Origin of the sequence: Streptomyces sp. NBC_00285 (assembly GCF_036174265.1) — a bacterium.
Taxonomy (GTDB): Bacteria; Actinomycetota; Actinomycetes; order Streptomycetales; family Streptomycetaceae; genus Streptomyces.
The window spans coordinates 9,063,341-9,121,011 of sequence record NZ_CP108055.1 but is presented as its reverse complement, the minus strand read 5'-3'; the positions used below and the strand labels follow the sequence as shown (position 1 = coordinate 9,121,011).

The following is a 57,671-nucleotide window of genomic DNA, read 5'->3' as shown; positions in this document are numbered from 1 at the left end:
CGGACACCTTCATGAGCTCGGTGCCGGTGGAGATCAGCGAGTAGGCACTGCGGACCAGGACACCGCCCGGCTTGCACCCCGGCACCGGCACGTCGAGCACCGCCAGCTCGCCGCTCTTGTAGTTCTGTACGACCTGTTTCACCGAAGTCCCCTGTTTCCTAAGACGTTTACCGAGTGCTCTGGCCGGACCCGGAGGTCGCATTGCGGTACCAGTACTCGAGAGTCAGCACATGCCACAGATGCTTGGAGAAGTCCTGCTGCCCGGCGGCGTCCGCGGCGACCATCCGCGCCAGCGCGTCGCGGCGCAGGATCCCGGAGCGGACGAGCTCGCCGTCGTTGACCACCTCGCGCACCAGCGGTGCCAGGTCCCGGCTCATCCAGGCCCGCAGCGGGGCGCTGAACAGGCCTTTGGGCCGGTACGCGATCTCCCGCGGCAGGATCGAGGTGGCCGCCTCCTTGAGAACGGCCTTGCCCTGCCGTCCGACGATCTTGCGGTCGCCCGGCACGGCGAACGCCGCCTTGACCACCTCGACGTCCACGTACGGCGTCCGTACCTCGGTCGAAGCCGCCATGCTGGAGCGGTCCGTGTACGTGAGGTTCAGGCCCGGCAGGAACATCCGGGAATCGGTCAGGCACATGCGGTTGACGAAGTCGTCGAGGTCGTTGTCCTGATAGACGTCCTGATGTTCGGTCAGTACGTCGTCGACCGTCCCGGCCAGGTCCGGATCAAGCAGGGCGAGCAGCTCGTCCTGGTCGTACATGGTGTAGCTGCGCCGGAAGGCGGTCTCCTCCGGCAGTTCGGCGAAGGACAGGAACCGCTTGGCGAAGCGCACCGACCGGAACCCACGGCGGGAGGTGGCGACCGGCAGCCGGTCCACGGCCGCGGACACTCCGCGCCGCAGCGGCCGCGGGACGCGCTGGTAGCGCAGCGCGATCAGGTTGGCCAGGTGCTTGCGGTACCCGGCGAACAGCTCGTCGGCGCCCATCCCCGAGAGCATCACCTTGACCCCGGCCTTCCGGGCCGCCTCGCAGATCAGGAAGGTGTTGATCGCCGCAGGGTCGCCGATCGGCTCATCCAGGTGGTACGTCATCTGCGGCAGCAGGTCGAGCACGTTCGGGGCGATCTCGATCTCGTGGAGGTCGACGCCGAACCGCTCGGCCACCTGCCGGGCGTAGCGCAGGTCGTCGGGCATGGCCTCGAACCTGGCGTCCTCGGCGCGAAACCCGATCGTGTAGGCGGAGATCCCCGGCTGATGGCGGGCCGCAAGGGCGGTCAGCCAGCTCGAGTCGAGGCCGCCGGACAGGAAGGTCGCCACGGGGACATCGGAGAGCAGGTGCCGCCGGGTCGACTCCTCGACGATGGCGGCCAGGTCCGGTCGTTCACCGGCCCGGGCGCGTTCCTGGCCCTCGGCGGCGACGTCCTTCAGATTCCAGTACCGGCCGCGCTCCACCCGGCCGTCGGGCCGGCACCGCAGCCAGCTCCCCGGTGGCAGCTTCTCCGCCTCGCGGAACGCGCACCGCGAGTCCGGCACCCAGTAATAGAGGAGGGAGGCCACCAGTGCCGCATGGTCCACCTCCAGCTTGCCGCCGGTGGCGGCGGCGAGTGCCTTCAGCTCGGAGGCGAAGACCAGGCCCTCACCGCGACGGAGCAGGAACAGCGGCTTGATGCCCAACTGGTCCCGGACCAGCACCAGTTCGCCGGTGCGCTCGTCGAAGATGGCGAACGCGAACATGCCGCGCAGCCGGGGCAGGCAGTCCGTGCCCCAGCGCCGCCAGGCCTCGAGCAGCACCTCGGTGTCGGAGGTACCGCGGAAGCGCACCCCGGCGGCCTCCAACTCGGCCCGCAGTTCTGGCGCGTTGTACAGCTCGCCGTTGTACGTCAGGACGAGGCTGTCCTTGACCATCGGCTGGGCGCCGGTCTCGGACAGGTCGATGATGGACAGCCGGCGGTGCCCGAGCTGAACCTCGCCGTCACCGACGGGGTGGCCGTAGCGGCCCGACCCGTCCGGGCCGCGGTGGGCGAGGGTGTCGGTGAGCCGGTCGGTCACGATCTTGCCGTCCGGCCATCGGTAAGTACCTGCGATGCCACACATGTCCTACCGCACCTCCTGGTCGCTGTCCGGGACTCGTGCGGCCCACATCGGCTGTCGCTCCGTCTTCACCTGTCCGGTCCCGTTCTGCCGGGCCGTCCGCTCGCTGTGCCCCCGCAGTGCGATGTGCAGCCCGTCCCAGAGGGTGCCGTCGGTCCGGTCCCGCGGATCGGGGTCGATCAGCACCACGCCGACCACCGCGATGCGCTGGTCCGCGAGCTGCCGCGCCACGGTGTGCAGCCATGCGGCGCTGCCGTGCCCGGCACGCACGACGAGCACGGTGTGGGTACCGAGGTACTGGAGGTCGGTCCACGCGGTGCCTGGTGCCACCGAGCCGACGCCGAGCAGGCGCCCGTGGTCCGGCACCGTCGTGGCCTGTCGGCCGCTGACCACGGTGGGGTCCCCCGGCTTCGGGCGGTGGCGGGAGAGCTCCGAACCCGGTAGACCGTCGACGACGACCACGGGCCCGTCGGCCGCCAGTGCCCTGGCAACGTTCAGGGCGATCGCGCTCGTGCTGCGCGCACAGCCCAGTTCCAGCAGCGACAGTGGTTCCGCGGAGCCGCGCGCGGTGCGGGCCAGGGACGCGGTGAGCCGTTCGCGTGCCAGCCGGGTCCGTCGGCGCTGCCACGGCCGGCCCGACCGGCGGGGCAGCTCCGAGATGACCGAGGCACCCAGGTTCGCTGCGATGTCCCGGCGCAGTACGGGGCGGTCCGCGACCACCACGCCGACCGCGGCCAGCGCGAGCCCGAGGAAGAGTCCGAGGACGAGCCCGATCCCGGCGTCGGTGGCAGCGGCCTTGGGCAGGGAGTGCCGTACCGCGCTCGGGCTGTCCACGATCTGCGTGCCGGCGATGACCGCGGGCGTGCCGGTGCGGGCATCGGCGGCGCGCTCGTCGAAGTCGGAGATCCGCGAGTTGAGTTCGGCCCGGCGGGCGTAGAGCGACTCGAGGCTCGCCGCCCCCGTCGTATCGCCGGCCGCGGATCGCTCGTTGATCTGCTTGTTGACCGTGGCGAGCTCGCCGCGCGTACGGTCCCGCTGGGCGAGCAGGGCCTTGGACTCGGCCAGCGCGGTTGCCTTCATACGCTGCACGTGGTCCGCGACGAAGGCGTCGGCCAGCGCTTTGGCCCGGGCCACCGCCTGCGCGTCGTCTTCGCCGGTCACGTCGATCTGCAGCAGGTTGTTGGTCAGGCCGGTGCCCCGGTAGTCCTTCATGAAGTCCTCGGGTTTCTCCGGGGACTTGAGGGACTTCAGGGCCGCGTCGGCGATGCGCGTGGTCTGCAGCAGCGCGACGTCGGTGCGGATCAGCGTTCCGGTGTCGTTCGGCTGGTCCTCCGCATGGGCGACCAGCACCTTGGTCATCGCGCTCGGCGGCGGCGGCATCAGGACCGCCACTGCCACGCCGGCCAGGAAGCCCAGGACCGCCATGGCGCACCACAGGCGACGGCGCCTGCGCACCGCCACCACCAGCGCCTGAAGGTCCAGGAGCGGGGTGGCGGCCGACTCCGGTGAAGTCGTGTTCGTCGTCACGCCCGACCTCCCGTCGCGCGGCCGGGAACCGCGAACGTCAGAGTGGCGTCGTCCGGCAGATCGGCGGCAGGGCGCGCGGGGCGGGCCTGGACCGGGCCTGCGACGACGACGCCGACGATGTCGTGCCGGCCGCCCGCGCACGCCTCGGCGATGCCGGCGAGCTCCTCCGCGGTCCAGCTGTTCGCACTGAGGACCACCACCGCACCGTTCTCCGTCCCTCGGTCCGGCACGACCGGCCGGTCCACCGACACCTCCACCACCCGCAGCAACGGATCGTTCTTGGCCTCGGCGAGTAGCTGCCCCACGGCCCGGCGGGCGATCTCGTCGCCGTCCGGTACGACGACCAGCAGCCGCCGGGGAGCCGGCAACTGCTCCCGGAGGCGGGCACACACCCGCCGGTAACGGAGCCGTCTGCCGGCCTCGTCGCCGGACTTCTGCAGGGCCGGTTCGTCCCATCGGGTGTCGGTGCCGAGGAGTCGCCGGATCCGGGCTCGCCGGCCCCCGCCTTCCGGCCCGCGCGCGGGCCATTCACCGGGCACGTCCACGGCGCCGAGCGGTGTCGAGCCCAGTGCCGCGGCGATCTCGGGTTCGGTGCGCAGTCGGCGGTTCATCCGTGCGGCGACGAGATGGCCGACGACCGCGAGCAGGAAGAACACCAGCGCCCCGCCGACGATGAGTTGAATCCTCGTCGGCGGCGCCTCACCGGTGGGCCGGGCGGCCTGCCCCATGACGACCATGCCTGACTTGCTGGTCGACGGGTCGGCCTCTTCCAGCTTCTTCATGGCCGCCTCCAGCGAGGTGCGCAGGTTCTCGAGCGCCGTGCGGGACTGCACGCTCTCCACGGTCTGTCCCGGATCGGCCGCCTCGGCCAGCTCGGAGATGCGCCGGTCGGTCTCCGCCACCTGCTTGCGCAGCGCCTCGGTCTGCGTGGCCACCGAGGCGTCGGTGCCGCTGCCCGCGACCTGCGCGGCGAACTGCACGAACTGCTGGGCCACCCCGTCAGCGAGCCGCTGCGCGCGCTCCGGGGTGTCGGCCGTACCCGAGATCGTGATGATGTTCCCGTCGGCGGCCGTGGCGCTCACGTCGTCCTGCAACTCGGAGCGGCTGACGTCGGACCAGTGCAGAGCGTCGGCCGTACGGTCGACCACGGTCAGACTGGTGACGATGTCGACCTGGGTGAGCAGCTCTCGCTCCTCCCACACCCCTGGCAGCAGTACCGGTGCCGACGCGGTGTATCTCGGCGGGAACACCAGCACCGAGGTGCCGTAACCGAACAGTGCGCCCACCACGGCGAGGACGGCCAGAAGCCGCCACCGCCGCCGGAGTATCCGCCCAATTGTGACAAGGCGGATGGTGTCATCGTTCAACTGCGCTGCCTCTTCTTCCTCGTGCGCACCGGACCGCCCGCCGGGACCGCATTGCGGTCCCGGCACGCGGCGGCGTAGGCGGCGAGCAGCGATTCCTGCGAGTTGCGCCAGGACAGCTGCCCGCCTATTCGTTCCTGGCCGATCTTGCCCATCCGGGCCCGTTTGTCCGGATCGTCCAGCAACTGCGTGATGAGCCCGGCGAATTGGGCCTCGTCGTTGGCGGGCGCGTAGACGGCGGCCTCACCGGCGGAAACACGCGCCTCCTTCAGGTCGAAGGAGACGATCGGCCGGCCCATCGCCATGTACTCCAGGACCTTGTTCATGGTCGACACGTCGTTGAGCGGATTGCGCGGGTCGGGAGACAGGCACACGTCCGCTGTGGACAGGTAGCGCACCAGGTCGGCGTCCGGGATGCGCCCGGTGAACTGCACCTGCTCGGTGAGACCGAGCTCCCGGGACAGCTCCACCATCGCGTCGAAGGCGTCGCCGGAGCCGATGAACACCGCGTGCCAGTCGGTCCGCCCGAACTCGTCGCGCAGCTTCGCGAGGGCGCGCAGGGCGTAGTCGACGCCGTCCTGCGGGCCCATGACGCCCAGGTAGCACAGCAGATGGGGCTTGCCGCGCTTCAATTCCACCTCGGGCGGCACCGGCTGGAACCGCTCGATCTGGGGCGCGCTGCGCACCACGAAGACGTCCTCCGGCCGCTTGCCGCCGCGGCTCACGGCGACGTCCCGGTAGCTCTCGTTCGTTGCGAGCACGATGTCCGCGGCCCGGTAGGTCCGCCGTTCCAGCGCGCACACGGCGCGGTAGAGCAGGTCCTTGCCGCGGTCGAAGCGGGAGAGGTACAGCTCGGGCACCAGGTCGTGCTGGTCGAAGACGAACCGCGCGCCACGCCGCCTCAGCCGCCGGACCGACAGGAACAGCAGGTCGGGCGGGTTGCAGGCGTGGACCACGTGGACCGGGCCGACCTTGCGGGCGAGCCGGGCCGTGTGCCACAGCGCCGAGCCGTACTCCTGCAGATAGCCGGCCGGTCCTCCGGTGGCGGCGCGCAACGGGTAGCGGTGGATCCGCACCCCGTCGATCAACGCCTCCGGCTCCGTGTCCCGCTTCTCGCCACGGGGGCAGATGACGTGCACCTCCCAGCCCGCGTCGCGCAGCGTCGTGCACTCCTGCCACACCCGTCGGTCGAACGGCACCGACAGGTTCTCCACCAGGATCAGCGCGCGCCGGCCCGAGCCGTCTGCGCTGACTTCGTTACCAAGCAAGGCCCATGTATCCCGGTTCGGTCCGGCGCGTCTCGGCGTCGGGAAGACGGATGAGGTCGACTATCACCGGGCCGCCGCCGTGAGGCAGGGCCGCGAGGACAGCCGGGTCTTTGGTCCCGACCACGCACACCTCGGCATGGTCGAGCACCTCCTCGACGGAGTCGGCGAGCAGCTGCGCGAGGTGCGGCAACCGGGTCTCGATGTACTCGCGGTTCGCGCCGATCAGCCGGGAGAGGCTCACGTTGGCGTCGTGGATCCGCAGGTCGTACCCCTTGCCGTGGAGCCGCTCCGCCAGCTCGACCAGCGGACTCTCCCGGAGGTCGTCGGTGCCGGGTTTGAAGGACAGCCCGAACATGCCCACCCGGCGCTTACCGGTGCGCTCCACCAGGTCCACCGCACGCTGCAGATGGTCGGAGTTGGATTGCAGCACGTGGGAGAGGATGGGCACCGAGACGTCGGCCCGCTGCGCCGCGTGGACCAGGCTGCGCAGGTCCTTGGGCAGGCAGGAGCCGCCGAAGGCGAAACCGGGCCGCAGATAGGCGGCACTGATGTTCAGCTTGCGGTCGGCCAGGAACACGTCCATCACCTGGTGCGAGTCCACCCCGAGCGCCTGGCACACCGCGCCCAGCTCGTTCGCGAAGCCGATCTTGAGGCCGTGGAACGCGTTGTCCGCGTACTTGATCGCCTCGGCCGTCGGGACCGGAACCCGGAACACCTCGCCGGGCAGGCTCTCGTACAGCGCCGCCACCACGTCGCCGCTGGCCGGGTCGAGCTCGCCGATGACCGTCTTGGGCGGGTCGAAGAAGTCCCGCACGCTGGTTCCCTCGCGCAGGAACTCCGGGTTGACCGCGACCCCGACGTCCACTCCGGCGGTGCCACCGACGTTCTTCTCCAGGATCGGTACCAGAAGGTTCAGGCAGGTGCCCGGGAGCATGGTGCTCCGGAACACCACGGTGTGCCGGCTCCCCTGCTTGGCCTGCTCGGCCAGCGCGGCGCCGATCTCCTCGGTGACCCGTTCCAAGTACGTGGTGCACAGGCTGCCGTTGGGCTCCGACGGGGTTCCCACACAGATCAGCGACACGTCGCTGTCCATGATCGCCTCACGGACGTCGGTGGTGGCGCGCAGCGCTCCCGTCCGCACGACCTCCGCGGTGAGCTCGCCGATCCGCTCCTCGACCACCGGGGCCTTGCCGTCGTTGACCAGGTCGACCTTCACCTGGTTGACGTCCACGCCGATGACCTCGTGCCCCATGCCGGCCAGGCACGCGGCCGACACACAGCCCACGTAGCCGAGCCCGAACACGCTGATTCTCATGACCCGTTCCTCCCCCCAGTCAGGCCCTTGTGGCCTGCTGTCTCCCCGCCGTCCGGACGGGACCCCCCGCACATCAGTAGGCCCCCTGGCCGTAGAGCACCGCGCGCAGCGTCTTCCACAAGATCACCGCGTCCAGGGCGAGCGACCAGTCCTCCACGTACCGCAGGTCGAGGCGGACGGCCTCCTCCCACGGCAGGTCGCTGCGTCCGCTGATCTGCCACAGGCCGGTGAGGCCGGGCTTGACCAGCAGTCGCCGCCGGATGTCCGGGCCGTAGGAGGCGGACTCCTCCGGCAGCGGAGGGCGCGGACCTACGAGCGACATCGATCCGATGAGTACGTTGAAAAGCTGCGGGAGTTCGTCGAGCGAGTACCGGCGCAGCGCTGTTCCGACCCGGGTCACCCGCGGATCCTGGCGCATCTTGAACAGCAGCCCCGCGCCCTCGTTGCGGTCGGCCAGCTCGGCACGTGCCCGGTCGGCCCCGACGGCCATGGTGCGGAACTTGAGGATGGTGAACTCGCGGCCGTCCTTGCCGACCCTGCGCTGGCGGTAGAACGCCCCGCCCCGGCTGTCCGCCACCACGAGCAGTCCGACGAGGAGCATCAGCGGCGCGAACAGGATCAGCAGGATCGCCGAGCCCATCCGGTCGGCGACCGCCTTGATCGCCCGGCGGCCCCCGGTGAACGTCGGCATGCTGACCCGCAGCAGCGGGATTCCGAGCACGGCGTCGACGTGCAGCCGCGGGCCGGCCACCTCCATCAGCACCGGGGCCACGACCATCTCGGCCTCGCTGCCCTCGAGGTTCCAGGCCAGCCGCTGCAGCCGGTTCGGTGTCCAGTACGGGTCCGGCGTGAGCGCGACGACACGATAGCCGTGGTGCTCCACGTACTTGGCGACGTCCGTCAGCTGGCCGACGACCGGCACTCCGTCCAGTTCGTCACCGTCGAGCCCGGGACCTTCCGTCGTGCACACCCCGTCCACCCGCCACCCGAGGTGCGGCAACTTGCGGGTGCGGCTGATCAGGTCGCTCACGGTGGCCGGACTCCCTGCGGCGAGCACCGGTCTCAGACACTGCCCTTCCTTGCGCTGTCTGTGCAGTCCGAGGCGGAGCAGATACCGCGCGGTCATGGTGACCAGCGCTACAGCGGGGATCGCGACGAAGATCCAGAGCTTGATGTTTCTCGAGGTGAGGGCGATCCCGCCGAGCGCGAGCACGACGGTCGCCGCGAACAGTGAACGTCCGAGCCTACGGAATTCCTCGGCACCCTGGCCGAGGACGGCCGGTGCCCACGCCCGGCCCACCGCAAGCGCTCCCAGCACCAGCAGCTCGGTGCCGAACGCGAGAATTGTCCATTTCTCGTGCCAGTTGGCCGCGTCCCGGGCCCCGAAGAACTCACCGATCGCCGCCAGCACGAACGCGGTGGTGACGGTGTCGCTGGTGATCACGGTACGGCGGTACCGCTGCTCCCAGTCGTTCACCGACTGGCCTATTGCCCCCTCCGTCAGACGCTCGCGCGCCGACGGAAAGGGCTTGACTATTCCCCCCTCCCGCACAGAACCCCCCCGGTCCCCAGTGGTACGACGTGGATGCCAGACACCGTTCCCCCCCTCCGGGAGGCCCCCGCCTCCCGCACTGTTCCGCGCAGGCCCCCGCCTGCGCTGCGTTCACCCGGGAGGCACCACCCCCCGCGCATGACATGCATAGGTCAAGGTTGAGTAAAGAACTCACCTGGACAACAGCAGACTTACACGTTCCGCCGGACTCTCGAGCTGATCGGGAACCCACTGAACCTCGAATGCCCCCGCACCCGAAGCCCCCCTCGGATTCCGAGAATCGATCATCCTGAGCCTGCCGCCGAGACGTTTCTGCTCAGTTTCCGCAGCAATCAGACCCATAGATCACTCTTTGTCGCCCCGTGTCCCACCATGGGCAGCAAGGTCAATCTAGACCATCAAGACCCGTCCGCAAGGGGGCGTGTGTGGAATATGTGCTTACGATTTGAAGATAAGACAGTGTGAATAGTCACCGCTGCACACGCTTCGGCCACGCAGGCGGGTCTCGCTAGCTGCGAAGACGGGGTTTCGGGTTGCAGGATGACATCTCGCGGGGTGACCGCCGGGTGGCGCAGTCGAAGGCCGGACGTGACTCAAACGAGAGGGTCCCCGCAGACTCCCGCCTGCGAAGACCCTTGGCACCGTCGGGACGACAGGATGTGAACCCGCGATCCCTTGACCCAGGGCAGGTTCCCGCCAGTGCAGCTCAAGGCCGCCGGTCCTGCTGACGCCCCACGTCACCGTCGGCGTCACTGCCCACCGGTCCGCGCGGCACCCCGCGCTGGACGCCCCTGGGCACCTGCCCCTTGCCTCCGCGCCCCGTTCAGCGCAGCTCCGCCTCCACCGGGTCGTCTTCGAGGAACCCGCCCGACTGGTGGTGCCACAGCTTCGCGTACGGGCCGTCCAGCGCCAGGAGTTCCTGGTGGCTGCCCTGCTCGACGATCCGCCCGCGGTCCAGGACGACGAGCTGGTCCATGCCCGCGACCGTGCTCAGCCGGTGCGCGACCACGAGCGCCGTCCGCCCCTCCATGAGCCGCCACAGCGCCTCCTGGACCAGGAGTTCGCTCTCCGAGTCCAGGGCGCTGGTCGCCTCGTCGAGCAGCAGGATCGGAGCGTCGCGCAGGATCGCCCGGGCCAGCGCGACACGCTGGCGCTGGCCGCCGGACAGTTTGACGCCGCGCTCGCCCACCAGGGTGCCGAAGCCCTCCGGCAGCGCGTCGGCGAACTCCGTGACATGCGCCGCCTCGGCCGCGCGACGGATCTCGGCGTCGGTGGCGTCCGGCCGGGCGAAGGCGATGTTGTCGCGGAGCGTGCGGTGGAACATCGCCGGGTCCTGCGGCACGTAGGCCATCAGGCTGCGCAGGTCCCTCTGGCGCAGCCTGCTGATGTCCTGGCCGCCGATCATGATCCGGCCGCCGTCGATGTCCGTCATCCGCAGCAGCAGCCGGGCCAGTGTGGTCTTGCCGCCGCCGGAGCGTCCGACGAGACCGACCTTGGTTCCGCCGGGCACGACCAGGTCGAGCCCGGCGAAGAGCGGCGCCGCGCCCGCGTGGGCGAAGTTCACCCGCTCGAAGCGGACATCGGCGGCCCCGGGCAGCAGCGGCTCGGGGGACGGCGGGTCGAGCACGGTCGGCGGGGTCAGGAGCAGCTCGGTGAACTGCGCGGCCTCCGTCATCGAGCTCTCCAGACGGCGGTAGATCTGGTTGAACTCGAACATGATCCGCGTCGCGTTGGAGTAGTAGGTGAAGGCGACCACGACGGCCTCCACGCCGTGCTCGCCCCCGCCGAGGCCGACCGCGAGCAGCAGACCGAGCGCGTTGGTCAGCACGGACATCGGCGCGACGAAGGTGTCGATACGCAGGTTGCCGTAGTCCCACGACCTGAGCGTGAGCCTGCGTGAGGCCGCGACGCGGGAGCGGTGTTCGGCGGCTTCGCGTCCCTCGGCACCGAAGGCCCGGACCGTGTCCATGTTCATCAGGCTGTCGGCGACGTGCCCGGCCACCCGGGCGACCGCCGCCTCGCGCTCGGCGACGAGGCCCTGGCGGCGCCGGATGAGCGGCGCCGCGCACAGCGCCGTCACCGCGATCATGACCAACAGGCCCACGACGAGCAGCGGTTCGTAGTGCCACAGCACCACCGAGCCGAACAGCAGCGGCACGAGGCTGCCCACGATCTGGAAGGCCAGGGTGTCGACGAACGGCTCGAAACGGGTGGCGAAGCTCAGGGCGCGCTTGGTCAGCGACCCGGCGAAGTTGTCGTGGAAGAACGTGGCGTCCTTGGCGAACAGTTCGTCCATCCCGATCACGTACAGGTGCTCGATGCCGAGCGCGTCGAGACGGTTCAGACAGTGCAGGGCGACCCGCCACAGTGACTCCGCGAGCAGCAGGACACCGGCGAATCCGAGGACGTACGGCAGCGCCGAACCGACCGTGAACTCGCCGCCGTCGGCGATGTCGCCGGCGAGCTTCGCGACGATCAGCGGCGCGATGTAGTTGATGCCGGTGCTGCCCAGCGCCGACAGCAGCATGGCGGGCGCGGTCAGCCGGCGCAGGCGGGCCAACTCCCGTCCGTAGTAACGAAGCGCGAGGAGCACCGCGCCCCTGCGCGGTGGAACTTTGGGTACCTCTGACGTCTGCATGCTTACCCTGTGTGTAGGGGGAGTTGCGTTCCGAGTTCGGAAGTGTCCCGTGACGGGCACTTCGCAGTCCACGTGTTTTCCGGCGGACGACGGCCCCCGGGAAGCGGCAACTCTTGGGTGACGCAAGGGGATTGACCTAGAAAGCGCTTGCCACCTACGGTCCCCCGAATGGGTATGCAGCGAAGACTCGGCTGGGCGTCCCTCGCCGCGGCGACGACGATGGCACTGGCGGCGGGAGTGGTCACGGCGCCGGCCGCCCACTCGGCGGACGACCCCGTGCAGGTCGTGGTCGACGGGAACGACGTACGCGCCGACAACGTGAACGGCCTCACCTACAAGGGCCTCGGCCTGCTCAGCTGCAACAGCACGAGCAATCTGCTGATGGACTACAAGGCGGAGCACCCGGGCCGCTACTGGCAGCTCGTCAGAGTGCTGTTCGGCGGGAGGAACCCGCTCATCAACCACGTCAAGATCGAGATGGGTTCGGACACGAACACCTCGACCGGTTCCGATCCGGCGACCATGCGCACGGCGGACGAACTCGCCGACGCATCCCGCTCCCCGGGCTTCCAACTGGCCGCGGATGCCAAGACGGTGAACCCGAAGCTCAAGGTCTCGATCCTGCGCTGGGTCATGCCCCAGTGGGTCCAGACCGAGTGGAACAAGGGCACCGGCACCGACGAGATGTACAAGTGGTACAAGGAGACGATCCTCGACGCGTACGAGAAGTACGGGTACATGGTCGACTACGTCAATCCGGACACGAACGAGACCACGAAACCGGACATCTCCTTCGTCAAGTGGTACAAGAACGCGCTGACGAACGACACCGACTTCGCCGACCCCCGCTACGGTCTGACGCCCGCTCAGCAGAAGGACGCCGCGAAGGCGTACCACGACATCAAGATCGTCGCCTCGGACGAGAACACCACGAAGAACATCGGCCCCGCGATGCTCACGGACACCGAACTCTTCGGCACGGTCGACGCGGTGGGCTACCACTACACCACCGACGACCGGCTCGACGGCGCCCCCACCAGTTCCACGTACCGGCCCTACACGAAGCTGGCGACCGGCGACAACGCCGGCGGCCAGGACAAGGAGGTCTGGTACAGCGAGGGCGTCGGCTCCTTCGGCTGGACGGACTACCGGGTGGCCAACACCGAGGGGCCGGGCGGCACGAGCACCGGGATCGGCGGTGTGCAGAGCGCGCTCGACATCGCCAACCGCTCCGTGAAGAGCTACGCCAACTCCAAGCGGACGCACTACATCTTCCAGCCGGCGATCGGAGCCTTCTACGAGGGCGCCCAGTACAGCCACAAGGAACTGGTCAGCGCCCGCGACCCGTGGTCCGGGAACATCCACTACGACGCCGCGGTGTACGTGATGCAGCACTTCACCCAGTTCGCGAAGACCGGCTGGGAGAACGACACCAACACGGCCGGCATCTGGCGCACCGTGCCCGAGGCGAGCTACAGCGGTGTGAGCGGCACCGAGAACGTCGACGGCTCGAACGGCGCGCCCAGTTACATGACGCTCGCCGACCCGAAGAAGAAGGACTTCTCCACGATCGCCGTCAACGACAGCGACCGGACGAAGAGTTACCGCATCAAGGCCGAGAACATGGACCTGGGCGGCGATCCCACCATGGAGGTCTGGGAGACCCGCGCGGCCGACCCCGGCCAGGCGTACGACGCGAACTTCAAGCATCTCGCCGCCGAGATCCGTCCCGACGCCGACGGCTACTACACCTACACCGTCCAGCCGCGCTCGATCGTCACGTTCACCACCCTCGACCGCAGCCGCGACAAGGCGACCGCACAGCGACTGCCCGGGTCCGGGGCCCGCACGGTGCTCGACACCGACGCGACCGGCAAGAGGCACGACACCCACGACGACGTCCTGTACGCCGACGACTTCGGGTACGAGGAGGAGGGCCGGGTCCAGGTCGGCACGGACAACGGGGCGCACAAGGTGTCCCAGTCGTACCTCAAGTCCCGTGGCAACCAGCCCCGTTACCTGGTCGACCAGACCGGCGCCTGGGAGGTCGGCAAGGACGCGAGCGGCGACAACGTGCTGTACCAGTACCTGGACCAGTCCATGAAGGACACCGGCGCCTGGAACCGGAACACCCCCAACACCACGGTCGGGGACTTCCGCTGGGAGAACTACCGGGCCTCCGTCGACGTCTCCTTCCCGGACCCGGCCGGCGGCCTCGCCACCCTGGGCGTACGCCAGCAGAAGGGCATGGCGGCGACGGACGCCGCGTACAGCATCGGGATCGGCCCGTCCGGGACCTGGACCTTCTACGAGTACGGCACGGCGATCCGGACCGGCACGGTCGCCGCGGCCGACGGCTACCGTCTCGCCGTCGAGGCCAGGGGCGCGACCGTCACCGCGTACGTCGACGGGCAGTCCGTCGCCGTCTACCAGGACCCGACGCCCGCGACCGAGGGCCGCGTCAAACTCGGCACCGACTTCCACCGGACCGCGTTCGACAACCTGTTGGTCGAGAAGGTCGCCGGATACACCCCGTACGCCACCACGCTGACCGACAACATGGACGGCACCGTCCGGTACGACGGCACGTGGAGCCGGAACGCCGCCCTCGGTGACGCGATGAACTGGTACCGCTCGACGTCGACCAGCACCACGGCCGGCGCGACCGTCACCGTCCCGTTCTCCGGCACGGGCATCGACGTGATCGGCGGCAACGACGGCAGCGCCGTCCTCGACGTCGACATCGACGGCAGGCCGGTCGCCCGGGACGCGAGGACAACCGCCACCGACAAGCGCCAGGCCACGTACGCACTGCGCGGTCTGCGCGAGGGACGGCACACGGCGACGTTCACCCTGAAGTCCGGGAAGATCGTGCTCGACGGGTTCACCGCGCTGTCCGGCGACGTGGACGGACGGGTCGACACGACCCCGGTCCGTGCCGCACTGAAGGCGATCGGCAGCCCGTCGCAGGACGACTACACGGCCGACTCATGGGCTGTGTTCGCAGCCGCGCGCTCGGCCGCCAGGACTGCCGTGACCGGCCAGAAGGGCCTTGACGTCATCGGAGTCGAGCAGATCACCGGCAGGCTTGACACGGCGTACCGAGGGTTGGTGCGCACGGCGGCCTGAACGACCGAGAGGCTGTTTCGAGTCCCCTCGAAACAGCCTCTCACCTGCACGTATGCAAGTCGGGACGACAGGATTTGAACCTGCGACCCCTTGACCCCCAGTCAAGTGCGCTACCAAGCTGCGCCACGTCCCGGTCGCGTTCCCCACGGGTACTCCGTGTGATCGCGCAGCTAAACCCTACCTCACACGCGCGGCCGGACCGACTGGCCGAGGTCAGCTCCCGGTGGTGACGGTCTCGCGGACGTCCGCGGCCAGGCACAGCACGGCAAGGACGGTGAAGCCGTGCGTGTCTCCGGACTCGTACGGCAGACCCGAGGGCTGCAGGTGACCGGTGACCAGGACGCTGGTGACGGCCGCGCCGATGGAGTCGCCGATGGTGCGGATCTTGGCGTTCATGCCGGTCGCGGCGCCGGTCCGGGCGGCCGGCACGCTGCCCACGATCAGGTTGGCCATGGAGGAGAAGGCGAGTCCGATGCCGAGGCCGAACAGGCCCGCGACGACGACGCGCAGCGCGTCCGGGTCCTGTCCATCGCCCTCGACGGAGTACGCGCCTCCCGCTGAATCTCACCAGGCAGGACCGCCCTGGCCCCCTCTTGCCTGACCCAAGTAAGTTCGGCCGCATGTCCTTCCTGGCCAGGCCCGCGGTGGCCTCCCTCGCCGCCAAGACGATGCAGCGCGCCACCTCTCTCGCGAGCCGCCGCGCGCACGGACCCGGCTCGACGGGCGACCTCCTCGCCCGCTTCCCGGAGTTCCCGCGCGACACCCGGGAGCTGACGGTTCCGACGTCGGTGGCCCCGGCCCCCGTGACGGTGTACGCGCCCGCGCCCGGCACCGTCGCTCCGCCCGTCCACGTCAACTTCCATGGCGGCGGATACGTCATGTCGATGCCGGAGATCGACGACGGACTGTGCCGTTACCTGGCCGCCGAGGCGGGCGTCGTGGTCGTCAACGTGAAGTACGTCGTCGCTCCCCAGCACCCCTTCCCCGGGCCGCCCCGGCAGGCCTACGAGGTGGTGCGCTGGGTCGCCGAACACAGTGGGGAGCAGGGCTGGGACGGCGACCGGCTCACCGTGGGCGGACAGAGCGCGGGCGGCGGGCTCGCGGCGGCGGCCGCCCGGCAGTCCCTGGAGGAGGGCGGCCCCGCCCTCGCGCTTCAGGTGCTGCACTATCCGCCGCTGGACCTGGCCACGGGGGCGCGGGAAAAGAAGGCGGCCATCGCGAAGCCCATGCTGCGGCCCTGGATGGCGGACGTCTTCGACTCGTCGTACGTACCGGACGCGCGGCTGCGCGGTGACCGGCTGGTGTCGCCGGCGCATGTCTCGGACACGGCGGACCTCACAGGGATCGCGCCGGCGCTGGTGATCACCGCGGCGCACGATCTGCTGCGCGCGGAGGGGGCCCGGTATGCCGAGCGGCTCGCGGCGGTGGGGGCGCTGGTGGAGTACTTCGACGTTCCCGACGCCGACCACGGCTATGACGGCGGCGACGACGAAAAGGCCCGGGTCTCCTACGCGCTGATCGCCCGCCGGATTCGGGAGAGCACGGGCTGAGCGCTCGGGGCCCTGTGGCCGGGCGCGGGCGTGGATCCGGTTCGCGGGGGCTGGTCATGCGGTTCCCCACGCGGCTGAAAAGCCGGCATCGGGATCGCCGGCACCCCGGTTCGGCCGGTCCGGTCCCTCCGGGGACGGCAGCTACCTGCCCGCCCGCACTCCTCAAGTGCACAGGGAGGGCCCTGCCGGTCACCGCGTAACCCCTGCACCGTTGCGCTCCAAGCCGAACGCCGGCTCCCGCGTCCTCGCGGCGACCGGCGTTCGGCCTCGTCCCCGGCAGGTCAGTGGGCGCCCACCAGGCTCTGCCCGCTGTCGCTCGGCGCCTCCTGCCTGGAGCTGCGCAGGGCGGCGATGCCGATGAAGACCATGGACGACAGGCCGGCGACGGCGAACGCGGTGAAGCCCCGGTCGCCATTGCCCGAGGCGAGGAGCTGCCCGCCGAGCCACGGGCCGAAGACGGCGCCGAAGCGGCCCATGCCCGAGGTCCAGCCGACGCTGGTGGCGCGGTTGTCCGGGGTGGAGCGGATCGAGACGGTCGCGTAGATCATCGTCTGGGCGCTGTTGAGGAAGACACCCGTGAGGAAGACGACGATCATGGTCACGGTCTGCGCCATGTGGACGCTGAGCAGGAAGACTCCGGCAGCGGTCAGCGCGAACCACAGGGCCGAGATGCGCGGGGCGCCGAACCGGTCGGCGGCCCGGCCCGCGACCAGCATGCCCACGATGCCGCCCAGGTTGAAGACGACCACGAAGGACAGGGCGTCACCGAGCGCGTAGCCCTCGGCGCGCATCAGGGTGGGCAGCCAGGTGGCGACGCCGTAGACGAGGAGCAGGCCACCGAAGGAGGCGCACCAGTACAGCAGGGTCTGGACCCACTCGCCGGCGCGGAAAAGGTTGAGCAGGGCGTCCCAGCGGTCGGCGGCGGTCTTCCTGGCTGCCGCTGCGGGCAGATCGACGTCGTACCGCTCGGCGAGCGTCGCGGCCTGCGCGCCGCGGCCCTTGGCGACCAGGAAACTCAGCGACTCGGGCAGGAACTTGGCGAGCAGCGGGGCGAAGAGCAGCGGGAGCACGCAGACCCAGAACGCCGCGCGCCAGCCGACCGGGTCGATGAGCCACTTGGCGACATAGGCGGAGAGGATGCCGCCCGCGTGGTGAGCGGTCATCAGCAGGCCGATGACGATGGCGCCGCGGCCGCGCGGGGCGTAGTCGCAGACCATGCTGATCGCGGTGGGCAGCAGGCCGCCGAGGCCGACGCCCGCCAGGGTCCGGCCGAGGCCGAACACCTCGACGCTGCCGGCCAGCGCGCACAGGCCGGAGGCCAGCGAGAAGAGGATCACGCCGGCGACCATCAGCTTCTTGCGGCCGACCCGGTCGGCGATCGTGCCGGCGGTCAGCGCGCCGACCAGCATGCCGAAGGTGGCGTAGCTGCCGAGGTCACCGGCGGTGTCGGGGGTGAGGCCGAAGGTCCTGGTCTCCAGCAGGTGCGGCAGCACCGAGCCGTAGATGAACATGTCGAGACCGTCGAACAGCACCGCCAGCCAGCACAGGCCTATGACCAGGAGGGCCAGTCTGCTGCTGCGAGCGGTCGGCGGGGAGGGGGAGGAAGACATCGTCGGTTACCTCTCGTGCTTGGTGCGCCAGACGCTAAGGAGCCACCCCCAGGATGTCAACGCTTTTGTCAACAATCTCATCGACAATCCAGGAGTGGCTCGCGAACGCGCAGCTCAAGCCACCGGTGGCGTCCCGTGCGTATGGAACGACGCGATGGTCTGCAAGCCCCAGGCCTGCCCCTTCTTGCGCTCTTCCTCGGTCCAGGTGACCAGCGGCCAGTCGGGCGCCAGCACCAGCCGGGTGAGCGGGTTGCACAGCTCGATCCGGTTGCCGCCGGGCTCGTAGACGTACAGGAAGAACGTCTGCTGGATGGCGTGCTTGTGCGGGCCCGTCTCGATGAACACGCCCGTGTCGATGGCGAGATCGGCCGCACGCAGGATGTCCTCACGGGTGTCGGTCGCGAAGGCGATGTGGTGCAGCCGGCCCTCGCTGCCGGTCCAGTCCGAGGTGTAGACGACGTCGTACGACTTGTTCGTGTACGTCAGCCAGCGCGCCGCGACCTTCCCGCTGTCCAGCCGGATCTGCTCGGTGGGCCGGGCGCCGAGGACACCCTGCTGGAACTCGGCGTTGGCGAGCACGTCGGCGGCGAGGAAGTTGATGTGGTCCAAGCGCCGCACGCCCACCCCCCTGTTGGGCTTGGCCTGCGGCTGGTTCTTCAGCGCGGGCCGCAGCTCGTCGGGACAGCGGAAGTACTCGCTCTCCCAGTACAGGGCGTGCTCGTGGCCGTCCGGGTCGCGGGTGACGTAGAGCTTGCCGAGGCCTGGTTCGTCCTCGACCCAGGTGCCGGTGCCGCCCGCGTCCTCGTTCGCCCTGATACGGCGGTGCAGGGCCTCCTCGCTGGAGGTGCGCAGGGCGAGCCGGCCGAGGCCGGGCCGCTCGCGGGCGGTGAGGACCAGGCTGTGGTGCTCGTAGTCGTCGTAGGTCCGCAGATAGACGGTGTCACCGTCCTGGCCGTTGACGGTGAGTCCCAGGAAGTCGGTGAAGAACGCGACGCTGGCGTCCAGGTCCGGGGTGAAGAGCTGGGTGTGACCGATGTGGGCGATGTCGCCGAGCGGCGGGGTCATCAGCGACCTCCTGTGAGGGGGGCGACGGCCCTGGGGAAGACAGTGCCGTCGAAGATCTTGCGGGCGGTACGGACCACGGCGGTCCGGCGGGGGCAGGGCAGGCCGCCGGGAGTGGTCCCGAGGGTGCTTTCGATGTCCAGGAATCCGGTGGGATGCTCGATGCGGATGCGGTCGCTCGCGGCATCGAGCACCGCGAGCCGGGCGCCCACACCGCCGTCGATCCGCAGGCCCGCGGCCACGCCGGCCGCGCCCAGGACACCGATGGAGGTGTGACAGCGCACCGGGATGAAGGTGCGGGTGCTGACCGCGCCCCCGTCGCGGGGCGGGGCGAGCAGCGTGAGCTTGGGGACGGTGGCGTCGGACACGTCACCGAGGCCCATCAGGCGGCCCGCCTCCAGACGGATGGTGCGCAGGCGATCGGCCAGGGCCACGTCCTCCTCCAGGTCCCGGGGCCGCTCGTAGCCGGTGACCTTGAGCGCGGTGGCCGCCATGAGGACGGTCGGCATTCCGTTGTTCACACAGGTCACCTCGACACCGTCGATGACGTCGACGGCGTTGGCGGTGGGCAGCAACTCCCCCGCGCCCGGCGGGAACTCGATCACCACGGGTGCGGCCGTCCCGAGCACGCCCGAGATCCCGGCCTCCCCCGTGTAGTCCACCCGGCCGCCGGGAGTCGGGAAGGTCGCCGTGGCGTGGTCGCCGGAGTTGACCATGCGGATCCGCACGGAGGTCTCCTGCTCCCCCGCCGGGACGAGTCCGCGCTCGACGGCGAAAGGACCGACACCGGCGAGGATGTTCCCGCAGTTCTGACGGTCACTCACCTCGGGCCGGTCCACCATGACTTGGAGGAACAGGTAGTCGACGTCGGCCGCGGGATCGGTGGACGCCGAGATCACGGCGACCTTGCTGGTGAGCGGGTGCGCGCCGCCCAGTCCGTCGATCTGCCGCTCGTCCGGGCTGCCCATGATCCGCAGCAACAGGTCGTCGCGCAGGGCGGGTTCGGCAGGAAGGTCGGTGGCGAGGAAGTAGGCACCCTTGGAGGTGCCGCCCCGCATCAGCAGACAGGGCACCTCCTCGGGCTGCGGGATCACGGCCGCTCTCCCCGGTACTCCTCGAACGTCCGGTACTCCACGCCGAGTCGCGTCAGGGTCTCCCGCAACCCGTAGCGGTCCAGGCCGAGTTGGCCCCCGATGAAGGCGGCGCGGGTGGCCGCCTCCTTGGCCTCACGGGCCTCGGACCTCTCCACCGTCTCCCGGGCCCGCTCACGCGGGACGACCACGACACCGTCGTCGTCGGCGAGGATCACGTCTCCCGGGTTGATCACCTGACCGTCGATGGCGATCGGCACGTTGACCGAGCCGCCCGTGGCCTTGACCGTGCCCTGCGAGGAGACCGCACGGGACCAGGCGGCGAAGCCCATGTCGCGCAGTTCCTGGGTGTCGCGGACACCGGTGCTGGTGACGACACCACGCACCCCGCGCTGCTTGAGGGCCGTCGCGAACAGTTCGCCGAACAGGCCGTCCGTGCACGGAGAGGTGGTGGTGACGACCAGGATGTCGCCCTCGCCGCACTGCTCGACGGCCGCGTGGATCATGAGGTTGTCGCCGGGCCAGCCGATCACGGTGACGGCCGTTCCGGCGACGCGTACGCCCTGCTGGACCGGGCGAACGTCCGGGCCCAGCAGGCCCGTTCGGCCCATCGCCTCACTGACGGTGGCCACGCCGTACCGCGCCAGCGCGTCGACGTCCTTCAGCTGCGCCTTCGGCGGGTTGGTGACGATCACGCCGCTCATGCTTCCTCCTTCTGCGGAGCTCCGCTTCGGCTCCGCTGCGACCGGGTGCCCACTCCGCTTCGCTCCGCGGACCCCCGGCCTCCGCTGCACCTCAGCTCGCTCACGCCAGCTCCTTCGCGATCTGCGGGTAGGGACGCATGTACGCCTCAGCCATGGTCTTGTGCGCCAGGCCCAGGTTCGGGCCCGCGTTGCGCTTGAGCTGGACGCCCCGGCGCACGGCGAGGTCGGTGTAGTAGTCCCACAGGTGCTGCTGGGCACCGAGGCACTCCATGGCCTTGCGCTTGGTGTCCCAGACCTCGGTGATGTCGAGGAGGACCTCGGGCCTGAAGCCGCTCATCTCGGGCTGGTGGGGCTCGAAGTAGAAGACCGGCGGGGCACCGATGATCTCGCCCTCGCCCGGGTAACCGATGGCCTGCGCCAGGACACGGGCCTCCAGGGCCATACGGTTGGCGGCCGGGTGGTCGCCGTTGTACGGGTCCTCGACCGGGTGGGTGAGCACGACGTCGGGCTGGGTGGCCCGGTAGACCCCGACGATTGTGTCGGTCAGCTCGGCGGTGGCGACCAGGGGGTAGTCGCCGGCGTCGAAGAAGAGGATCTCGGCGCCGAGGGTGGCGGCGGCGCGCTCGGCCTCGTCACGGCGGATGGCCTTGATCTCGTCGAGTTTCCTGCCCTCGCGCCAGGCCTTTGCGGACTCCCCGCGCTCGCCGAAGGTCAGACAGGCGATGGTGACCTTCTCACCGCGGGCGGCGGACAAGGCGATGGCACCGCCGGCACGCCACACGAAGTCCCCGGCATGCGCGGTGATGACAAGTGTCGAACGTGGGTCGGCGGGCGCGCCTGACTGCGTCATTACTCGGATCTCCTTGGAGTCGACAGATGTGCGCCCGCCTCGCGCGGCTCAGTCGCGCAGCGCCTCGATCACGCTGGTGAGGTGGGCGCGGACGGCTTTCTCGGCCGCCTGCGGGTCCCTGGACCTGATCGTCTCGATCATCGCCAGATGCTCGTTCAGGGAGTGCTGCGGGCGCCCCGGCCTCAGCGCCAACTGGAAGCGGTGCCGCACCAGTTGGGCGTTCAGCCGCTCCAGCAGATCGACCGCGGTCTGCTGACCGGACAGCTCCCGCACCCTGGCGTGCAGGGCCTGGTTGAGCTCGGAGTAGGTCATCGGCTCACCGTCGGCCACGGCCTTGGTCATCGCCGTGCCCAGCTCGGTCAGCTCGGCGAGCTGCTCGTCACTGGCCAGGGTCGCCGCCTTGGCCGCGCACAGTCCTTCGAGGACCATGCGGCACTCGGTGATGGCGACCGCCTCCTCGACGGTCACCACCCGCACCCGGGAACCCCGGTTGCGGATCCGCTCGACGAGGCCCTGGGCCTCCAGATCGATGAGCGCGGCCCGGATACTGGCCCGTGTCACCCCGAACTGCTCGGCGAGCTCGTTCTCCACCAGCCGCTGTGCCGGTGCCATCTCGCCGTGCAGGATCGCCTGCCTCAGCTGCGCGAACGCATGCTGTTTGGCCTGCTCTCCGGTGCTCGGACGGGCTTCTTTCGGCATCGTTGCCCTCCCTGAGTGAGTGCCTGTCGAACCTAAATCTAGCCAAACAAGATTGTCAACAATTTTGTCTGCCGTATCGCGCACACGGTTGCCGTCGGGCACGTCGATACATACGCGCGAGGCACGGGGTGGCGGTCGTACGTCCCAGGCGTCCCCGTGGCCGGCTCGGTGGCCGAAGCCCCGGCGGGCGTGGATCAGCGCCGGGTCCTCCCGGTCGGCGGCGCCGGTGCTGCGCGAACGGCGCGTGCCGGTTGGTGGACGGGTCGAACCGCTTTGAACCGGCGCTGCTGTGGCTCGGCGAGAGCGGGCACCACTGGGGAGTGGAATTGTCCCGCGGAATTGATCGGAAATGCCTTTGATGCCTTTGCCGGCTTCGACGAGATCACGATCTCAATCGTCCTGGAAGTGGCCGAGCGACGATGTCGTCAATCCTTAGTGTTCGCCGACATCACCGCCACCCCCGAGCCCCCTGGCGTTGCCATTGTCAGCCGGATTGCTCACCGTGCTTCGAAACGGCATCGCTTACGATCTGCCACATTTCGTAGTTCCCACATTCCGCCGTGATCTCGGCCGTCGCCTGAGCCGCGGCGAGGAAGTCATCGACCACCGGCGAGGTCCGCGATGCCGCCACCGCGAGGCACACCTGGTCGGGCGCCAGATCCGGGACGGGCACATACACGACGTCCGGATGTGAGTAGAACACGGTCGCCGAACGGGCCAGGAACGAGACGCCCCGCCCGGCCGCGACATGCTCGAGCGTCTCGTCCACCCCGCGCACCAGGTACCCGGCGTTGGGGTGCGGGCGCTTGGTGGGCTGCGTGTCCGGGTCGGCATGCCAGACCAGCGGTTCGCCGGCCAGGTCGGCCTCGGTGACCTCCTCCTTGCCGGCCAACCGGTGGCCGGCGGGCAGCACAGCCACCCGCGGCTCGGTGTACAGCGGGGTGACACGCAGGCCCGCCTCGTCGATGGGCAGCCGCACATAGCCGATGTCGATGCGGCCGTCGAGCAGCATCGGGGCCTGGTCGTCCGACTCGATGCGCTGCACGTCCACGACGACGTCAGGGTGCCGGTCCTCGAACGCCTGCGCCGCCGGGATGACCGGGATTCCGGCCCGGAAACCGACCACCAGCCGACGGCTGCCGCGGGCGGCCTCGGACACCCGGCGGCGGACCGCGTGCGCGGAGGCGAGCAGCGGACCGGCGTCGGTCAGCAGTTGTCGGCCCGCGTCGGTCAGCGCCACACCGTGGCGATCCCTGGTGAACAGCGAGGCGCCGAGATCCTGTTCGAGCGCGCGGATCTGCCGGCTGAGCACCGGCTGCGCGATGTGCAGCTCTTCGGCGGCGCGGCCGAAGTGCAACTGGTCGGCCAGGGCGACGAAGTACCGCAGTTTGCGCAGGTCCAGATCCATGGCGCCTCCCGGCCCGGTGATGTCTCCAAGGTATCACCACGACTGAAAGAGGTATTGGACACCCACTCGGTCCAATGACAGCCTGAATAAGTACCCGAGGGGCCGAAACGAATTCGCCACAAGAATTCGACTTCGGAACGCGAAAGCAGGGCCCAGCCCCAGGACGAGCACATTCCGAATTGAGCGCTGTCCATCGCGTCATTCGACCGCGTCGACGACACACCCGTCAGCAACGACGGGGTGGGCATTGCGTTTTGTCCCGCTCCAGAAAGCAGGCACACCCATGAGCAGCATCAGCATTATCGGCCCGGGAAACATGGCCGGCGCCCTGGCGGGCCGGGCGCTCGCCGGCGGCAACGCCGTCGAGATCATCGGCCGCGACCCGGCCAGGGCCAAGGAATTGGCCGCCACGCTCGGCGGCGCCACTGTCGGGACGGCCGGCGCCGCCCCCGCCGGGGACATCGTCATCCTCGCCGTGCCGTACGCCGGCGCTGCGGCGGTGGTCAGCGAGTACGGGGACGCACTGCGCGGAAAGATCATCATCGACGTCACCAACCCCGTATCCCCCGACTCCCAGGGCCTTGTCACGCCCGACGGCAGTTCCGGCGCGCAGGAGATCGCCAAGGCCGCCCCCGCCGGCGCGCACATCGTGAAGGCGTTCAACACCGTCTTCGGTCACATGCTGGCGCAGGGCAACCCCTTGGACGTGCTCATCGCCGGCGACGATGCCGAGGCCAAGGCCACTGTGTCGGCATTCGTCACGAGCCTCGGGCTCCGGCCGTTGGACACCGGCCCCCTGGAAATGGCGCGCTGGCTGGAGGGAACGGGCCTGGTGATGATCGGCCTGGGCCGCCATGGCGTGGGGAGCTTCGACTTCACCCTCGCCGTCAACACTTCTGCCTGAGCGCGCCCGCACCACCACTTCTCCCGCCACATCAAACACAAGGACCAGCAGCATGCGCGTTTTCGTCACTGGCGGGACCGGCCATTCCGGTTCGTACATCGTCCCCGAGCTCATCGCCGCCGGGCACGAGGTCACCGGCCTTGCCCGGTCGGACACGGCCGCGGCGGCACTGTCCGCGCTCGGCGCGAAGGTGCGCCGCGGCGCCCTCGATGATCTCGACGGGCTCAAGGAGGCGGCCGCGGAATCCGACGGCGTCGTCCACGTCGCGCACCGGCAGGACCTGCTTCCCTCCGGCGGGATCGACGCCGTGGCCGCCGCGGAGCTCCCGATCATGCTCGCGTACGGCGAGGCACTGGCGGGAACCGGAAAGCCGCTGGTCGCAGCGGGGAGCATCGGCTCGCCCGGGCAGCACCTGGGCCGGCCGGTCACCGAGGAGGACCCGGCGCTTCCCGGCGGCGACGAGTACCGGGGCACCCTGCGGGTTCGCAACGTCGTGGAAACCGCCGTGGTCGGCCTCGCCGAGCAGGGAGTGCGGTCTTCGGTCGTGCGGATCGCCAACATCGCGCACAGCACCACCGACCGCACCGGCTTCCTCCCCACGCTGATCGCGCTCGCGAAGGAGAAGGGCGTCGTCGGCTACCCCGGAGACGGTGCGAACCTGTGGAACGCCGTGCACACCCGCGATGTCGCCTCCTTGTTCCGCCTGGCGCTGGAGAAGGGGCCGGCCGGCAGCTATTGGCACGCGGTCGGGGACGGGGCCATCCCGTTCCGCGAGATCGCCGAGGCCATCGGCAGCCGTCTGGCTCTGCCCGTCGTGAGCATTCCCGCGGACGTACTGATGGTGCCGGGATACTTCGGGTTCCTCGCGAACATAGTCACGCAGAGCTACCCGGCGTCCCACCTCATCACCCGCCGGACCCTCGGCTGGGAACCCGCTCACCCCGGCCTGCTCGCCGACTTGGACAACGGTCACTACTTCTCCGCCAGTTGACGGCAGGAATCCGAATCGCCAAGAGCCCTCCTGTGCGCCGGTGGCGTTCGCGTCCGGGGCTCGACCACTTCACGTGGGGCTCGCGGCGGGCGCCCGGGCGGGGAGGTCGAGCGGGGTCTCGGTGTGGGCGAGGAAGTCGTGGACCAGCCGGCGGAAGAGCACCGCGAGATGCTCCAGTTCCTCGGGCGTCCACTCCGCCAGGGCCAGTTCCACGCCCCGGCGGCTCGCCTCCCGGATGCGCTCCACCGCCGCGAGGCCCGCGTCCGTGAGCTGCACGCGCTGGGCCCTGCGGTCGTCCGGGTCCGCGATCCGCACGACGTACCCGCTCCGCTCCAGCTGCCGCAGTTGGCGGGTGACGTGGGAGGCCTCTGCTGCTGGCCCCGCAGGGCCTGGTCATGATGGCCATGTCCGCCGTCTCCGCGGGCGTCACCAAGGCCAAGGGCCCCAAGGTCACCCTGATGATCGGCGCCCTGATCGTCGCCGCCGGCTACGGCCTGAACATCGTCCTGATGTCCGAGGTCTGGCACCTCGTCCTGGTCTCCTGCATCATCGGCGCCGGAGTCGGCTTCACCTACGGCGCGCTGCCCGCGCTGATCATGGGTGCCCTGGACCCCACCCAGACAGGTGCCGCCAACAGCCTCAACACCCTGATGCGGTCCCTGGGCACCTCCTTCGCCAGTGCTCTCGCCGGCGTGATCCTGGCCCAGATGACCACCGACTTCGGCGGGGTCGCACTGCCCTCGGAGAACGGCTTCAAGGTCGTCATGGCCATCGGCGCCGGGGCCGCGCTGCTCGCCTTCCTCGCCGCGACCCTCATTCCCCGTCAGCGGCGGGGGGCGCAGGGCGCTCCGGCCGACGGTCCGGCGGCGCCCGCGGAGGTCACCGCCAAGGCGTAGGCCCGGGCCGGACGGCGGCTCCGTCCGCCTACTTGATCAGGGTGTTCGCCACCACGACCACCACTCCCAGCATCGCGTCCACCACCCCGATGGCCACCGCGACGGCCCACGGACGGTGCGACCAGCGGGCCGTGACCAGGCCGAGGGTGAACAGGAGGGTGATGTTGAGGACGAAGGCCGCGTACTCGACGCCGTTCGCCGGCCACCAGCCCCAGCCGGCACCGGCCAGCAGGAGGACCGTCGGCAGGACCGCGGCGACCAGGGGCCACTCGTCGGCGAGGGTGCGCAGGGCGTCCCAGCGGCGGTGCGGGGCGCGGTCGGCGATGTAGTGGGCGTAGCCGTGCGCGAGGGCGGAGGCGAGGGCGGTCACCAGCAGCCAGAGGGCGTCGTAGCGGCGGCTGCCGCGGGAGGTGTGCCCGTACTGGGTGAGGGCCGCGACCATGGAGCAGGCGAGGACCGAGCCGTAGACGCCGCCGAAGAGGACGGCCTCACGGGTGTCGTGCTGGTGCGGCCGGGCCGCGGCAAGCTCGGTGTCCGCCATGCCCTCCACGATCACCCGGGCCGAGGCACGCCGCCAGTCCGCGACGAAGTGTCCTCCCACCTGCGCCGACACTCCGCACACTGTCGACGGACGGGTCGGGAACGGCCCCGCTAGGGTCGCCCCCATGGACCACAGCTTCGTACTCCACATCCCCGACGCCGAGCTCGAGTCGGAGCCCCTCGCCCGGGAGCAGATCGTCTCCGGGACGCCCGAGGTGACCGGGAAGGTGGTCTGGGAGTCGCAGGACGGACGTCAGATCCGCGGCATCTGGCAGATCACGCCCGGGGTCGTCACCGACACTGAGGCGGACGAGCTGTTCGTCGTCGTCAGCGGCTCGGCGACCATCGAGGTCGACGGCGGCCCGACGCTTCGGGTGGGGCCCGGCGACATGGCCGTGCTGCGGGAGGGCGACCGTACGACGTGGACGGTGCACGAGACACTGCGGAAGGCGTACGCGATCAATCTGTGAGCGGGCTCGCCGTCGTCCCCCGGATCTCCAGCGCCGGGGCGGCGAGATCCGTACGGCCCGCTCCCCCGCGCCCCTCGAACCGGTCCAGGAGACAGCGTGCCGCGCCGCGGCCGACCTCGTGGCTGGCGTTGTCCACGGTGGTGAGCCAGACGTGGCGCAGCCGGGCGATGCTCGTGTTGTCGTAGCCGACGAGGGACAGGTCGCGCGGGACGCCCAGGCCCAGTTCCTCGGCGGCCGACAGCGCACCGATGGCGGCGATGTCGTTGAAGGCGAACACGGCCGTCGGCCGGCCGGGGCGGCTCAGCAGCCGGACCGTGGTGCGGTAGCCGCCCTCCTCGGTCATGTCGCTCGGCTCGACGAGCGCCTCCCCCGCGAGGCCGTGCGCCGCCATGGTCGCCTCGAAGCTGCGCCGGCGCAGCTCGCCGACCGCGCCGTATCCCGCGATGTGCGCGATGCGCCGGTGGCCGAGGCCGATCAGGTGCTCGGTGACCAGGCGGGCGCCGCGCTCGTCGTCGTTGGCGACGACGTCCACGCCCGGCAGCCTCGGTTCGCGCGCACCCGCCACCACCACCGGGAGGCGCTCGGCCACCGCCCCGAGCGCGGCGGGGTCGGGCAGGGTGCCGACCACGACCAGGCCGTCCACCCCGAGGTCGAGGAAGGGACCGGCCGGGTCCTGCCCGGTACGGCGGTTGAGGCGGGCGTCGGCCAGGAGCATGCGCAGGCCGTTGTCGTGGAGCAGGGAGTTCAGACCGTCGAGCAGGTCGACGAACCAGGGGTTGCGCAGATCGTTCAGGAGGACGCCCACCGTGCGGGTGCGCTGCTCGCTGAGGCTGCGGGCGGCGGCGTTCGGGCGGTAGCCGAGCTCGCGCACGGCCCGCAGGACGGCGTCCCGCTTCTCCGGGCGCACCTGGTCGGAGCCCCTCAGGACGAGGGAGACCAGTGACTTCGAGACACCGGCCCGGTCGGCCACATCGCGGATCGTCGGCGGTCTCATGAGCATGGACCGTTCCATGGCCCGGTGCGGCTTGTCAAAGGGTTGACAGCTTGCGGAGACGGCACCCAAGGTGACCTGGACAGAATATGGACCGGTCCAAAGAGGGGCTGTCAGTCATGGTGGACACGCTGGGCATCGCCGTCGTCGGATTCGGCTGGATGGGACGGGTGCACACCCAGGCCTACGCCCGTGTCCCGCACCACTACCCCGGGCTCGCCCTGCGTCCGCTGCTCGTGACCGTCGCCGAGGACGTCCCGGGACGGGCCGAGGAGGCCGCCGACCGGTTCGGGTTCGCCTCGACGAGCCGCGACTGGCGCGAGATCGTCAGCGACCCGCGCGTGCAGGCCGTCAGCATCACCGCCCCGAACTTCCTGCACCGCGAGATCGGTGTCGCGATGGCCGAGGCCGGCAAGCACATCTGGATCGAGAAGCCGGTGGGCCTGACGGCCGCGGACGCCCGTGCGGTCGCCGACGCGGTGGCCTCGACGGGGGTGCGCAGCGCGGTCGGCTTCAACTACCGCAACGCGCCCGCCGTGGAGGCCGCCCGCGAGCTGATCGCCGCCGGTGAGATCGGCACGGTCACCCATGTCCGCGTCCGGCTGTTCAGCGACTACGCGGCCCACCCGCAGGGCGCCCTGACCTGGCGCTACGAGCGTGAGCGCGGCGGCAGCGGAGTGCTCGGCGACCTCGCCTCGCACGGCGCGGACCTGGCCCGTTTCCTGCTCGGTGACATCGTCTCGCTGACCGCCGACACCGCGATCTTCCTGCCGGAGCGCGCCCGCCCCACCGGCGCCACCGCAGGGCACACCCTCGCGACCGGAGAGCTCGGACCGGTCGAGAACGAGGACTACGTCAACTGTCTGCTGCGCTTCGCCTCCGGCGCCCGTGGCGTCCTGGAGGCCTGCCGGGTCTCGGTCGGCGAGCAGAACAACTACGGCTTCGAGGTGCACGGCACGAAGGGCGCGGTGTTCTGGGACTTCCGCCGTATGGGCGAGCTGGGTGTCAGCCGCGGCACGACCTACCAGGACCAGCCGGTCAGCACCACGTATGTCGGCCCGGGCGACGGGGAGTTCGGCGCCTTCCAACCGGGCGCGGCCAACGCCATGGGCTACGACGACCTGAAGGTCGTGGAGGCGTACCGCTTCCTGCGGTCGATCGCCGAGGACACGTCGTACGGGGCCACGTTGCAGGACGCCGTGCACAGCGCCGCCGTACTGGACGCCATGTCCCGGTCCGCGGAGAGCCGTTCGTGGGTGGAGGTGTCGGCATGAGGTCCGGGCGGGGATGACGGGTGCCTGCTGTGTGCGGTCGCCGCATGGGCCGGTGTCGTCGGCCGAGGCCGGGGCGGTGACGGCAATTTCGGCGGGGCACGAGCGGGGACCGTCACGAACGCCACCGGCGCTCCGGAAGCGACCACCGGTGCCCGGGCGGACGCCGTCGCCTCGCACCACTGCACCGCTGGTAGGGGAGACGGACGAAGCCGTCGCTCCCCGTATCTAGTACGGCATGTTGTACGGCGTCACGACCTGTATCGCCGAAGGTGCCGTCACCCCCGCCGGCGGCAGCGCGCCGTGGGCCCGCATCACGATCTGGCACGCCTCCCGCATGTCCTGCCGCAGGTCGTGGTGGAGCACGGCGGACAGCCGGTGTTCCCGCAGCAGACGGTCGTTGTCGTGGTCCAGGTCGTGGGCCACGAACACCGCGCACTCCCGGCCCAGGTCCTCGAAGGCCCGCAGTGTGGCGATGTTGCCGCCGCCGATCGAGTACACCGCGCGGATCTCCGGATCCCGCTCCAGCGCGGCCCTCACGAGGTCGTACTGCGTGGCGTCCAGGCCCTGTCCCTCGGCGATCTCGACGACGCTGCGATCCGGGTGCCGGGTCCGCATGGCGCTGCGGAACCCCATCTCGCGCTCTTCCTCGTTGCGGAAGAAGCCGCTGCTCAGGCTGGTGAGGACGTTGCCGGGGCGGTCGCCGAGCCACTGGCCCGTCAGGTACGCCGCCGTCGCTCCGGCGGCCCGGTTGTCGATGCCGACGTAGGCGAGGCGGGCGGTGGAGGGCAGGTCGGTGACCAGGGTGACCACGGGGATGCCCGCCTCCGCGAGCCGGCCGACGGCCGCCGTGACCTCGGGGACGTCCGGGGCCTTGAGGATCACGCCCTGGGAACCGCGCCGCGCTATCCGGTCGAGGGTCTTCGTCAGTTCGGCGCCCGGGCCCGTCTCGCGGAAGTGGAAGCGGGAGCGCACGACGGCCGGGTGCAGGGCGGGCAGCTCGGCCTCCAGAGCGGCGCGTACCGCCGTGGAGAAGCGCTCCGGTGTCTGCATCACGATGTCGATCATGAAGGTGCGGCCGACCAGCCGGACCTGGGTGCGCTGCCGGTCCAGGTCGGTGATCGCCTGCTGGACCTCGCGGGCCGTGCTGACCCGCACGCCGCCCCTGTCGTTCAGGACCCGGTCGACGGTGGCCTCGCTCAGCCCCGCCTGACGTGCGATTTCCCGAATGGGGAACGGGTGTCCCACGTGTCTGCTCCTTGAGGGGTTTTTGATGGCCGCCTGCTGGTTGTTCGACGCGTTTGTCATGACAAGAATGACAGCGCTGAGTCGCCCCTGTCACCGAGAGGACGCCGATGTCCTTCACCGCCGTACACCATCGCGCCTGGCTGACCGAGCAGGACTGCGACCTCGACTCGTTCCGGGCGCTCGTCGAGCGCACGGCCGAACCCGCCGACTATCCGTACGCCGCCGGTGTGGAGCAGAACATCCTGCTGTACGACGCCGAGCGCGTCCTCGGCGCCAAGGACCGCCGGGACGTGCAGGCGGAGCTGGTGCGGGCCCTGACCGACGGCCCCGGGGTCGTGGTATTCCAGGGGGCGTACGCCGATCCCGCGGTGGTCGACCGGTTCACCGACGTCTTCGACTCACTGATCCGCGAGCAGTACGCGGCGGGCGCGCCCGCGGGTGATCACTTCGCGAAGCCCGGCGCCAACGAGCGGGTGTGGAACGCGCTGGAGAAGGCTGCCCTCTACGACCCCTCGGCGTTCGCCGACTACTACGCCAACCCTGTCGTCGCCCTGGCCTGCGAGGCCTGGCTCGGCCCCGGTTACCAGGTCACCTCGCAGGTCAACGTGGTCAACCCGGGCGGCCTCGCCCAGACCGTGCACCGCGACTACCACCTCGGTTTCCTCTCCGACGAGGTCGCCGCGGCCTATCCGGCGCATGTGCACCGCCTCTCCCCCGTGCTGACGCTCCAGGGCGCCGTCGCGCACTGCGACATGCCGGTCGAGTCGGGACCCACGCTGTACCTGCCGTTCTCGCAGCAGTTCGAGCCCGGTTATCTGGCGTGGCGGCGGCCGGAGTTCCAGGCGTACTTCAAGGAGCGCCACGTTCAGCTGCCGCTCGCGAAGGGCGACGCCGTGTTCTTCAACCCGGCGCTGTTCCACGCGGCCGGGACCAACCGCACCACGGACGTACGGCGCACGGTCAACCTGCTCCAGGTGTCCTCGGCGTTCGGGCGGGCCATGGAGACCGTGGACCGGGAGGCGGTGTCGAACGCCGTCTACCCCGTGCTGCTGCGGCGCAAGGCGGAGGGCGCCGACGTGCAGTGGCTGGACAACGTGATCGCCGCGAGCGCCGAGGGCTACCCCTTCCCCACCAACCTCGACAGCGACCCACCGGTCGACGGTCTGGCCTCGCCCTCGCAGGCGGACCTCGTACGGCGCGCGCTCGCCGAGGGCTGGATCGCGCGAGTGCTGCGGGACGCGCTGCGGGCCGGCGCCGACCGGCGCACGAGCTGACTCGTCACGACCGGCGAGCCGTACGAGATCTGAAAGGGACTGGCACATTCATGGGACTTCTCGACGACAAGGTCGTCCTCGTCAACGGCGGCAGCCAGGGCGTCGGTGCCGCGATCGCGCGGGCCGCCGTCCGTGAGGAGGCGGTCGTGGCCGTCACCGGGCGCCGGCCCGAGCCCGGTGAGGCTCTGGTGGCGGAGCTGGCGGCGGCCGGCGGCAAGGCGATGTTCGTCCGCGCCGACCTCGCCGACGCCGAGCAGGCCAAGGCGTCCGTCACGCGGGTCATCGAGGCGTACGGCCGGGTCGACTGCCTGGTGAACTCCGCCGGGCTCACCTCCCGGGGCACGCTTCTCGACACCACGCCCGAGCTGTTCGACCAGCACATCGCGATCAACCTGAAGGCCCCGTTCTTCGCCATGCAGGCGGCCGTCGCGGACATGGTCGGCCGGGGTGCGCCCGGCACGATCGTCAACATCATCACGTCCTCGGCGCACGGCGGGCAGTCGTTCCTGGCGCCCTACGTCGCCGCGAAGGCCGGACTGATCGGCCTCACCCGCAACGCCGCGCACGCGCACCGCTGGGACCGGGTCCGGATCAACGGTCTCAACATCGGCTGGACGGCGACCGAGGGTGAGGACGCCACCCAGAAGGCCTTCCACGGTGCCGCCGACGACTGGCTCGTGGAGGCCGCCGCCCGGCTCCCGATGGGCAAGCTCGGCCAGCCGGACGAGATCGCCGACTTCGTGGTCCTCCTGCTGTCCGACCGGTCGGGCGTGGTGACCGGATCGGTGATCGACTGGGACCAGAACGTCCTCGGCGGCCTCGACTGACCTCTCCCCACTCCCCGAAAAAACCGCTCACTCGTACCGCTTTCTAGGAGCTGCACCCCCATGCGCATCGGAATCCTCGGCCTCGGCCGCATCGGCGCCTTCCACGCCGAGACCCTCTCCGGACTCGACGCAGTCGAGTCGCTCGTCCTCACCGACCCCTTCGCGGAGGCCGCGAAGTCCGCCGCCGAGCGGTTCGGCGGCGAAGTCGTGGACTCGCCCGAGGCCCTGCTGGCCGCCGGCGTGGACGGCATCGTGGTCGCGGCGGCCACCGACGCCCACCCCAAGCTGATCCTGGCCGGGGTCGAGGCCGGCATCCCGGTGTTCTGCGAGAAGCCCGTCGCCAAGCACATGCGTGAGGGCGTCGAGGTCCTCCGGGCCGTCGAGGGCAGCGACGTGCCGATCCAGATCGGCTACAACCGGCGCTTCGACACCGGCTTCGTCAACGCCCGGGCCGCCGTGCAGAGCGGCGAACTCGGCAAGCTGCACACCGTGCGCTCGACGACGCTGGACCCGGCCCCGCCGCCGGCCGCGTACGTCGCCGCCTCCGGGGGCATCTTCCGGGACTGCTCGGTGCACGACTTCGACATCATCCGCTGGGTGACCGGCCGCGAGGTCGTCGAGGTGTACGCCGTCGGCGGCAACCGGGGCGCCGACTACATCAAGGAGGCGGGCGACGCCGACACCACCGGCGCGATCCTCACCCTCGACGACGGCACGATCGCGGTGATCTCCAACTCCCGCCACAACGCCCGGGGTTACGACGTCCGCATGGAGATCCACGGCTTCACGGACTCCATCGCGGTCGGACTTGAGGACAAGCTGCCGCTGCGCTCGGTCGAGCCCGGCGTGACCTTCCCCGCGGGCGTCCCGCACGACTTCTTCATGGACCGCTTCACGGCCGCCTACCGCGCCGAACTCACCGCGTTCACCGAGGTCGTGGCCGGCACCCGGCCCTCGCCGTGCACGATCTCGGACGCCCTGGAGGCGGGCTGGATCGCCGAGGCGTGCACGCTGTCGCTGCACGAGCACCGTCCGGTGACGATCGCCGAGGTCCGCTCCGCCTGAGCCCCCTCCTGTGTCCCGGGTGCCCGACGCCCCGGGACACAGCTGTGTGAACGCTCCGCCCCCGACGCCCGTTTACGGTCACGTGATCTCTCAAGGACGGTGCCCTGGACCGGCTGGACGCGCTGCAGGGCCGGCACCACACCTGTCACGTCGGCTCGCTGCCCGCGTTCGAGCTCGTCGAGTGCGCCGTCGCCCACGCCCAGGACCTCGCGCGCCGCCGCTTCGCGCCCGTGCGGGGCACACTGACCCGGCAGGGCCACCGTCCTGCCACCAACGAGGAGGAACCCCGGACATGAGCGAACCGCTGCGCATCGGAGTGCTGGGAGCCGCGCGGATCAGCGAGAGCTCGCTGATCGGACCGGCCCGGACGTCGGGCCACCGGGTCGTCGCGGTGGCCGCGCGCGACCGGTCCCGCGCCGAGGCCTACGCGGCCGAACACGGTGTGGAGCGGGTGGCGGGGTCGTACGCCGAGCTGATCGCCGACCCCGAGGTCGAGGTCGTTTACAACCCGCTCGCCAACGGACTGCACGGGCCGTGGAACCTCGCGGCGCTGGCCGCCGGCAAGCACGTCCTGTCGGAGAAGCCGTCGGCGAGCAACGCCGAGGAGGCCGCGGAGGTGCGGGAGGCGGCGGCGAAGGCCGGGACGGTCTTCATGGAGGCCTTCCACTACCTGTTCCACCCGCTCACCCGGCGACTGCACGAGATCCTCGGGAGCGGTGAGATCGGCGAACTGCGGCACGCGGAGGCCCTGGTGGCGATCCCCGCGCCGCCTGACACGGACCCGCGCTGGTCGTTGCCGCTGGCCGGCGGCGCGGTGATGGACCTCGGCTGCTACAGCCTGCACGCGCTGCGCATGCTGGCGCCGTGGGCGGGCGGCGCGCCGCAGCTGGTGGCCGCACGCGGTGGCGAGCGAAGCGAGATGGGGGTCCCCCCGGACGGAGTCTGGGGGAGCGCGGCGGCGCCGGGGGTCGACGAGTGGCTGGACGCCGACCTGGCCTTCCCCGGCGGTGCGACCGGCTCCGCGCGCTGCCACATGGCGTACGACCGGCTGGAGATGAGCTGCCGGATCGTCGGCTCCCGGGGCGAGGTGCTCGCGCCGAACTTCGTGCTGCCGCAGCGCGACGACCGGGTCGTGGTGCGCACGGCGGACGGCGAGCGCACCGAGCGGCTCGGCACCCGGTCGTCGTACACCTACCAGCTGGAGGCGTTCGCGGACCGGGTACGCGCGGGTACGCCGCTGCCGCTGGACGCGGACGACGCGCTGACGACGATGACGCTGATCGACGCCGCCTACCGGGCGGCCGGGTTCGAGCCGCGCCCACGGTCGGAGCCGGTGATGTAGGACCTCCCGCGGCCCGCTTCGGCCGGGGCGGGCCGGCGCCGGGCCTGCTCTACGGGCGGACGACGCTACTTCCGGAACGCGCCCGGGGCGTCGCGCAGTTGCGCCAGCTCGCGCCGGGTGCTCAACTCCTTCTCGGTCTGCCCGAGTTCACCGAGGACGTCGGCGAGGCAGTCCAGCGCCGACGGCAACACAGCCGTGCCGTGCGGCTTTCGGGCCTCGGCCACCGCCTCACCGGCGCGGGCACGGGCCTCGGCCGGGTCGCCGGTGGCGCTGTGACAGCGGGCGAGATCGATCAGGAGCCGTACCCGCAGCGGCAGCACGATCGCGGGCACGGTCCAGGCGACGGCGCCCCGCGCGGCCTCCCTGGCCTCGGGGCCCACGCCCAGCGCGTCCTCGTAGCGCTCCAACCTCGTGAGTCCGCCGACCAGTTCGGCCAGGACCCGGGGCCGCACCAGCGCGACGCGCGCCGACTCCCGGAGCGACATGCCGGCGAGAAGCGCGGCGCACTCCTCGTACACGGCCACGGACTCCTCCGTGCGGCCGGCCGCGGCGAGCACCAGCCCGTACGTCCGCAGAGCGCCGGGGAGCGTGCCGAAGGACCGCTCCCGTCGCCCGGGGGCGGGGTGGGCGCGGTACAGCTCCACGGCCTCCCGGGCCGCCGCCACGGCCTCCTCGATCCGCCCCGCGTCCGTGAGCGCCTGCGCCCGCAGATGTACGGCGAACGCGGTCAGCGCCGGTGAAAGAGGCGCGTCCGGCGCGGACAGGGCGGCGTCGGCCGCCGCGCAGGCCTCGTCCTGACGGTCGTTGAGCAGCAGCGCGTAGGCGCGCAGGGTCCGGGCGCGGCCGAGCCCGTCGGCTCCGTCGGCCAGCGAGCCGTACACCGCGACCGCTTCCTCGGCCCAGTCCAGTCTCCGGGTGGGCGACGGCAGCCACAACGCCACCCAGCCGGGCATCACACTGTGCAGCAGGCCGGCGCCGAGCAGCCCTCCGGCCTTCTCCGGTGCCAGCCTGGCCGCCGCGCGCGGCAACGGCAGCAGTATCCGTACGAGCCCCATCACGCACCCCCTCGCCGCCCCGCCGAGGACAGCCGCGCCATGGTCGCACAGCGGGTCACGCCGAGGCCCCGATTCACGAGGTACGTAGCGAGCACGGGGGAACTTCGCCGAACTCCCCCCGCACGCCACCAGGTCAGCCGTACAGCGCGGGCCGCTCCACCAGCTCCACCGGCACCCGGCCGCCCTCGGTCAGCGAGCGCACGCCCGCCTCGCACACGGCGGCGGCCGCGTAGCCGTCCCACACGCTCGGGCCGGTGACCTCGCCCCGCCGGGTCGCGTCGACCCAGGTCTGGATCTCACGGTCGTAGGCGTCGGCGAAGCGTTCGACGAAGTCCTGTGCGATGGTGCCGCCCCAGCGTCCGGCCGTGTCGGTGACCATGGCGTGGCCGTCGCCGATGCGGGCGGTGCCGCGTTCGCAGACTGCTTCGGCCCGGACCTGGTAGCCGAAGCCGCAGTTGACGAAGATCTCCACGTCGGAGAGGGCGCCGCCGTCGGTCTCGAAGACGACGAACTGCGGGTCCTGGAGGCCGTCGGGGGCGTTCGCCGACGGTGTCGGGCGCAGTACCGTGACCGCCGTGATCTCGTGTCCGAGCAGCCAGCGGGTCACGTCGGCCTCATGGGCCACGGAGTCGCTGATCAGCATGGAACTGGTGAAGAAGGGCGGGCTCGCGGCGTTGCGGTGCCGGTTGTGCAGCATGAGCGGCCGCCCCAGCCGCCCGGTGCTCAGCAGGGCTTCGAGCTTCATGTACTCGGCGTCGTAGCGCCTCATGAAGCCGACCTGGACGCGCCGCCGGCCCAGTCTCCGCTCCGCCTCCACGACCCGCAGGGCGGAGGCCGCGTCGGGGGTGAGCGGTTTCTCGCACAGCACCGGCAGGTCGTGCTCCAGGGCCTGGAGCAGCGCCGCCTCGTGGGCGGGGCCGGGGGAGGCGATCAGGACGGCGTCGACGTCGGCCGCCGCCATCGCGGAGGCCGGGTCGGTGTGGGCGGTGCAGCCGTCGATGCGGGCCGCGATCGTCTTGGCGCGTTCCGCGTCGATATCCACGACGGCGCTCACCCGGGCGCCGCTGACGACCTCGTGGATACGGCGGACGTGGTCCGTGCCCATCTTGCCGGTGCCGATGACGGCGACGCCCAGGGTGCCTCGCTCGGTCATGGTCGTCCCTTCAGGCGCCGCAGGACCTCAGGAATTTTCGGGTGCGCTCCGCGATGGGCAGCGGTCTGTCCGGCTCGCACGGGTACATGTCCTGCTCGACGATGGCGAACAGCTCCACGCCGAGCTGCTGCGCGGCGACCAGGACCGGCTCCAACTCGGGTACGCCGGAGGGGGGTTCGCACATCACCCCGCGCTGTACGGCCGGGCCGAACGGGACGCCGTTCCTGACGACGTCGGCGAGGATCTCCGGGTCGACCTGCTTGAGGTGCAGATAGCCGATGCGCTCGCCGTAGGTCTCGATGAGCTTGACGCTGTCGCCGCCGCAGTAGGCGTAATGACCCGTGTCCAGGCAGAGGTTGACGAGGTCGGAGTCCGTCGAGTCCAGGAAGTGCTCGACGTGGTCCTCGGTGTCGAGGTGGGTGTCCGCGTGCGGGTGGACGACGATGTCCAGGCCGTACGCCTCCTTCACCTCGTGGCCGAGCCGCTCCATGCCCTTGGTCAGGTGGGCCCACTGTTCGTGGGTCAGCTCCGGCGGCTCCAGGATCTCGGCGGTCTTGTCGTCGCGCCAGAAGGACGGGATGACGACGAGATGCTCCGCACCCATGGCCCGGGTGAGCGCGGCGACCTGGCTGACGTGCTCCCAGGTGGACTCCCAGACCGAGGGGCCGCGGTGCAGGCCGGTGAAGACGGTGCCCGCCGAGACCTTGAGGTCACGCCTCGCGATCTCGTCGGTGAGCCGGGCCGGGTCGGTCGGCAGATAGCCGTACGGACCCAGCTCGATCCAGGAGTAGCCCGCCTCGGCGACCTCGTCCAGGAAGCGTTCCCAGGGCACCTGTCGCGGGTCGTCCGGGAACCAGACGCCCCACGAGTCGGGGGCCGAACCGACGCGGATGCGGTCGAGGGAGGCCGTCATGTCAGGACTTCCCCTCGCCGCCGGCCACGGGGGCGGTGAGATCGCCCTCCTCCGGAAGGGCGTCGGTGTCGACGCCGCGGACCTGGGACAACTCGTGCTTGAGGGCGGCGAGTTCGGCGCCGCCCGCCATGTGGTTGGTGAGTTCTTCCAGGGTGATCTGCTCGCGGGAGGCGGACAGTTCCATGGTGCCCAGGCGCAGCACGCTGAAGTGGTCGCCGACCATGTAGGCGTGGTGCGGGTTGTGGGTGATGAAGATGACGCCGAGGCCGCGGTCGCGGGCGGCGGCCACGTACTTGAGGACGACGCCGGACTGCTTGACGCCGAGGGCCGCGGTGGGCTCGTCGAGGATGAGGACGCGGGCGCCGAAGTAGACGGCGCGGGCGATGGCCACGCACTGGCGCTGGCCGCCGGAGAGGGTGCCGATGGGCTGGTCCAGGTCGTCCAGGACGATGCCCATCTCACGCAGTTCGTGGTCGGCGGTCTTCTTCATCGTCTCGATGTCGAGACGGCGGACGGGCCAGGGGCCCTTGGTCATCTCGGAGCCGAGGAAGAAGTTGCGCCACACCGGCATCAGCGGGACCACGGCGAGGTCCTGGTAGACGGTGGCGATGCCCTTGTCCAGCGCCTCACGCGGGGTGGAGAAGCGCACCGGGGTGCGGTCCACGAGGAACTCGCCCTCGGTGTGCTGGTGCAGCCCGGAGATGATCTTGATGAGGGTGGACTTGCCGGCGCCGTTGTCACCGAGCACGCAGGTGACCTGGCCGGGGTGCACCTTCAGGCTGACCCCGTGCAGGGCACGGATGTTGCCGTAGGACTTTCCGGCGTTGCGCAGCTCGACGATCACCCCGTCGCCGCTGTCGGTGTCGGGGGTGTCGGCGAGGATGGCGCCGTGGGTGCCGGTTTCTTCAGTGGTCATAGCGGGGTTACCTCCGGGTCGCGGTGCGGCTGACCCACAGATTGATCAGGACGGCGCCCAGCAGCATCACGCCGAGGAATGCCTTGAACCAGTCCGGGTTCCAGTTGGCGAAGACAATGCCCTGCTGGACCATGCCGAACATGAACGCCCCGAACACCGGGCCGATCGCGGAGCCGGCGCCGCCGGTCAGCAGACAGCCGCCGATGACCGCGGCGGAGATGTAGATGAGCTCCTGGCCCACGCCCTCGCCGGACTGCACGGTGTTGAAGGAGAACAGGTTGTGCATGCCGACGAACCAGGCGCCGAAGCCGACCAGCATGAACAGCGAGATCTTCGTGAACGTCACCGGCACACCCACCGCGCGGGCGGAGTCCTTGTTGCCGCCGACCGCGAAGACCCAGTTGCCGTAGCGGGTGCGCAGCAGCACCCAGGTGGCGATGGCGGCGAACACCAGCCAGTACACGATGGTGATCTTTATCTGGACGCCGCCCACGTCGAAGGAGGACGCGAAGACCTTCTTGGCCTGGCCGAAGCCGTCCATGTCACTGATGTCGTCGGTGGCGACGTTGTCGGTGACGAGCTTGGTGACGGCGAGGTTGGCGCCCTGCAGGATCAGGAAGCTGCCGAGGGTCACCAGGAAGCTGGGCAGGCCGGTCTTGACGACCATCCAGCCGTTGAACAGGCCCACCGCCAGCGACACGACCAGGGCGGCGATGACGCCCACCCATACGTTCATGGACAGCTGGAAGGCGGTCATGCTGGCCGTCAGGGCCGAGGTGATGACCGCGACGCCGGACGACAGGTCGAACTCGCCACCGATCATCAGCAGCGCGACCGGCAACGCCATGATCCCGATCGTCGACGACTGATACAGGATCGTCGCCATCGAGTGGCCCTCACGCACCGGCGGCGCGGCGATCAGGAAGAACACCCACACCGCCATGGCGCCCAGGAAGACACCCACATCGGGGCGGGCCAACAGGCGCAGTGCCAGGGGCCGTTCGGCTGTCCGTCCGTCCTTCACCCTGCCCGGGCCGGGAGCCGGCGGTGAGCTCACCGCCGGCTCGGCGTGCTGGGTCATACCCATCACCTGGTGCCCTTCGCGGCGTACTTGGCCACCGCGTCGACGTTGGACTTGTCGACGAAGGCGGGGCCGGTCAGCACCGGCTGCTCGCCACCGCCCATGTAGTTGCCGTTGCTCTTGTAGAGCCACAGCGAGTCGATGGCCAGGTAGCCCTGGAGGTAGGGCTGCTGGTCGACGGCGAACGCGATGGTGCCCTTGCTGATGGCGCCCGTCAGGTCCTTGTTGAGGTCGAAGGTGGCGATCTTCGCCTTGCTGCTCGCGTCGGACGTGGCCTGCGCCGCGGTCAGCGCGATGGGCGCACCGAGGGCGACGACGTAGTCGATCGACTTGTCCTGCGTGAGCTTGGCAGTGATCGTCGACTTCACCGACGGCATGTCGGCGCCGTTGACGTTCAGCGTCTGGAACTTGCCGCTGAAGGTCTTCTTCACCCCGTCGCAGCGCTGGGTGAGGCCGATGTTGCCCTGCTCCTGGATGACACAGACGGCGCTCTTGGCGCCCTCTTCGTTCAGCCGCTTGCCGAGCGCCTCACCGGCCACGGTCTCGTCCTGGCCGAAGAACTCCATCAGGCCGAGCTTCTGCCAGTCGCTGACACCGGAGTTGAGGCCGACGACGGGTATGTTCGCCGCCTTCGCCTTGGCCACCACGTCCTTGAGGGCGTCCGGCTTGGCGAGGGTGATCGCGATGCCGTCGACCTTCTGGTCGATGGCGTTCTGCACGAGGTTGGCCTGGCCGCCCGCGCTCGGGTCGGCCGAGTAGACGAGCTTGACGTTGTCCTTGGCGGCGGCCGCCTCGGCGCCCTTGCGGACGATGTCCCAGAAGGTGTCGCCGGGTGACTGGTGGGTCACGAGCGCGATCGTCATCCGGGGCGTGGTTGCCTTGCCCGCGGAAGCGCCGTCCGAGCTCTCCTCGGACTTCTTGCCGCCGGAGCTGCTGGAGCAACCTGCGAGCGCGAGTGCCGCGGCCGCGGCCAGGGCTACGGCGGGAGCGAATCTCCGCGAGCGGGAGAGAGAAGAGCGGTCCATCTTTCCTTGCACCTCACTGTGCGACGGGGGAACGTCGGGAAAGGGAGTGGGATCCAGGGCCCGGGACCGGGAGTTCCGGGTCGGGGGCCGCGACATCACGCGGTTGCGTTGGGACGGAATCCAATCCCCGAGCGCGTCCGCTGTCAATACTTTGTTAAGACATCATTTCACGAGCAGGTCCGAATGTAAGAACAAACTATTGACAGGGTTGCCCTCCGAGTCCTACACCTGGGGATGCAGCAGGCCCTTCGGGCCCCCACGTCCCAGGCCGGATCGAGGAGCGTCGCGCATGGCCGAGCCGGTTCAGCAGTTCGACGTGATCAGTATGGGCCGAATCGGAGTTGATCTCTACCCGCGCCGGTCTCAGGTCCCGGAGGCACAGGTCCAGCCCTTGGGAGAGCTCCCCGGAGGTCCGGCCACCGATGCCGCGGTCATCGCCCGTGCCGGAGCCGGCCCTCTCGGTACACATCTCCACCAGACCCTCACGGACCTCGGCGTCGACAGCGGCCGGGCGGCCCCGGAGCGGGCCTCGTCGACCCCGGTCGCCCTGTGTGACACCTGCCGCCGGACGTCGTCCCGTCGTACGCCTACGGCCGCGCCGAAGCCCCCTGCACGGTCAGCGTGCTGTACTGCCACGGCCCGCTGTCGGGCCGGTGATCGCATCGCACCGTCCGGCAGGCCGACGCGGTCGGCGCCCGCCTCGTTCGCTCGTCCGCGATGCCGGCACAGACATCGGCCTACGCTCCCCTGAGCGGGATGCCGTCGTGACCCGCCCGGCCGCCGACGAGTGCGACCGGAACCCGCACCAGCCGCGGACCCGCGACACCGGCACGCCCCCGCCCCCGCCTCCCCCACTCACGGCACCGGAGAAGTCCTGATGAGCACCACCACCCGCCTGACCGTCGCCCAAGCCCTGGTGCGGTTCCTCTCCGTCCAGTACACGGAACGGGACGGTGTACGGCACCGGCTGATCGCCGGGACCTGGGGGATCTTCGGTCACGGCAACGTGGCGGGCATCGGCCAGGCGCTCCTGGAGGCGGGCGAGGACGCGATGCCGTTCCACCAGGGCCGCAATGAACAGGCGATGGTGCACGCGGCCGTGGGCCACGCCCGCCAGCTGAACCGGCTGTCCGCCCAGGCCGTCACGACGTCGATCGGCCCGGGCGCCACCAACCTGGTGACCGGCGCGGCCCTGGCGACGATCAACCGCCTCCCCGTCCTGCTCCTGCCCGGCGACTACTTCGCCACCCGCCCCGCCGACCCGCTGCTCCAGCAGCTGGAGCACCCGTCGCAGGCCGACGTCTCCGTCAACGACACCCTGCGCCCGGTCTCGCGCTACTTCGACCGGGTGACGCGCCCCGAGGCGCTGATCCCGTCCGCGCTGAACGCCGTACGCGTGCTCACGGACCCCGTGGAGACCGGTGCCGTGACCCTCTCCCTGCCGCAGGACGTACAGGCGCAGGCGTACGACTGGCCGCAGGAGTTCTTCGCCGAGCGCGTCTGGCACGTCCGGCGTCCCGCGCCCGACCCGTACGAGCTGGCCCAGGCCGTCCAGGCGATCCGGGCCGCCGAGCGCCCGCTGATCGTCGCGGGCGGCGGGATCCACCACAGCCAGGCCGAGGAGGCACTGAAGGCCTTCGTGGACGCCACCGGCATCCCCGTCGCGTCCACGCAGGCCGGCAAGGGCTCCCTGCGCCACGACCACCCCGCCGACCTCGGCGGCATCGGTCACACCGGCACGGCCGTCAGCGACGACCTGGCGCGTACCGCCGACCTGATCATCGGCGTGGGCACCCGCTACACGGACTTCACGACCGCCTCGAACACTCTGTTCCAGGATGCGGGCGTGCGGTTCCTCAACCTGAACATCGCCGCCTTCGACGCCCACAAGCTGGCGGCGCGGACGCTGGTCTGCGACGCGCGCTCGGGCCTCACCGCGTTGACGGAGGCGTTGTCCGGTCACCGCGTGGACTCGGCCTACGAGGCTGAGTACCGCGCCGGCAAGGAACGCTGGGAGCGGGTCGTCGACACCGCTTTCGGCGCGGCCGACGACAGCGCCGTGCCCACCCAGACCCAGGTGCTGGGCGCCCTGGACTCGGTCGTCGGGGACGACGACGTGATCATCAACGCGGCCGGTTCGCTCCCCGGTGATCTGCACAAGCTGTGGCGGGCCCGCAGTCCGCGCCAGTACCACCTGGAGTACGGCTACTCCTGCATGGGCTACGAGATCCCCGCGGCGATCGGCGTCCAGCAGGCCAGCCCGGACACTCCGGTGTGGGCGCTGGTCGGCGACGGCACCTACCTGATGATGCCGACGGAGCTCGTCACCGCGGTCCAGGAGGGCCTGCCGGTCAATCTGGTCCTGATCCAGAACCACGGGTACGCCTCCATCGGCGGCCTCTCCGAGTCGGTCGGCGCAGAGCGCTTCGGCACCCCCTACCGCTACCGGGCCGCCGACGGTACCTTCACCGGCGCCCCGCTGCCGGTCGACCTCGCGGCCAACGCGGCCAGCCTCGGCATGGACGTGCTGCGCGCCAAGACGGTCGGTGAGCTGCGCACGGCCCTGGCGACGGCCCGCGCATCCGACCGGCCCACCTGCGTGTACGTCGAGACGGACACCGATGGCGCGGCGTCGACCGCTCCCCCGGCGCAGGCCTGGTGGGACGTACCGGTCGCCGAGACCGCCGCCCGCGAGGCCGCCGTACAGGCCCGCGAGGAGTACGAGCTCCAGGTCGTCGACCGCCGTCGGCACCTGTGACCCACCCGGCCCCGTCCCGCGAAGCGGGGCGGGGGTCCCCAAGCTCCCGCACGACGAACAAGGGAGGTGTCCCGGTGATGACACCCGGTGAACGCGTCCGAACGGTGTCCGGCTCCCCGCTCGGCACCTGGGACTTCACACTCGACCGCTCCAGCCCGGTCCCGCTCTACTACCAACTGGCCCAGCAGCTGGAGGCGGCGATCGAGCACGGGGTCCTGGCCCCGGGCGATCTCCTGGGCAACGAGATCGACCTGTCGGTCCGGCTCGGCCTGTCCAGACCCACGGTCCGCCAGGCGATCCAGTCGCTGGTCGACAAGGGCCTGCTCGTACGCCGTCGCGGCGTCGGTACCCAGGTGCTGCACAGCCAGGTAAGGCGTCCGCTCGAACTGAGCAGTCTGTACGACGACTTGGAGACGGCCGGACAGGGGCCCAGCACCCAGGTCCTGCGCAACGAGAGGCAGCCCGCGTCCGCCGAGGTCGCCGCCGCCCTCGGGGTGAGGGAGGGCAGCGAGGTCGTCGTGCTGGAGCGGCTGCGCTGCACGCACGGCGAACCGGTGGCGTTCCTGTGCAACCACATCCCCTCGGGACTCCTCGAACTCGACACCGTCCGGCTGGAGTCGACGGGCCTGTACCGGATGCTGCGCACGGCGGGCATCACCCTGCACAGCGCCCGCCAGACCGTCGGCGCCCGCGCGGCCACCGACGCGGAGGCCAAGCGTCTTCAGGAGCCGGAGGGTGCCGCCCTGCTCACCATGCAGCGCACGGCGTACGACGACACCGGACGGGCCGTGGAGTTCGGCACGCACATCTACCGGGCGTCGCGCTACACCTTCGACTTCCAGCTGCTGATGCGGTCCTGAAGGGGTGTGACGGTTCGCCGACATCGAGTGCCCGGAGTGCTAGCGGCCGCAGGGACGGCCCGGGTACTCCGGGCTCTCCGGTACGCCCGCCGCGCGCATCCGGCGCAGCACCTCGTCCCGGATCGCCTCGTCGTCGATGTGGACGGGGCAGTTGACGTCCCGGTCGAAGACCAGAACCTCCCCGGCGGTGTCCCACAGGACCCAGCGGGGCGCGTGGGGCGAGTCCTGCCACAGATGCGCGTACCCGGTGATGCCGCTGATGCCGTCCGTCGTCGGAGCGCTCACAGATTTCCTTCCTCGGTCTCCCGGCCGTCGACGAGTGTCGCCACGACCTCGATGTCCCCGATGCGCGAGCTGTCGACGCCCGTGGGATCGTCCCCCAGGACGACGGCATCGGCACGCCTGCCCGGCGTGAGGCTGCCCACGCTGTCCTCCCAGTGGCAGGCCCAGGCGCCGTCGACGGTGTAGGCGCGCAGCGCCTCGTCGACGCTGATGCCCTCATCCGGGCCGATCAACTGCCCTGACAACGAAGCCCGTTCGACCATGAACTGAATCGCCCGCAGTGGCGACCCGTCCGCCACCGGCCGGTCGGAGCTCCCCACCAGCCGGATGCCGTGGTCCAGGAACCCCCGCCCCCGGTACATCCAGGGCGCCCGCTCCTCCCCCATGATCGACGCGTAGTCGTCGCCGAAGTACCGCAGGAAGTTGGGCTGCACGACGGCCGTCGCGCCCAGCGCCGCCAGCCGGGGCAGCTGATCGGGACGGATCAGCCCGGCGTGCTCGATGCGGTGCCGGGCGCCCGGCCGGGGCCGCAGCCGCTGCGCCTCCTCCAGCGCGTGGATCGCCACGTCGGCCGCACGGTCGCCGATGGCGTGCACCGCGAGCTGCCAGCCCGCGAGATGCCCGTCCACGATGGTCCGGTGCAGGAGTTCGGGGTCGTCCTGCAACTGCCCCGAGGTGTCGAGCCCTTGGTAGGGGCTGGTGAGTGCGGCGGTGCGGGCCATCATGCCGCCGTCGGTGTACACCTTCAGCGCGCCGACGGACAGCCGGTCGTCGCCGAACCCGGTGCGCAGTCCGAGGTCGATGGCGCGCGGGATGCCGTCGTCCTCGTGTGCGGCGACGGAGTGCAGCCGGTCGGCGGCCACCATCAACTGGACCCGCAGCGGCAACAGGCCACGTTCCCGGGCGAGTTGGTAGGCACCCAGCTCGACGGGGCTGTTGCCGAGCAGCGCGCCGCCGATGCCCGCCTCGGCGCACGCGGTGATCCCCTCGGCGAGGCAGGCACGCGCGGCCCGTCCGATCGCCTGCGCCAACTCCTCCTGCGAGTGCGGGAGTCGGAGAGCGCGTGCCGCGCCCATGGCTCCTTCGGCGAGGAAGGCGCCCTCGTGCGGGACGACGCCGGGCAGCAGGTCGAGGACCGGGCTGCTGACCGCGCACCCGTGTCCCGAGTCGTGCATCAGGAGCACCTTGCGTCCGGCGGCGGCCTTGTCCAGTTCGGGCAGGGTCAGGTGCCGGCCGAGCCCCCGCTGGTCGTACCCCGCGACGTCCACCCAGCCGCCGGGCGGGACCTGCGCCGCCGCCTGCGCCACGACGGCGAGCACGTCCTCGATCCGGACACAGGGCGCGACCGTGGGCGTGGCCGCCTTGAACCCCGTCCAGGCCAGGTGGACATGGCTGTCGATGAACCCGGGCAGCACGGTCGCGCCCTGGAGGTCGACCACCCGCTCAGCGGGCAGCCCGGTCACAGCCTCGTCCAGGCCCACGATCCGGCCCCGCCAAATGCCCAGGTCGTGGGCGACGGGGTGGTCGGGGTCCATGGTGAGGACGCGGGCGTTGGTCAGTCGCGTGGTGAGCATGGGACGTCGGTTCCTCGTTCCGGGTCGGCTGACGATCCGAGCCTCAGCCTGCCTGCCCCATGCGCTCGACCAGGCTCTTGGGCCGCATGTCCGTCCAGTTTGTCTCGATGTGGTCCAGGCACTCCTGGCGGGGCGCCGGGCCGTGGGCGACGGTCCAGCCGGCCGGTACGTCGACGAAGTCGGGCCACAGGCTGTGCTGGCCCTCGTCGTTGACGAGCACGGAGTAGACGCCGTCGGGGTTCTCGAAGGGGTTGGTGTTGCCGCTCACAGGAATACTCCTCGGTCGGGGTGGATGCGTCGGGGTACGGGTGTCGGGGTCGGTGAGCCGGGTGGTGCCGGTCAGTGTCGGTCGGGGGTCCCGGCGCGGGCGACCAGTGCCCTGAGCGCCCTGAACCAGGTCTCCGCCAGGTCCCGGACCGCCTCCTCGGACAGAACGGCGGCGGGCCAGGACCAGTGGGCGGCCAGCACCGGCCCGTCGGCGCGGTCCTCGGTGACGACGTTGATGCCGAGGGCGTGGCCCTCCCGCATCCCCGGCTCGGCGCCGATGTCCGAGACGTCCTCCTCGGGGGCGTAGGACCAGTCCGTCGTCTCGGGGACGTCGAAGCGGCCGAGGTAGTTGAACTCGATCGGCGGTGCCTCGAAGTCCGCCAGGACCGGGGCCGTACGGGGGTTGAGGTGGCGGAGCATGCCGTACCCGGCGCCGTTCGCGGGCAGCGAACCGAGGTGGGCGCGCACCCGGGCGAGCGCCTCCTCGACCTCCGGCCCGCCCTCCAGGGCCGCGTCCAGGTCGACGGGTCCGGGATCGAGCAGGACCGGGAAGACGCTGGTGAACCAGCCGACCGTACGGGACAGATCGGCGTCCCCCGCCAACTCCTCGTCGCGGCCGTGGCTTTCGAGGTCGACCAAGGTCGGACCGCCCTCGCCGGCCCCGTGGCGCCGCCGCCAGTCGGCGACGGCGAGGCCGAGGCCGGTGAGCAGCACGTCGTTGACGGTCGCGGTGAAGGCTGACGGCACGGTGGACAGCAGCGGGCCGGTGATCGTGGTGGGCAGCCGCAGTTCCAGTCGCCGAACCGTGCCGGCCGTGTCCCGGACCGGGTCCAGCGGGCTGTCGAGCGGGAGGGGCGCGGCTCCTTCGAGTACGCCGGTCCAGAACGGCAGTTCCGCCTCGCGGGCCGGGTCCTGGGCCAGCTCTTGAAGCCTGCGCGACCAGGTGCGGAACGAGGTGTCGACGGACGCGGGTCGCGCCGGGCGTCCGGCCTCGACGTCGGTCCAGGCCGCCGCCAGGTCGGGCAGCAGAATCCGCCAGGACACACCGTCGGTGACAAGGTGGTGGGCCATCAAGAGGAGCCTGCCGGGCTCGTCGCCCGCGTCGAACCACACGGCCCGCACCATGGCGCCCGTCTCCGGGTCCAGTGCGGCGCGGGTCGCGTGGGCACGGTCCCCGACGACCGCCCGCAGCTCCTGGCCGTCGAGTCCGGCGACGTCGACCCGCTCGATCCACGTCCCGGTGTCCACCGATCCGGCCGCCGGCACCTCAAGGGTCCAGTCACCGGCTTCGGTGCGTACGAGGGTGGCGCGGAGCATGGCGTGCCGGTCGGCGAGCGCCAGAAGCACGGCGGCGAGCTTCGGCCGGTCCAGGGCGGCGGGCGTCTGTACGAGGGCCGACTGGTGGTAGCTCCGATACGGGCCGCCCAGTTCGCGCAGCCAGTGCATGACCGGCGTGAGCGGGACGGTTCCGGTGCCGTCGTCCGCGGGACGGGCCGTGGCGGAGCCGGTGGTGGTCGCCACCTCGGCGAGGCCGGCCACCGTGCGGTGGCGCAGCACGAGTCGCGGAGTGATCCGTACGCCCGCCGCCCGCGCCCTGCTGACGAGTTGCATCGCCATGATGCTGTCGCCACCGAGCGCGAAGAAGTCGTCGTCGACGCCGAGCTCGTCCAGTCCGAGCACATCGGCGAAGACACCGCACAGGGCCTCTTCCAGCGCGGAACCGGGAGCCCGGCCGGTGGAGAGGGCGGAGAAGTCCGGGGCAGGCAGGGCGGATCGGTCCAGCTTGCCGTTGGCGAGTTCGGGCAGCCGCTCCAGCAGGACGACGACGGCCGGCACCATGTGGTCGGGCAGGTGACGGCCAACCTGGCCGCGCAGCCGCGCCGGGTCGGGCAGTTGGCCCGGTGCGGGGACCACGTACGCCACCAGCAGCTTCCGGGCACCTTCCTGACGTACCGTCACCACACCCTGGGCGACGTCCGGTTCGGCCGTGAGGACGGCCTCGATCTCGCCTGGTTCGATGCGGAACCCGCGGATCTTGACCTGGTCGTCGGCCCGGCCGAGGTAGTCCAGATATCCGTCGGCGGTCCATCGGGCGAGGTCACCGGTCCGGTAGAGCCGGGAGCCCGGATCGCCGAAGGGATCGGCGACGAACCGTTCGGCGGTCAGCGCGGGGCGGCCCAGATAGCCGCGGGCGAGGCCGCCGCCGGCCAGGTACAGCTCGCCTGTCACACCGGGCGGCAGGGGCTGCAGCAGGTCGTCGAGGACGTACGCCCGGGTACCCGCCACGGGCCGGCCGACGAGCGGCCGGTCGCTGTCGCGCACCCGCGCCACCAGGGCGTCGACGGTGGACTCGGTGGGACCGTACAGATTGAAGGCCTCGGTGCCGTCGAGCTGCCCGAGCCGCTCCCACAGGGCGGCGGGGACGGCCTCGCCACCGACGCCGACGACGGCCAGCGGGCAGCTCCCGTCCGCACGCACGAGGCCCGTCTCGGCCATCTGGGCGAAGAACGACGGCGTGACCTCCAGGAAGTCAAAGCCGTGTTCGACGACGGCTGCCGCGAGCAGCTCCGGGTCACGGCGTGTCTCGTCCGACACGACGTGCACGCAGTGCCCGTCGAGCAGCCACAGCTGGGGCTGCCAGGAGGCGTCGAAGGAGAACGCCCAGGCGTGTCCGGCCCGCAGGTGACTGCGGCCTGTGGCGGCCTTCGCCGGTGCGTAGAGCGTCTCGCGGTGGCTGTGGAAGAGGTTGCCGACGGTCTCGTGGGTGATGACCACGCCCTTGGGCCGGCCGGTGGAGCCGGAGGTGTAGATGACGTACGCCGGGTGGCGCGGGGTGAGGGGGGCGAGGCGGTCGCCGTCGAGGAGGTCGGTCGCGTCCTGGGCGGCGAGCAGTCCGACCGTTGCCGGGGCGTCCAGCTCCAGCACGGGCGGGCCGTACACGGGCAGCAGTGACGCGATGTTCCGTGTGGTGAGCGTCAGTACCGGTCGGGCGTCGTCGAGCGTGTCGCGGAGGTGGCCGGCCGGTGCGTCCGGGTCGAGCGGCAGATAGGCGGCACCGGCCTTCTGCACGGCGAGGATGGCCAGGAGTGTGCGGGCCGTACGGGGCAGGGCGAGCGCCACGAGCCGCTCCGGGCCCGCGCCGTGGGCGACGAGGAGACGGGCGAGGCGGTTGGCCTCGGCGTTGAGCTGCGCGTAGGTCGACTCCGTTCCGTCGGAGGCCACGGCGGGGGCGTCCGGGGACAGTGCGGCCTGCCGTTCGAAGAGGACCGGCACCGTCGTCGGCGCGGCGAGGAGCGGACGTGCGTTCCACTCGGTCAGGATCCGGCGGCGTTCGGCGGCACCGAGGATGTCGATCCGGCCGATCGGAATGTCGGGGGCGACGACCACCGCCCGCAGGAGGCGGATCAGTCGCTCGGCGATCGCTTCGGCGGTCGCCGGGTCGAAGAGGTCGGCGCTGTACTCCAGCACACCGTCGACGCCGGCTCCGCCCGCGCGTTCCACGAAGTCGAAGGAGAGGTCGAACTTCGCGCCGTCCGCGCCGACTTCCTCCCGCCGCGACTTGAGCCCCGCGAAGCCGCCACCGTCGACGCCCGCGGCGAGGTACACGACCATGACCTGGAAGAGGGGATGCCGGGAGAGTGAGCGGGCGGGGTTGAGGACGTCCACCACACGCTCGAACGGCACGTCCTGGTGGTCGAAGGCGGCCAGGTCGGTCTCCCGCACCCGGGCGAGGAGTTCGCGGAACGCGGGGTCGCCGGAGGTGTCGGTGCGCAGCACCAGGGTGTTGAGGAAGAACCCGACCAGGTCCTCCAGCACCTCCTCGGTGCGTCCGGCGATCGGGCTGCCGAGCGGGATGTCCGTGCCGGCGCCCAGCCGGGTCAGCAGTGCCGCCACCGCCGTCTGGACGATCATGAACATACTGACGTGGCTCGACCGGGCCAGCTCGCGCAGCCCGGACGCCAGCTCGGCGTCCAGAGCGATGTCCACCACGCCACCGCGGTAGCTGGCCTCCAGCGGGCGCGGGCGGTCGGTGGGCAGCGCGAGTTCCTCGGGCAGACCGTCCAAGGTCCGCTTCCAGAAGGCCAGTTGCCCGAAGGCCACGCTCTTGGGGTCGTTCTCGTCACCGAGCAGCTCACGCTGCCAGAGGCTGTAGTCGGCGTACTGGACGGGCAGCGGCGCCGTCTCGGGCGACCGGCCCGCCGCACGCGCCTCGTAGGCGGCGGTCAGGTCCCGGGTGAGCGGCCCGTCGGACCACTCGTCACCCGCGATGTGATGGAGCAGGAGCAGCAGGACGTGCTCGTCCTCACCGTTGCTCAGGAGGTGCGCGCGCAGCGGCGCCTCCCGGTCGAGCTCGAAGCCGTACGACGCGGCCTCCGCGAGGCGTTCGGCGAGATCCTCCTCGCTGGTGGCGGCGGCCGTCCGCACCTCGATCCTGGCCTGGTCCGGCTCCAGGATCAGCTGGTACGCCCGCCCGTCCTCCTCGGGGAAGACGGTACGCAGCGGCTCGTGCCGGGCCACGAGGTCGTCGACGGCGAGTTGCAGCGCGTCCGTGTCGAGCCGCCCGGTGATCCGCCAGGCAAGCGGGATGTTGTACGTGGGGCTGGGGCCCTCCACCCGGTAGAGCACCCAGAGGCGCTGCTGGGCGAAGGAGAGCGGCAGCCGCTCCGGGCGCTCCACCGGAGCGAGAACGGGCAGACCGGCGCCGGTTTCCTCACTGCCTTCGCGCAGGCGCTCGGCGAGCCGGGTGACCGTGGGCGCCTCGAAGACCGAACGCAGTGAGACCTCGGTGGCGAGTACGGCCCGGATGCGGGCGGCCAGTCGCATCGCGAGGAGCGAGTGGCCGCCGAGGGCGAAGAAGTCATCGTCCACGCCGACGCGTTCGAGGTTCAGCACGTCCGCGAAGAGGCCGCGGAGAATCTCCTCGCGTGGGGTGCGCGGCAGCCCTTCGCCCGTCCCGGCCGTCGTCGCGGTGAAGTCGGGGGCGGGCAGGGCGCGGCGGTCGAGCTTGCCGCTGGGGGTGAGGGGCAGCGCGTCGAGGACGACGAAGGCCGCCGGAACCATGTGCTCGGGCAGTGCGGTGGCTGCCTGCCGGCGGAGTCCGGCGGAGTCGACAGTGGCGGTGCCGGCGGGGACGACGTAGGCGACGAGCCGCTGGTCGCGGGCGACGACGCTGACGTGGGCGACGGTGTCGTGGCGGGCGAGCACGGACTCGATCTCGCCGAGTTCGACGCGGAAGCCACGGATCTTGACCTGGTCATCGGTACGGCCCAGGTATGCGAGCGTTCCCTCTGCCGTCCAGCGTCCCAGGTCACCGGTCCGGTACATGCGTGAACCGGGTGCCCCGAAGGGGTTGGCCGTGAACCGTTCCGCCGTGAGACCGGAGCGGCCCAGATAGCCACGGGCGAGCTGGTCACCGGCCAGATACAGCTCCCCCGCCACGCCCGGCGGAACCGGTCGCAGCGCCGCGTCGAGCACATACACCTGGGTGTTCCACACCGGGCGGCCGATCGACACCCGGTCGGTCAGCTCCGTCACCTGGCCCGCGGTGACGTCGACCGACGCCTCCGTGGGGCCGTACAGGTTGTGCAGTTCGGCCGGCAGCACGGCACGGAACCGCTGGGCCAGTTCGTCGGGCAGTGCCTCCCCGCTGCACAGCACCCGGCGCAGCCCCAGGCAGCCCGCCGCCGACGGCTCCTCCAGGAACATCTGGAGCATCGACGGCACGAAGTGCACGGTCGTGACGCCCTGCTCCTCGATCAGCCCGGCGAGGTAGGCGGGGTCCCGGTGGCCCTCCGGCTTCGCCACCACGAGGGCGGCACCGGTGATCAGCGGCCAGAAGAACTCCCACACCGACACGTCGAAGCTGGACGGCGTCTTCTGCAGGACACGGTCCTCGGCACTCAGGCCGTACTCCCCCTGCATCCACAGCAGACGGTTCGCGATGCCCGCGTGCGGGACGACGACACCCTTCGGGGTGCCCGTCGAACCGGAGGTGTAGATGACGTACGCGGGACTCGACGGGTCGTATTCCTGCGGGAGTTCACCGTCCGGCGGGCCCTCCGGGAGCGTGTCCCTGATCACGGTCACCGGGCGGGCGTCGGCCAGCATGAACGCCAGTCGCTCCTGCGGATAGTCGGCATCCAGCGGCAGATAGGCGCCGCCCGCCCGGTGCACCGCCAGCAGCGCGACCACCAGGTCCGCCGAGCGAGGCAGCGCCACGGCGACCGTCTTCTCCGGGCCCACACCGAGTCCGGCCAGCACCCGGGCCGTCCGCTCCACCCGGGAGTCCAGCTCGGCGTACGTCAGCCGCTGTTCGCCGTCCACCAGCGCCAACGCGTCCGGGGTACGGGCCACCTGGGCCCGGAACAGCTCGGGAAGGCTCGTGGACGCCACCTCCTGCGCGGTGTCGTTCCAGCCGAGGACGGCCCGCCGCTCGGACTCCTCCAGCACATCCAGGTCCCGCACCGGCACGTCGGGACCGGACGCCACCTGGTCCAGCAGCCGCACCAGGCGTCCCGCCGTCCGGGTGGCCGTCGCCTCGTCGCAGAGGTCGGCCGCGTACTCCAGGAGCAGGGTCAGTCGGTCCGACTCGTCGACGAAGGTGAAGTGGAGGTCGAACTTGGCCATGCCGGTGTCCATGTCGAACCACTCGGTGTGCATACCGAGGACATCGGGGTCGCCGTCGGGTCGGTGGTGGTAGCCCAGCATGACCTGGAAGAGCGGGTTGCGGCCGGGCACCCGGGACGGGTTGACGGCCTCCACGACCCGGTCGAAGGGCAGGTCCTGGTGCTCGAACGCGGCCAGGGACGACTCCCTTACCCGAGCGATCAGTTGACAGAACGTCAGGTCGTCTCCGGACACGTCCGTCCGCAGCACGAGTGTGTTGACGAAGAAGCCGACCAGGTCGTCGAGCGCGTCGTCCGTGCGGCCCGCGATGGGCGCCCCGAGGGGGATGTCGTCCCCGGCGCCGAGGCGGTGCAGCAGTGCGGCCGTGGCGGCCTGGAACAGCATGAACATGCTGGTGCCGGTGGTGCCGGAGAGATCGCGCAGGGCCCGCCCGGTGGCGGCGGGCAGTTCGAGGCGGACCTTGCCGCTGCGGCCGGTGGGCTCGGCGGGGCGGGGCCGGTCGAGGGGCAGCTGCAGTTCCTCGGGGAGGTCGCGCAGGGTGGCGGTCCAGTGGCCGAGCTGGGCCTCGCCGACCTGGCCGAGCAGTTCGTCCTGCCAGAGGGTGTAGTCGGCGTACTGGACGGGCAGCGGCGCCCACTCGGGGGCGTGGCCCGTGCGCCGGGTCCGGTAGGCGGTCGTCAGGTCGGCCAGGAAGGGGCGGTCGGACCACTCGTCGGTGGTGATGTGGTGGAGCACGACGGCCACCACGTGGTCGGCCGGACCGACTCTCAACACCTGGCAGCGCAGGGGAAGTTCGCCGGTGAGGTCGAAGGGGCGGCGCTGGGCCGACTCGATCAGCCCGCCCAGGTCTCCGTCGGCGCAGTCCGTCACGGTGAACTCGGGGTCGGCCTCGGCCGCGGGGACGATGAGCTGGTACGGCTCGCCGCCCTGCTCGGGGAACACGGTCCGAAGGGCCTCATGGCGTCCGGCGACGTCCCGTACGGCCGCCCGGAGTGCGTCGAGGTCCAGGTCGCCGCGGAGGCGGAAGACCAGCGGGAAGTTGTAGGCGACCCCGCTGCCGGTGATCCGCTCCACCAGCCACAGACGGCGCTGGGCGGCCGAGAGGGGGATGCACTCGGGCCGGGCGACAGGGGTGACGGCCGGGCGCGCCGGGCGTGAGGTGTCGGCGCGGGCCGCGAGGAGTTCGGGCGTGGGCGCCTCGAAGAGGTCCCGGATGGCCAGTTCGGCGCCCAGTTCGGTGCGGGCCCGGCTGATGAGGCGGGTGGCGAGGAGGGAGTGGCCGCCGAGGTCGAAGAAGCTGTCCTCGGCGCCGACTTCGGGCAGTCCGAGCACCTCGGCGAAGAGCCGGCCGAGCACCTCTTCCTGCGGATTGCGGGGACCGCGTCCGCTGCCGAGGGCGACGGCCGGTTCGGCGTCAGGCAGGGCGCGCACGTCCAGCTTGCCGTTGTCGTTCATGGGCAGCCGGTCGAGGGTGACGAACGCGGCCGGGACCATGTACTCGGGCAGCCGCTGCTTGAGGTCCTCGCGGAGCTGTCGGATCAGGCTGTTGGCGTCGCGGGCGGCCGTCGGGGAGTTGGCGTACGGGGCCGCTCCGCCGCCGGGGAGATAGAGCCCGGCGGTGAGCGACGGTACCTCGCCGGTGACGAACACTGCGTCGTACGTGCCGGGTTGCCCGGACCAGGTGGTCAGGACGTGGTACCCGAGCCCGGCGGCGAGGTCGCGCAGCGCCTCTGGGTCCACTCCCCCTGCGGTGCCGATACGGGCGTCGGGGATGCCGGTGAGGCGCAGGGGCACAACGGTGAGCAGACCCGTCAAGTCAGCACCTTCGGCGCCGAGTTGGGTTGCCTCGAAGGGGGTGCTCGGCACATCCGTCAGCCGCAGGTCCGGCTCGTCGGCGTACAGGACGGCGTCGTAGCGGTAGCGGGTGAGTTCGTTGTGGCGGCGGGCCTGCTTGGTGCGCAGGTCGACGCCGTAGCCGAGGGTGGTGAAGTAGTCGGGGTCGACGAGGAGTTCCTTCTCCAGGCGCAGGCCGCGTTCGACGGCCCGGCCCAGCGCGTCGCCACTGGCGCCCTTCGCTTCCTGGATCTCGGTCTGGAAGGTGCGGGCGAGCCGCAGGTTGCGGATGTCGCCGACGAACAGCGCTCCGCCGGGGGCCAGCAGCTCCATCGCGCCCCGGATCACCGAGGTCAGGTAGTCGATGCTGGGGAAGTACTGGATGACGGAGTTGATGACGATGGTGTCGAACCAGCCGTCGCCGGGCAGGCCGGTGAAATCGTCGGCGGGCTGGGCGCGGAGGGTGACCCTGGACGCCAACTCCGGTTCCTGGAGCAGCTCCTGCCCGATCTTGCGGATGACGGGGGCGGCGAAGTCGGTGGCCCAGTAGGCCTCCGCGTCCGGGGCGAGCCTGGACAGGAGCAGGCCGGAGCCGACGCCGATCTCCAGGATCCTGCGGGGCTTCAGGGAGCGGATGCGCTCCACGGTGGCCTCGCGCCACTCCCGCATGTGATCGAAGGGGATGGGCAGGCCGTCGTAGGAGGAGTCCCAGCCGGCGTACTCCTCGGTGAAGACGGCGGTGCTGATCTCCTCGTACTCGTCCGAGTAGATCTCCTGCCATTCGCCGACCTGGTCGCGCTCGGCGGAGTCCCGGTCGCCTTCCGCCAGTTGGGCGGGTACGACGTATCCGACGAGGCGCTCGTCGCGGACGATGACGGCGGCGTGGGCGACCCGGTCGTGCTGGGCGAGGGCGGTCTCGATCTCGCCGAGCTCGACACGGTAGCCGCGGATCTTGACCTGGTCGTCGGTGCGGCCGAGGAAGTCGAGGTTGCCGTCGGGGTTGCGTCGGACCAGGTCACCCGTGCGGTACATGCGCTCGCCGGGCTCGCCGAAGGGGTCGGCGACGAACCGCTCGGCGCTGAGGGACGGCCGGTTGAGGTAGCCGCGCGCCAGACCGATACCGGCGATGTACAGCTCGCCCGGCACGCCTTCGGGGACCGGGCGCAGCCAGGCGTCCAGGATGTGGGCGCGGGTGCCACGGATCGGGCGGCCGACGGTCGGCGTGGCACTGTCGAGCGTGCCGCCGCCCAGGGTGTTGATGGTGTACTCGGTCGGCCCGTAGAGGTTGTAGCCGTACGTGCCCTCGGTGTCGCGGAGCCGGTTCCACACCGTCTCCGACACGGCCTCACCGCCGAGGAGGACCAGCGGCGGGCGGTGGCCCTCCAACAGGCCTTCCTCGATGAGGAGATGGGCGTAGGTCGGGGTCACGTTGACGACGTCCACGCGATGGCGCTCACAGTAGGCGACGAGGGCTTCGGCGTCGCGCCGCAACTCCTCGTCACAGATGTGGACTTCATGCCCCTCGACCAGCCACAGCAGTTCCTCCCACGACATGTCGAAGGCAAAGGACACGGTGTGCGCGATGCGCAGTCTGCGTCCGCCCGCCGACGCGATGGCCGGTTCGAAGATCTCCTTCTGGTGGTTGAGCTGC

At 70.9% G+C, this 57,671-nt stretch carries 40 protein-coding genes, 1 tRNA gene and 3 pseudogenes (2 of these 44 running past the window's edge); 13 read left to right on the top strand and 31 right to left on the bottom strand.

Features of this window, described 5'->3' with window-relative positions:
- The 8 genes from OHT57_RS41720 to OHT57_RS41685 all read right to left on the bottom strand — a co-directional run.
- Positions 1-142 carry the start of a bi-domain-containing oxidoreductase gene (locus OHT57_RS41720; RefSeq protein WP_328752147.1) on the bottom strand. The gene continues 2,036 nt to the left of window position 1, outside the view, so only the first 142 of its 2,178 coding nucleotides appear in the window; it begins with the start codon at positions 140-142; the stop codon falls past the left edge of the window.
- Between the two features lie 25 nt (positions 143-167).
- On the bottom strand, positions 168-2,093 hold the full coding sequence (gene asnB, locus OHT57_RS41715; protein WP_328752146.1) for an asparagine synthase (glutamine-hydrolyzing): 1,926 nt from the start codon (positions 2,091-2,093) through the stop codon (positions 168-170).
- A 3-nt stretch (positions 2,094-2,096) separates the two neighbouring features.
- Positions 2,097-3,617 (bottom strand): Wzz/FepE/Etk N-terminal domain-containing protein, encoded by a 1,521-nt coding sequence (locus OHT57_RS41710; RefSeq protein ID WP_328752145.1) that lies wholly within the window; start codon positions 3,615-3,617, stop codon positions 2,097-2,099.
- Positions 3,614-4,984, bottom strand: a complete 1,371-nt coding sequence (locus OHT57_RS41705) for a Wzz/FepE/Etk N-terminal domain-containing protein (protein ID WP_328752144.1) — start codon at positions 4,982-4,984, stop codon at positions 3,614-3,616. Before OHT57_RS41705 ends, OHT57_RS41710 begins: the two co-directional genes overlap by 4 nt.
- Entirely contained in the window at positions 4,981-6,249 is a 1,269-nt protein-coding gene (locus tag OHT57_RS41700) for a glycosyltransferase family 4 protein (RefSeq protein ID WP_328752143.1), read from the bottom strand. The genes OHT57_RS41705 and OHT57_RS41700 overlap by 4 nt, the downstream gene beginning before the upstream one ends.
- Entirely contained in the window at positions 6,239-7,564 is a 1,326-nt protein-coding gene (locus tag OHT57_RS41695) for a nucleotide sugar dehydrogenase (protein ID WP_328752142.1), read from the bottom strand. The genes OHT57_RS41700 and OHT57_RS41695 overlap by 11 nt, the downstream gene beginning before the upstream one ends.
- A 73-nt stretch (positions 7,565-7,637) precedes the next feature.
- The gene (locus tag OHT57_RS41690; protein ID WP_328753481.1) at positions 7,638-9,008 is read right to left on the bottom strand and encodes a sugar transferase; all 1,371 of its coding nucleotides are present in this window, start codon (positions 9,006-9,008) and stop codon (positions 7,638-7,640) included.
- 931 nt (positions 9,009-9,939) lie between these two features.
- Positions 9,940-11,754 (bottom strand): ABC transporter ATP-binding protein, encoded by a 1,815-nt coding sequence (locus tag OHT57_RS41685; protein ID WP_328752141.1) that lies wholly within the window; start codon positions 11,752-11,754, stop codon positions 9,940-9,942.
- A 168-nt stretch (positions 11,755-11,922) separates the two neighbouring features.
- Here OHT57_RS41685 and OHT57_RS41680 point away from each other — a divergent pair, with 168 nt between their 5' ends.
- Complete coding sequence (locus tag OHT57_RS41680) at positions 11,923-14,883, top strand: GH59 galactosidase (RefSeq protein ID WP_328752140.1); 2,961 nt, start codon at positions 11,923-11,925, stop codon at positions 14,881-14,883.
- 59 nt (positions 14,884-14,942) lie between these two features.
- Here OHT57_RS41680 and OHT57_RS41675 read toward each other — a convergent pair.
- Both OHT57_RS41675 and OHT57_RS41670 read right to left on the bottom strand, forming a co-directional pair.
- A tRNA-Pro gene (locus OHT57_RS41675) sits at positions 14,943-15,016 on the bottom strand.
- Between the two features lie 113 nt (positions 15,017-15,129).
- A pseudogene (locus tag OHT57_RS41670) lies at positions 15,130-15,384 on the bottom strand (MFS transporter); the annotation flags it as partial.
- Between the two features lie 119 nt (positions 15,385-15,503).
- On the opposite strand from OHT57_RS41670, the gene OHT57_RS41665 reads away from it, so the two are divergent.
- The gene (locus OHT57_RS41665) at positions 15,504-16,433 is read left to right on the top strand and encodes an alpha/beta hydrolase fold domain-containing protein (protein ID WP_328752139.1); all 930 of its coding nucleotides are present in this window, start codon (positions 15,504-15,506) and stop codon (positions 16,431-16,433) included.
- A gap of 281 nt (positions 16,434-16,714) precedes the next feature.
- On the opposite strand, the gene OHT57_RS41660 is transcribed toward OHT57_RS41665, so the two are convergent.
- The 7 genes from OHT57_RS41660 to OHT57_RS41630 form a co-directional block, all read right to left on the bottom strand.
- Positions 16,715-18,043, bottom strand: coding sequence for an MFS transporter (locus OHT57_RS41660; RefSeq protein WP_328752138.1), 1,329 nt, complete (start codon positions 18,041-18,043; stop codon positions 16,715-16,717).
- 114 nt (positions 18,044-18,157) lie between these two features.
- Positions 18,158-19,108, bottom strand: a complete 951-nt coding sequence (locus OHT57_RS41655; protein ID WP_328752137.1) for a VOC family protein — start codon at positions 19,106-19,108, stop codon at positions 18,158-18,160.
- A complete protein-coding gene (locus OHT57_RS41650) occupies positions 19,108-20,196 on the bottom strand; it encodes a 4-oxalomesaconate tautomerase (protein ID WP_328753480.1) in 1,089 nt (362 codons plus the stop codon). The genes OHT57_RS41655 and OHT57_RS41650 overlap by 1 nt, the downstream gene beginning before the upstream one ends.
- Complete coding sequence (locus OHT57_RS41645; protein WP_328752136.1) at positions 20,196-20,900, bottom strand: 4-carboxy-4-hydroxy-2-oxoadipate aldolase/oxaloacetate decarboxylase; 705 nt, start codon at positions 20,898-20,900, stop codon at positions 20,196-20,198. Before OHT57_RS41645 ends, OHT57_RS41650 begins: the two co-directional genes overlap by 1 nt.
- Positions 20,901-21,000: 100 nt before the next feature.
- Entirely contained in the window at positions 21,001-21,750 is a 750-nt protein-coding gene (locus OHT57_RS41640; RefSeq protein ID WP_328752135.1) for a PIG-L deacetylase family protein, read from the bottom strand.
- Positions 21,751-21,798: 48 nt separating this feature from the next.
- On the bottom strand, positions 21,799-22,449 hold the full coding sequence (locus tag OHT57_RS41635; protein ID WP_328752134.1) for a GntR family transcriptional regulator: 651 nt from the start codon (positions 22,447-22,449) through the stop codon (positions 21,799-21,801).
- Between the two features lie 484 nt (positions 22,450-22,933).
- Positions 22,934-23,857, bottom strand: a complete 924-nt coding sequence (locus OHT57_RS41630) for a LysR family transcriptional regulator (RefSeq protein WP_328752133.1) — start codon at positions 23,855-23,857, stop codon at positions 22,934-22,936.
- A 283-nt stretch (positions 23,858-24,140) separates the two neighbouring features.
- Between OHT57_RS41630 and OHT57_RS41625 the strand changes: the two genes are divergently transcribed.
- A complete protein-coding gene (locus tag OHT57_RS41625; RefSeq protein WP_328752132.1) occupies positions 24,141-24,761 on the top strand; it encodes an NADPH-dependent F420 reductase in 621 nt (206 codons plus the stop codon).
- A 52-nt stretch (positions 24,762-24,813) separates the two neighbouring features.
- Complete coding sequence (locus tag OHT57_RS41620; protein ID WP_328752131.1) at positions 24,814-25,752, top strand: SDR family oxidoreductase; 939 nt, start codon at positions 24,814-24,816, stop codon at positions 25,750-25,752.
- Between the two features lie 69 nt (positions 25,753-25,821).
- Here the strand turns inward: OHT57_RS41620 and OHT57_RS41615 are convergent.
- Positions 25,822-26,106: pseudogene (locus tag OHT57_RS41615) on the bottom strand (MarR family winged helix-turn-helix transcriptional regulator); the annotation flags it as partial.
- Positions 26,107-26,120: 14 nt separating this feature from the next.
- On the opposite strand from OHT57_RS41615, the pseudogene OHT57_RS41610 reads away from it, so the two are divergent.
- Positions 26,121-26,648: pseudogene (locus OHT57_RS41610) on the top strand (MFS transporter); the annotation flags it as partial.
- Positions 26,649-26,676: 28 nt separating this feature from the next.
- Here the strand turns inward: OHT57_RS41610 and OHT57_RS41605 are convergent.
- Positions 26,677-27,189 carry a hypothetical protein gene (locus OHT57_RS41605; RefSeq protein WP_328753479.1) on the bottom strand — a complete coding sequence of 171 codons (513 nt, stop codon included), beginning with the start codon at positions 27,187-27,189 and terminating at the stop codon, positions 26,677-26,679.
- 124 nt (positions 27,190-27,313) lie between these two features.
- Between OHT57_RS41605 and OHT57_RS41600 the strand changes: the two genes are divergently transcribed.
- Entirely contained in the window at positions 27,314-27,658 is a 345-nt protein-coding gene (locus tag OHT57_RS41600) for a cupin domain-containing protein (protein ID WP_328752130.1), read from the top strand.
- Here OHT57_RS41600 and OHT57_RS41595 read toward each other — a convergent pair.
- The gene (locus tag OHT57_RS41595) at positions 27,648-28,652 is read right to left on the bottom strand and encodes a LacI family DNA-binding transcriptional regulator (protein ID WP_328753478.1); all 1,005 of its coding nucleotides are present in this window, start codon (positions 28,650-28,652) and stop codon (positions 27,648-27,650) included. The genes OHT57_RS41600 and OHT57_RS41595 overlap by 11 nt on opposite strands.
- A gap of 116 nt (positions 28,653-28,768) precedes the next feature.
- On the opposite strand from OHT57_RS41595, the gene OHT57_RS41590 reads away from it, so the two are divergent.
- Entirely contained in the window at positions 28,769-29,923 is a 1,155-nt protein-coding gene (locus OHT57_RS41590; RefSeq protein ID WP_328752129.1) for a Gfo/Idh/MocA family protein, read from the top strand.
- Between the two features lie 225 nt (positions 29,924-30,148).
- Here the strand turns inward: OHT57_RS41590 and OHT57_RS41585 are convergent, their stop codons facing one another.
- On the bottom strand, positions 30,149-31,168 hold the full coding sequence (locus OHT57_RS41585; RefSeq protein ID WP_328752128.1) for a LacI family DNA-binding transcriptional regulator: 1,020 nt from the start codon (positions 31,166-31,168) through the stop codon (positions 30,149-30,151).
- Between the two features lie 107 nt (positions 31,169-31,275).
- Between OHT57_RS41585 and OHT57_RS41580 the strand changes: the two genes are divergently transcribed.
- The 4 genes from OHT57_RS41580 to OHT57_RS41565 all read left to right on the top strand — a co-directional run bounded on the left by OHT57_RS41580 (position 31,276) and on the right by OHT57_RS41565 (position 35,676).
- Entirely contained in the window at positions 31,276-32,442 is a 1,167-nt protein-coding gene (locus OHT57_RS41580; RefSeq protein WP_328752127.1) for a phytanoyl-CoA dioxygenase family protein, read from the top strand.
- 50 nt (positions 32,443-32,492) lie between these two features.
- Positions 32,493-33,269 (top strand): SDR family oxidoreductase, encoded by a 777-nt coding sequence (locus tag OHT57_RS41575; protein ID WP_328752126.1) that lies wholly within the window; start codon positions 32,493-32,495, stop codon positions 33,267-33,269.
- A gap of 60 nt (positions 33,270-33,329) precedes the next feature.
- On the top strand, positions 33,330-34,334 hold the full coding sequence (locus OHT57_RS41570) for a Gfo/Idh/MocA family protein (protein WP_328752125.1): 1,005 nt from the start codon (positions 33,330-33,332) through the stop codon (positions 34,332-34,334).
- Between the two features lie 292 nt (positions 34,335-34,626).
- On the top strand, positions 34,627-35,676 hold the full coding sequence (locus OHT57_RS41565) for a Gfo/Idh/MocA family protein (RefSeq protein ID WP_328752124.1): 1,050 nt from the start codon (positions 34,627-34,629) through the stop codon (positions 35,674-35,676).
- Between the two features lie 65 nt (positions 35,677-35,741).
- On the opposite strand, the gene OHT57_RS41560 is transcribed toward OHT57_RS41565, so the two are convergent.
- The 6 genes from OHT57_RS41560 to OHT57_RS41535 form a co-directional block, all read right to left on the bottom strand.
- The gene (locus OHT57_RS41560) at positions 35,742-36,731 is read right to left on the bottom strand and encodes a hypothetical protein (protein WP_328752122.1); all 990 of its coding nucleotides are present in this window, start codon (positions 36,729-36,731) and stop codon (positions 35,742-35,744) included.
- A 133-nt stretch (positions 36,732-36,864) separates the two neighbouring features.
- The gene (locus OHT57_RS41555) at positions 36,865-37,884 is read right to left on the bottom strand and encodes a Gfo/Idh/MocA family protein (RefSeq protein WP_328752121.1); all 1,020 of its coding nucleotides are present in this window, start codon (positions 37,882-37,884) and stop codon (positions 36,865-36,867) included.
- 10 nt (positions 37,885-37,894) lie between these two features.
- Positions 37,895-38,797, bottom strand: coding sequence for a sugar phosphate isomerase/epimerase family protein (locus OHT57_RS41550; RefSeq protein WP_328752120.1), 903 nt, complete (start codon positions 38,795-38,797; stop codon positions 37,895-37,897).
- Position 38,798: 1 nt separating this feature from the next.
- The gene (locus tag OHT57_RS41545) at positions 38,799-39,713 is read right to left on the bottom strand and encodes an ATP-binding cassette domain-containing protein (protein ID WP_328752119.1); all 915 of its coding nucleotides are present in this window, start codon (positions 39,711-39,713) and stop codon (positions 38,799-38,801) included.
- Positions 39,714-39,720: 7 nt separating this feature from the next.
- Positions 39,721-40,800, bottom strand: a complete 1,080-nt coding sequence (locus tag OHT57_RS41540; protein WP_328752118.1) for an ABC transporter permease — start codon at positions 40,798-40,800, stop codon at positions 39,721-39,723.
- Positions 40,800-41,819 carry a sugar ABC transporter substrate-binding protein gene (locus OHT57_RS41535; RefSeq protein WP_328752116.1) on the bottom strand — a complete coding sequence of 340 codons (1,020 nt, stop codon included), beginning with the start codon at positions 41,817-41,819 and terminating at the stop codon, positions 40,800-40,802. The genes OHT57_RS41540 and OHT57_RS41535 overlap by 1 nt, the downstream gene beginning before the upstream one ends.
- 877 nt (positions 41,820-42,696) lie before the next feature.
- Here OHT57_RS41535 and iolD point away from each other — a divergent pair.
- Together iolD and OHT57_RS41525 are read left to right on the top strand one after the other, a co-directional pair.
- Positions 42,697-44,577: a 3D-(3,5/4)-trihydroxycyclohexane-1,2-dione acylhydrolase (decyclizing) gene (gene iolD / locus OHT57_RS41530; RefSeq protein WP_328752115.1), complete on the top strand. Its 1,881-nt coding sequence runs from the start codon at positions 42,697-42,699 to the stop codon at positions 44,575-44,577.
- Positions 44,578-44,654: 77 nt separating this feature from the next.
- A complete protein-coding gene (locus OHT57_RS41525; RefSeq protein WP_328752113.1) occupies positions 44,655-45,437 on the top strand; it encodes a GntR family transcriptional regulator in 783 nt (260 codons plus the stop codon).
- Between the two features lie 39 nt (positions 45,438-45,476).
- Here the strand turns inward: OHT57_RS41525 and OHT57_RS41520 are convergent, their stop codons facing one another.
- The 4 genes from OHT57_RS41520 to OHT57_RS41505 form a co-directional block, all read right to left on the bottom strand.
- Positions 45,477-45,722 carry a hypothetical protein gene (locus OHT57_RS41520; protein ID WP_328752112.1) on the bottom strand — a complete coding sequence of 82 codons (246 nt, stop codon included), beginning with the start codon at positions 45,720-45,722 and terminating at the stop codon, positions 45,477-45,479.
- Entirely contained in the window at positions 45,719-47,293 is a 1,575-nt protein-coding gene (locus tag OHT57_RS41515) for an amidohydrolase (RefSeq protein ID WP_328752110.1), read from the bottom strand. The genes OHT57_RS41520 and OHT57_RS41515 overlap by 4 nt, the downstream gene beginning before the upstream one ends.
- A 43-nt stretch (positions 47,294-47,336) precedes the next feature.
- Entirely contained in the window at positions 47,337-47,561 is a 225-nt protein-coding gene (locus tag OHT57_RS41510; protein ID WP_328752109.1) for an MbtH family protein, read from the bottom strand.
- A 71-nt stretch (positions 47,562-47,632) separates the two neighbouring features.
- Positions 47,633-57,671: the 3' portion of a non-ribosomal peptide synthetase gene (locus OHT57_RS41505; RefSeq protein WP_328752108.1), read on the bottom strand. It continues 8,693 nt past the right edge of the window; 10,039 of the gene's 18,732 nt are visible here — the last part of the coding sequence; its start codon lies off the right edge, out of view; it ends in the stop codon at positions 47,633-47,635.

Coding starts and splice junctions, on each gene's coding strand:
- asnB (WP_328752146.1), bottom strand. CDS start 2,093: ATGTGTGGCATCGCAGGTACTTACCGATGGCCGGACGGCAAGATCGTG.
- OHT57_RS41695 (WP_328752142.1), bottom strand. CDS start 7,564: ATGAGAATCAGCGTGTTCGGGCTCGGCTACGTGGGCTGTGTGTCGGCC.
- OHT57_RS41685 (WP_328752141.1), bottom strand. CDS start 11,754: ATGCAGACGTCAGAGGTACCCAAAGTTCCACCGCGCAGGGGCGCGGTG.
- OHT57_RS41680 (WP_328752140.1), top strand. CDS start 11,923: ATGGGTATGCAGCGAAGACTCGGCTGGGCGTCCCTCGCCGCGGCGACG.
- OHT57_RS41665 (WP_328752139.1), top strand. CDS start 15,504: ATGTCCTTCCTGGCCAGGCCCGCGGTGGCCTCCCTCGCCGCCAAGACG.
- OHT57_RS41660 (WP_328752138.1), bottom strand. CDS start 18,043: ATGTCTTCCTCCCCCTCCCCGCCGACCGCTCGCAGCAGCAGACTGGCC.
- OHT57_RS41655 (WP_328752137.1), bottom strand. CDS start 19,108: ATGACCCCGCCGCTCGGCGACATCGCCCACATCGGTCACACCCAGCTC.
- OHT57_RS41645 (WP_328752136.1), bottom strand. CDS start 20,900: ATGAGCGGCGTGATCGTCACCAACCCGCCGAAGGCGCAGCTGAAGGAC.
- OHT57_RS41640 (WP_328752135.1), bottom strand. CDS start 21,750: ATGACGCAGTCAGGCGCGCCCGCCGACCCACGTTCGACACTTGTCATC.
- OHT57_RS41635 (WP_328752134.1), bottom strand. CDS start 22,449: ATGCCGAAAGAAGCCCGTCCGAGCACCGGAGAGCAGGCCAAACAGCAT.
- OHT57_RS41630 (WP_328752133.1), bottom strand. CDS start 23,857: ATGGATCTGGACCTGCGCAAACTGCGGTACTTCGTCGCCCTGGCCGAC.
- OHT57_RS41625 (WP_328752132.1), top strand. CDS start 24,141: ATGAGCAGCATCAGCATTATCGGCCCGGGAAACATGGCCGGCGCCCTG.
- OHT57_RS41620 (WP_328752131.1), top strand. CDS start 24,814: ATGCGCGTTTTCGTCACTGGCGGGACCGGCCATTCCGGTTCGTACATC.
- OHT57_RS41605 (WP_328753479.1), bottom strand. CDS start 27,189: ATGGCGGACACCGAGCTTGCCGCGGCCCGGCCGCACCAGCACGACACC.
- OHT57_RS41600 (WP_328752130.1), top strand. CDS start 27,314: ATGGACCACAGCTTCGTACTCCACATCCCCGACGCCGAGCTCGAGTCG.
- OHT57_RS41595 (WP_328753478.1), bottom strand. CDS start 28,652: ATGAGACCGCCGACGATCCGCGATGTGGCCGACCGGGCCGGTGTCTCG.
- OHT57_RS41590 (WP_328752129.1), top strand. CDS start 28,769: ATGGTGGACACGCTGGGCATCGCCGTCGTCGGATTCGGCTGGATGGGA.
- OHT57_RS41580 (WP_328752127.1), top strand. CDS start 31,276: ATGTCCTTCACCGCCGTACACCATCGCGCCTGGCTGACCGAGCAGGAC.
- OHT57_RS41575 (WP_328752126.1), top strand. CDS start 32,493: ATGGGACTTCTCGACGACAAGGTCGTCCTCGTCAACGGCGGCAGCCAG.
- OHT57_RS41570 (WP_328752125.1), top strand. CDS start 33,330: ATGCGCATCGGAATCCTCGGCCTCGGCCGCATCGGCGCCTTCCACGCC.
- OHT57_RS41565 (WP_328752124.1), top strand. CDS start 34,627: ATGAGCGAACCGCTGCGCATCGGAGTGCTGGGAGCCGCGCGGATCAGC.
- OHT57_RS41560 (WP_328752122.1), bottom strand. CDS start 36,731: ATGGGGCTCGTACGGATACTGCTGCCGTTGCCGCGCGCGGCGGCCAGG.
- OHT57_RS41555 (WP_328752121.1), bottom strand. CDS start 37,884: ATGACCGAGCGAGGCACCCTGGGCGTCGCCGTCATCGGCACCGGCAAG.
- OHT57_RS41550 (WP_328752120.1), bottom strand. CDS start 38,797: ATGACGGCCTCCCTCGACCGCATCCGCGTCGGTTCGGCCCCCGACTCG.
- OHT57_RS41545 (WP_328752119.1), bottom strand. CDS start 39,713: ATGACCACTGAAGAAACCGGCACCCACGGCGCCATCCTCGCCGACACC.
- OHT57_RS41540 (WP_328752118.1), bottom strand. CDS start 40,800: ATGGGTATGACCCAGCACGCCGAGCCGGCGGTGAGCTCACCGCCGGCT.
- OHT57_RS41535 (WP_328752116.1), bottom strand. CDS start 41,819: ATGGACCGCTCTTCTCTCTCCCGCTCGCGGAGATTCGCTCCCGCCGTA.
- iolD (WP_328752115.1), top strand. CDS start 42,697: ATGAGCACCACCACCCGCCTGACCGTCGCCCAAGCCCTGGTGCGGTTC.
- OHT57_RS41525 (WP_328752113.1), top strand. CDS start 44,655: ATGACACCCGGTGAACGCGTCCGAACGGTGTCCGGCTCCCCGCTCGGC.
- OHT57_RS41515 (WP_328752110.1), bottom strand. CDS start 47,293: ATGCTCACCACGCGACTGACCAACGCCCGCGTCCTCACCATGGACCCC.